The organism is Streptosporangium sp. NPDC023963 (genome assembly GCF_040639135.1).
GTDB lineage: Bacteria > Actinomycetota > Actinomycetes > Streptosporangiales > Streptosporangiaceae > Streptosporangium.
Map to the genome: position 1 here is coordinate 357,898 of NZ_JBEZZK010000003.1, position 57,671 is coordinate 415,568.

General features: G+C 71.0%; 49 protein-coding genes (2 of these 49 only partly in view). 27 read left to right on the plus strand and 22 right to left on the minus strand.

What is annotated here, in order from left to right:
* Together AB0F88_RS12815 and AB0F88_RS12820 are read left to right on the plus strand one after the other, a co-directional pair.
* Positions 1-870: the 3' portion of a hypothetical protein gene (locus tag AB0F88_RS12815; protein WP_362681533.1), read on the plus strand. 249 nt of this gene lie to the left of the window's left edge; the window shows 870 of its 1,119 coding nt (coding positions 250-1,119); its start codon lies off the left edge, out of view; it ends in the stop codon at positions 868-870.
* Between the two features lie 171 nt (positions 871-1,041).
* Entirely contained in the window at positions 1,042-1,509 is a 468-nt protein-coding gene (locus AB0F88_RS12820; protein ID WP_362682484.1) for a nitroreductase/quinone reductase family protein, read from the plus strand.
* On the opposite strand, the gene AB0F88_RS12825 is transcribed toward AB0F88_RS12820, so the two are convergent.
* On the minus strand, positions 1,469-1,885 hold the full coding sequence (locus tag AB0F88_RS12825; RefSeq protein WP_362681536.1) for a MarR family transcriptional regulator: 417 nt from the start codon (positions 1,883-1,885) through the stop codon (positions 1,469-1,471). The genes AB0F88_RS12820 and AB0F88_RS12825 overlap by 41 nt on opposite strands.
* 123 nt (positions 1,886-2,008) lie before the next feature.
* On the opposite strand from AB0F88_RS12825, the gene AB0F88_RS12830 reads away from it, so the two are divergent.
* Positions 2,009-3,742 (plus strand): ABC transporter ATP-binding protein, encoded by a 1,734-nt coding sequence (locus AB0F88_RS12830; protein WP_362681539.1) that lies wholly within the window; start codon positions 2,009-2,011, stop codon positions 3,740-3,742.
* 158 nt (positions 3,743-3,900) lie between these two features.
* Here AB0F88_RS12830 and AB0F88_RS12835 read toward each other — a convergent pair whose 3' ends face one another.
* Positions 3,901-4,680: an arylamine N-acetyltransferase gene (locus AB0F88_RS12835; RefSeq protein WP_362681542.1), complete on the minus strand. Its 780-nt coding sequence runs from the start codon at positions 4,678-4,680 to the stop codon at positions 3,901-3,903.
* A gap of 181 nt (positions 4,681-4,861) precedes the next feature.
* Entirely contained in the window at positions 4,862-5,716 is an 855-nt protein-coding gene (locus tag AB0F88_RS12840) for a helix-turn-helix domain-containing protein (protein WP_362681545.1), read from the minus strand.
* Between the two features lie 118 nt (positions 5,717-5,834).
* On the opposite strand from AB0F88_RS12840, the gene AB0F88_RS12845 reads away from it, so the two are divergent.
* Positions 5,835-6,248, plus strand: coding sequence for a hypothetical protein (locus AB0F88_RS12845; protein WP_362681548.1), 414 nt, complete (start codon positions 5,835-5,837; stop codon positions 6,246-6,248).
* Between the two features lie 215 nt (positions 6,249-6,463).
* Here AB0F88_RS12845 and AB0F88_RS12850 read toward each other — a convergent pair whose 3' ends face one another.
* The gene (locus tag AB0F88_RS12850; RefSeq protein ID WP_362681551.1) at positions 6,464-7,060 is read right to left on the minus strand and encodes a TetR/AcrR family transcriptional regulator C-terminal domain-containing protein; all 597 of its coding nucleotides are present in this window, start codon (positions 7,058-7,060) and stop codon (positions 6,464-6,466) included.
* A gap of 198 nt (positions 7,061-7,258) precedes the next feature.
* Here AB0F88_RS12850 and AB0F88_RS12855 point away from each other — a divergent pair, with 198 nt between their 5' ends.
* Entirely contained in the window at positions 7,259-8,413 is a 1,155-nt protein-coding gene (locus AB0F88_RS12855) for an alkaline phosphatase PhoX (RefSeq protein ID WP_362681554.1), read from the plus strand.
* Positions 8,414-8,486: 73 nt separating this feature from the next.
* On the opposite strand, the gene AB0F88_RS12860 is transcribed toward AB0F88_RS12855, so the two are convergent.
* Complete coding sequence (locus AB0F88_RS12860; protein ID WP_362681557.1) at positions 8,487-9,488, minus strand: hypothetical protein; 1,002 nt, start codon at positions 9,486-9,488, stop codon at positions 8,487-8,489.
* Positions 9,489-9,924: 436 nt separating this feature from the next.
* On the opposite strand from AB0F88_RS12860, the gene AB0F88_RS12865 reads away from it, so the two are divergent.
* Together AB0F88_RS12865 and AB0F88_RS12870 are read left to right on the plus strand one after the other, a co-directional pair.
* Positions 9,925-10,857 carry an SDR family oxidoreductase gene (locus AB0F88_RS12865; protein ID WP_362681560.1) on the plus strand — a complete coding sequence of 311 codons (933 nt, stop codon included), beginning with the start codon at positions 9,925-9,927 and terminating at the stop codon, positions 10,855-10,857.
* Positions 10,858-10,899: 42 nt separating this feature from the next.
* The gene (locus AB0F88_RS12870) at positions 10,900-11,733 is read left to right on the plus strand and encodes a helix-turn-helix transcriptional regulator (RefSeq protein WP_362681563.1); all 834 of its coding nucleotides are present in this window, start codon (positions 10,900-10,902) and stop codon (positions 11,731-11,733) included.
* A gap of 55 nt (positions 11,734-11,788) precedes the next feature.
* Here the strand turns inward: AB0F88_RS12870 and AB0F88_RS12875 are convergent, their stop codons facing one another.
* Positions 11,789-12,451, minus strand: coding sequence for a response regulator transcription factor (locus AB0F88_RS12875; RefSeq protein ID WP_362681566.1), 663 nt, complete (start codon positions 12,449-12,451; stop codon positions 11,789-11,791).
* Positions 12,452-12,563: 112 nt separating this feature from the next.
* Positions 12,564-13,685 (minus strand): histidine kinase, encoded by a 1,122-nt coding sequence (locus AB0F88_RS12880; RefSeq protein ID WP_362681569.1) that lies wholly within the window; start codon positions 13,683-13,685, stop codon positions 12,564-12,566.
* Positions 13,686-14,017: 332 nt separating this feature from the next.
* Here AB0F88_RS12880 and AB0F88_RS12885 point away from each other — a divergent pair, with 332 nt between their 5' ends.
* The 8 genes from AB0F88_RS12885 (at position 14,018) to AB0F88_RS12920 (ending at position 22,356) form a co-directional block, all read left to right on the plus strand.
* Positions 14,018-15,388 (plus strand): glycosyl hydrolase, encoded by a 1,371-nt coding sequence (locus tag AB0F88_RS12885; RefSeq protein WP_362681572.1) that lies wholly within the window; start codon positions 14,018-14,020, stop codon positions 15,386-15,388.
* A 248-nt stretch (positions 15,389-15,636) separates the two neighbouring features.
* Complete coding sequence (locus AB0F88_RS12890) at positions 15,637-16,194, plus strand: RICIN domain-containing protein (RefSeq protein ID WP_362681575.1); 558 nt, start codon at positions 15,637-15,639, stop codon at positions 16,192-16,194.
* Between the two features lie 429 nt (positions 16,195-16,623).
* Complete coding sequence (locus AB0F88_RS12895; RefSeq protein ID WP_362681578.1) at positions 16,624-17,169, plus strand: GNAT family N-acetyltransferase; 546 nt, start codon at positions 16,624-16,626, stop codon at positions 17,167-17,169.
* 224 nt (positions 17,170-17,393) lie between these two features.
* Positions 17,394-17,876: an NUDIX hydrolase gene (locus AB0F88_RS12900; protein WP_362681581.1), complete on the plus strand. Its 483-nt coding sequence runs from the start codon at positions 17,394-17,396 to the stop codon at positions 17,874-17,876.
* Between the two features lie 81 nt (positions 17,877-17,957).
* A complete protein-coding gene (locus AB0F88_RS12905) occupies positions 17,958-18,287 on the plus strand; it encodes a DUF5709 domain-containing protein (protein WP_362681584.1) in 330 nt (109 codons plus the stop codon).
* A gap of 721 nt (positions 18,288-19,008) precedes the next feature.
* Complete coding sequence (locus AB0F88_RS12910; protein ID WP_362681587.1) at positions 19,009-20,064, plus strand: pectate lyase; 1,056 nt, start codon at positions 19,009-19,011, stop codon at positions 20,062-20,064.
* Positions 20,065-20,075: 11 nt separating this feature from the next.
* Positions 20,076-21,131, plus strand: a complete 1,056-nt coding sequence (locus AB0F88_RS12915) for a pectate lyase (RefSeq protein WP_362681590.1) — start codon at positions 20,076-20,078, stop codon at positions 21,129-21,131.
* Between the two features lie 187 nt (positions 21,132-21,318).
* On the plus strand, positions 21,319-22,356 hold the full coding sequence (locus AB0F88_RS12920) for a pectate lyase (RefSeq protein ID WP_362681593.1): 1,038 nt from the start codon (positions 21,319-21,321) through the stop codon (positions 22,354-22,356).
* Positions 22,357-22,388: 32 nt separating this feature from the next.
* Here AB0F88_RS12920 and AB0F88_RS12925 read toward each other — a convergent pair whose 3' ends face one another.
* Positions 22,389-23,036, minus strand: a complete 648-nt coding sequence (locus AB0F88_RS12925) for an HAD family hydrolase (RefSeq protein ID WP_362682487.1) — start codon at positions 23,034-23,036, stop codon at positions 22,389-22,391.
* Between the two features lie 259 nt (positions 23,037-23,295).
* Between AB0F88_RS12925 and AB0F88_RS12930 the strand changes: the two genes are divergently transcribed.
* Entirely contained in the window at positions 23,296-23,898 is a 603-nt protein-coding gene (locus tag AB0F88_RS12930; protein WP_362681596.1) for a Uma2 family endonuclease, read from the plus strand.
* 168 nt (positions 23,899-24,066) lie between these two features.
* Positions 24,067-24,690 carry a Uma2 family endonuclease gene (locus AB0F88_RS12935; RefSeq protein ID WP_362681599.1) on the plus strand — a complete coding sequence of 208 codons (624 nt, stop codon included), beginning with the start codon at positions 24,067-24,069 and terminating at the stop codon, positions 24,688-24,690.
* 9 nt (positions 24,691-24,699) lie between these two features.
* Here the strand turns inward: AB0F88_RS12935 and hrpA are convergent, their stop codons facing one another.
* The 3 genes from hrpA to ppgK form a co-directional block, all read right to left on the minus strand.
* Positions 24,700-28,596, minus strand: a complete 3,897-nt coding sequence (gene hrpA / locus AB0F88_RS12940; protein ID WP_362681602.1) for an ATP-dependent RNA helicase HrpA — start codon at positions 28,594-28,596, stop codon at positions 24,700-24,702.
* 258 nt (positions 28,597-28,854) lie between these two features.
* A complete protein-coding gene (locus AB0F88_RS12945) occupies positions 28,855-31,155 on the minus strand; it encodes a glycoside hydrolase family 6 protein (protein WP_362681605.1) in 2,301 nt (766 codons plus the stop codon).
* Between the two features lie 336 nt (positions 31,156-31,491).
* Positions 31,492-32,223: a polyphosphate--glucose phosphotransferase gene (gene ppgK, locus AB0F88_RS12950; protein WP_362681608.1), complete on the minus strand. Its 732-nt coding sequence runs from the start codon at positions 32,221-32,223 to the stop codon at positions 31,492-31,494.
* 130 nt (positions 32,224-32,353) lie between these two features.
* Between ppgK and AB0F88_RS12955 the strand changes: the two genes are divergently transcribed.
* On the plus strand, positions 32,354-32,869 hold the full coding sequence (locus AB0F88_RS12955) for a hypothetical protein (protein WP_362681611.1): 516 nt from the start codon (positions 32,354-32,356) through the stop codon (positions 32,867-32,869).
* Positions 32,870-32,930: 61 nt separating this feature from the next.
* Here the strand turns inward: AB0F88_RS12955 and AB0F88_RS12960 are convergent, their stop codons facing one another.
* The 4 genes from AB0F88_RS12960 to AB0F88_RS12975 form a co-directional block, all read right to left on the minus strand.
* Positions 32,931-33,950 carry a hypothetical protein gene (locus AB0F88_RS12960; protein WP_362681614.1) on the minus strand — a complete coding sequence of 340 codons (1,020 nt, stop codon included), beginning with the start codon at positions 33,948-33,950 and terminating at the stop codon, positions 32,931-32,933.
* Between the two features lie 37 nt (positions 33,951-33,987).
* Positions 33,988-34,539, minus strand: a complete 552-nt coding sequence (locus AB0F88_RS12965) for a hypothetical protein (RefSeq protein ID WP_362681617.1) — start codon at positions 34,537-34,539, stop codon at positions 33,988-33,990.
* A gap of 389 nt (positions 34,540-34,928) precedes the next feature.
* Positions 34,929-35,909, minus strand: coding sequence for a LacI family DNA-binding transcriptional regulator (locus AB0F88_RS12970; protein ID WP_362681620.1), 981 nt, complete (start codon positions 35,907-35,909; stop codon positions 34,929-34,931).
* Positions 35,910-35,994: 85 nt separating this feature from the next.
* Positions 35,995-37,632, minus strand: a complete 1,638-nt coding sequence (locus AB0F88_RS12975; protein WP_362681623.1) for an ABC-F family ATP-binding cassette domain-containing protein — start codon at positions 37,630-37,632, stop codon at positions 35,995-35,997.
* A gap of 333 nt (positions 37,633-37,965) precedes the next feature.
* On the opposite strand from AB0F88_RS12975, the gene AB0F88_RS12980 reads away from it, so the two are divergent.
* Complete coding sequence (locus AB0F88_RS12980; RefSeq protein WP_362681626.1) at positions 37,966-38,700, plus strand: hypothetical protein; 735 nt, start codon at positions 37,966-37,968, stop codon at positions 38,698-38,700.
* Between the two features lie 169 nt (positions 38,701-38,869).
* Complete coding sequence (locus tag AB0F88_RS12985) at positions 38,870-40,021, plus strand: acyl-CoA dehydrogenase family protein (RefSeq protein WP_362681629.1); 1,152 nt, start codon at positions 38,870-38,872, stop codon at positions 40,019-40,021.
* A gap of 255 nt (positions 40,022-40,276) precedes the next feature.
* Here AB0F88_RS12985 and AB0F88_RS12990 read toward each other — a convergent pair whose 3' ends face one another.
* The 4 genes from AB0F88_RS12990 to AB0F88_RS13005 all read right to left on the minus strand — a co-directional run bounded on the left by AB0F88_RS12990 (position 40,277) and on the right by AB0F88_RS13005 (position 45,263).
* Positions 40,277-41,317, minus strand: coding sequence for a family 2 encapsulin nanocompartment cargo protein polyprenyl transferase (locus AB0F88_RS12990; protein WP_362681631.1), 1,041 nt, complete (start codon positions 41,315-41,317; stop codon positions 40,277-40,279).
* A gap of 54 nt (positions 41,318-41,371) precedes the next feature.
* Positions 41,372-42,757 carry a family 2B encapsulin nanocompartment shell protein gene (locus AB0F88_RS12995; protein WP_362681634.1) on the minus strand — a complete coding sequence of 462 codons (1,386 nt, stop codon included), beginning with the start codon at positions 42,755-42,757 and terminating at the stop codon, positions 41,372-41,374.
* A gap of 518 nt (positions 42,758-43,275) precedes the next feature.
* Positions 43,276-44,475 (minus strand): glycosyltransferase family 4 protein, encoded by a 1,200-nt coding sequence (locus tag AB0F88_RS13000; RefSeq protein WP_362681637.1) that lies wholly within the window; start codon positions 44,473-44,475, stop codon positions 43,276-43,278.
* Positions 44,472-45,263 (minus strand): sulfotransferase, encoded by a 792-nt coding sequence (locus AB0F88_RS13005; protein WP_362681640.1) that lies wholly within the window; start codon positions 45,261-45,263, stop codon positions 44,472-44,474. Before AB0F88_RS13005 ends, AB0F88_RS13000 begins: the two co-directional genes overlap by 4 nt.
* A 334-nt stretch (positions 45,264-45,597) precedes the next feature.
* Between AB0F88_RS13005 and AB0F88_RS13010 the strand changes: the two genes are divergently transcribed.
* The 3 genes from AB0F88_RS13010 (at position 45,598) to AB0F88_RS13020 (ending at position 48,735) form a co-directional block, all read left to right on the plus strand.
* Positions 45,598-46,032, plus strand: coding sequence for a hypothetical protein (locus AB0F88_RS13010; RefSeq protein WP_362681643.1), 435 nt, complete (start codon positions 45,598-45,600; stop codon positions 46,030-46,032).
* Between the two features lie 128 nt (positions 46,033-46,160).
* A complete protein-coding gene (locus AB0F88_RS13015) occupies positions 46,161-47,024 on the plus strand; it encodes an NAD(+)/NADH kinase (RefSeq protein WP_362681646.1) in 864 nt (287 codons plus the stop codon).
* A gap of 271 nt (positions 47,025-47,295) precedes the next feature.
* Complete coding sequence (locus tag AB0F88_RS13020) at positions 47,296-48,735, plus strand: RICIN domain-containing protein (RefSeq protein ID WP_362681649.1); 1,440 nt, start codon at positions 47,296-47,298, stop codon at positions 48,733-48,735.
* 263 nt (positions 48,736-48,998) lie between these two features.
* Here the strand turns inward: AB0F88_RS13020 and AB0F88_RS13025 are convergent, their stop codons facing one another.
* Positions 48,999-50,111: an arabinogalactan endo-1,4-beta-galactosidase gene (locus AB0F88_RS13025; RefSeq protein ID WP_362681652.1), complete on the minus strand. Its 1,113-nt coding sequence runs from the start codon at positions 50,109-50,111 to the stop codon at positions 48,999-49,001.
* 141 nt (positions 50,112-50,252) lie between these two features.
* Entirely contained in the window at positions 50,253-52,292 is a 2,040-nt protein-coding gene (locus AB0F88_RS13030) for a beta-galactosidase (protein ID WP_362681655.1), read from the minus strand.
* Between the two features lie 339 nt (positions 52,293-52,631).
* On the opposite strand from AB0F88_RS13030, the gene AB0F88_RS13035 reads away from it, so the two are divergent.
* From AB0F88_RS13035 to AB0F88_RS13050, 4 genes are read left to right on the plus strand one after another with little or no spacing between them, the layout of a single operon-like run.
* Positions 52,632-53,942, plus strand: coding sequence for a sugar ABC transporter substrate-binding protein (locus AB0F88_RS13035; protein ID WP_362681658.1), 1,311 nt, complete (start codon positions 52,632-52,634; stop codon positions 53,940-53,942).
* Complete coding sequence (locus AB0F88_RS13040; protein ID WP_362681661.1) at positions 53,939-54,841, plus strand: sugar ABC transporter permease; 903 nt, start codon at positions 53,939-53,941, stop codon at positions 54,839-54,841. Before AB0F88_RS13035 ends, AB0F88_RS13040 begins: the two co-directional genes overlap by 4 nt.
* The gene (locus AB0F88_RS13045) at positions 54,841-55,707 is read left to right on the plus strand and encodes a carbohydrate ABC transporter permease (protein ID WP_362681665.1); all 867 of its coding nucleotides are present in this window, start codon (positions 54,841-54,843) and stop codon (positions 55,705-55,707) included. The genes AB0F88_RS13040 and AB0F88_RS13045 overlap by 1 nt, the downstream gene beginning before the upstream one ends.
* 43 nt (positions 55,708-55,750) lie before the next feature.
* Positions 55,751-56,752: a LacI family DNA-binding transcriptional regulator gene (locus AB0F88_RS13050; RefSeq protein ID WP_362681668.1), complete on the plus strand. Its 1,002-nt coding sequence runs from the start codon at positions 55,751-55,753 to the stop codon at positions 56,750-56,752.
* 73 nt (positions 56,753-56,825) lie between these two features.
* Here AB0F88_RS13050 and AB0F88_RS13055 read toward each other — a convergent pair whose 3' ends face one another.
* Positions 56,826-57,671, minus strand: the 3' portion of a protein-coding gene (locus AB0F88_RS13055) for a hypothetical protein (protein WP_362681671.1). Its footprint extends 420 nt past the window's final position; 846 of the gene's 1,266 nt are visible here — the last part of the coding sequence; the start codon falls outside the window, past its right edge — the gene reads right to left on this strand; its stop codon occupies positions 56,826-56,828.

The following is a 57,671-nucleotide window of genomic DNA, read 5'->3' on the forward strand; positions in this document are numbered from 1 at the left end:
GCCTCCGCCGCGCCGTCCGTCCACGGCGTCACCGCGGTGGGGGGCGTCGCCGCGGACCTCGACGCCGCCTCCACCCTCGGCGAGGCCGGGCTGGGCGGCGTGACCTACCTGGAGACCCGCTGCGAGGACGAGGATCGCTGGGAGGACGAGGGGCGCGACCGGCTGATCACCGCGATCCGCGAGGTCGACCACCCGGGCGTGATCGGCATCGCCGCCCACTCCCCCGACCCCCATGTCATGGAGGACCTGGCCGTCCTGTCACGGACGTTCGGGCTCCGGCTGCACACCGAGCCGGGCCGCCACCCGATCGGGTTCCTCGACGAGGTGGGAGTGCTCGGCGCGGGCTGCCACATCGCGATCTCCGGCCCGCTGGACGAGGCCGACCGCAAGCTCCTCGAAGCCCGCGGCACGGTGATCGCCATCTCGTCGCCGTTCGCCGCCGAGGGTCTCCTCGACGGCGAGAGCGCGATCGCCGTCGGCACCCGTACGGGCGGCGACCCGCTGTCGGTCGCCCGCGCGCTCTCCCACGCGCCGGGCCACGACCGGCTCCTGGTCGAGGCGGTGACGCTGGGCGGCGCGCGGGCGCTGGGCATGGCCGAGGGCCCCGGCCGCCTGGGCTCCCTGGACCGGGGCGGCCGCGCGGACTTCGCCGTCTTCGCGGTGGAAGTCGGCGAGGCCGGTGAGCGGGACGCCTACACCGTCCTGCTGCACGAGGGGCCGGGCCGGTGCGTGGCCACGTTCGTGGGCGGCCGGCCGCGCTGGCGCCTCGACGAGACCGCGAACGCCGGGGACGCCGGGGACGCCGCCGGCGCAGATGACGTCGGTGGCGCCGTGAACGCCGGTGACGCGAAGAGCAGACGTCTGGCCTGACCGCCGCCCTCCCCCGCCGTTCGCGATTCGCCCGGCGAATCCGCCGCGTCCCCTCTTCGAATCCCCGCGAGGATGAAACAGTGGGTCATGGCGGAAAACACGTCTCACGCGGTGACCATCAAGGAAACGCCCGTCGTGATGAAACTCATGATGCGCCTCTTCAACCCTCTGATGCGCAGGCAGGTGCGCAGGGGAAAAGCACAATCCGTCACCGGCGTGATACTTCTCCACTTCACCGGAAGGAAGACCGGTAGAAGGTATGAGATTCCCGTCATGAAGCAGGGCGAGAACGGCAGGCTGTGCGTCTACACCGAGGCCGGGTGGAAGGCGAACCTGCGCGGTGGCGCCGATGTCGAGGTGACGGACATGGGGGTGCGCACCCCCATGCGCGCCGAGCTGATGGATGATCCCGACGCCATGGCCGCCGAGGTGGAGGGCCTGATCGAGAGGATCGGGCTCAAGGAGGCCCGGCAGCGGCTGGGCGTCGTCGTCCACGTCGACCGCCCGCCGACCCGCGAGGAGCTCGCGGAGGCGATCCGGCGGCGCGGCCTCGGGATCGTCTACCTGACGCCGAGGGCGGACAAGACGGCGGCAGCGGTCAGGCGGACTGGGCGTCCACCGCGCCCAGCAGCTCCCTGAGCCGGTCCTGCTGCTCGGGGGTGAGCACCGAGAACAGCTCCTCGGCCACCCGCCTGCGCGCCTCACGCACCCGCTCGTACCGCTCGCGGCCCTCGCCGGTGACCACGAGCAGGGTGGAGCGGCGGTTGGCGGGATCGACCTCGCGGCGCACCAGCCCGGCCTCCTCCAGGGCGTCGACCACCGGGGTCACCGAGCGCGGCACGATCCGCAGCCTCTCGGCGAGCTGCACCATCTTCAGCGGCGGCTCGGAGTCGACGATGACCCGAAGCGCCCGCGCCTGGCCGGGGCTCAGGCCGAGCGGGCCGAGCCGCTCACCGTACCCCCGCCGCAGTCGATGGCCGACGCCGTGCACCAGGTCGGCCAGTTCCGTCTCCACAGCGCCGAACTTATCCCAGTACCGCCGGGAATGAATGTGAGTTAACCTCTGTTTGAGTAAACATCACAAAGGAGTTTCATGGCCAAACCAACCGGAAGTGCCGCACGGCACGAAACACCCGATATGAGCGACGAACCCCGCGCGCCCCTGTGGCGCGTCGTCGGCCTGTTCCGCCCCTACCGGGGCCGCCTCGCCGTCGTGGGCGCCCTCATCGGGCTGTCCTCGCTCGTCTCGCTCGCCTCGCCGTTCATGCTCCGCTCGGTGCTCGACGACGCCATCCCGCACGGCAGGACCGGCCTGCTGACGCTGCTCGCGCTCGGCATGGTCGTGGTCGCCGTCGTCACCAGCGTGCTCGACGTCGTCCAGACGCTGATCTCCACCGGGGTCGGCCAGCGCGTCATGCACGACCTGCGCACCAGCGTCTACGGCCACCTGCAGCGCATGTCCATGGCCTTCTTCACCCGCACCCGGACCGGCGAGGTGCAGTCGCGCATCGCCAGCGACATCGGCGGCATGCAGCTGGTGGTCACCTCCACCGCGGCCTCGATGGTCTCCAACCTGACCACCGTGATCGCGACGATCATCGCGATGCTCGTGCTGGACTGGCGGCTGACCATCGTGTCGCTGCTGCTGCTCCCCGTCTTCGTCGCGATCAGCCGCAGGGTCGGCCGGGAACGCAGGAAGATCACCTCCGAGCGGCAGCGGAAGATGGCCGCCCTGTCGTCGATGGTCCAGGAGTCGCTGTCGATCAGCGGCATCCTGCTGGGCCGGACGATGGGCCGCGGCCCCGAGCTCACCGGCCGGTTCTCCGCCGCCTCGGACGAGCTGGCCGACCTGGAGGTCCGTTCCAGCATGGCCGGGCGCTGGCGGCAGTCCACCATCCAGATCATCATGGCGGCCATGCCCGCGGTGATCTACTGGGCCACCGGGCTGACCTCGGCCGTCTCCATCGGCACCGTCGTCGCCTTCACCACCCTCCAGATGAACCTGTTCCGGCCCGCCGTGTCACTGCTGCGGCTCGGCGTCGACGTGCAGAGCTCCCTGGCGCTGTTCGGCCGGATCTTCGAGTATCTGGACCTGCCGGTGGACATCCACCCCGGCACCCGCACGCCGGAGACCGTACGCGGCGAGATCCGCTTCGAGCACGTCGACTTCTCCTACGGCGAGGCCCCGACCCTGTCGGACGTCGACCTGACCGTCCCCGCGGGCACCACCCTGGCCGTGGTCGGCGAGACCGGCTCGGGCAAGACCACGCTGAGCTACCTGCTGCCCCGCCTGTACGACGTGACGAGCGGCCGGGTCACGATCGACGGGGTGGACGTGCGCGACCTCACCTTCGAGGCCCTGGCCGAGACGGTCGGCGTCGTCTCGCAGGAGACCTACCTGTTCCACTCCTCGATCGCCGACAACCTCCGGTTCGCCAGACCCTCCGCCACCGACGAGGAGATCGTCGCCGCCGCGCGGGCCGCCCGGATCCACGACCACATCGCGTCACTGCCCGACGGGTACGACACCGTGGTCGGCGAGCGCGGCTACCGCTTCTCCGGCGGCGAGAAGCAGCGCCTGGCCATCGCCAGGACCCTGCTGCGCGACCCGCCCGTGCTCATCCTCGACGAGGCCACCAGCGCCCTGGACACCCAGACCGAGCGCGCCGTCCAGGAAGCCCTGGACGCCCTGTCGCACGGCCGTACCACCATCACGATCGCCCACCGCCTGTCGACGATCCGCGACGCCGACCAGATCGTGGTCCTCGACCACGGCCGCGTCGTCGAACGCGGCACCCACGACGGGCTTCTCGCGGCCGAGGGCCCCTACGCCGCCCTCGTCAACCGCGACCGCTCCCTCGCCTCCGCCTGACCACCGCACATCGTGGAGAATCTCGAACGGGGGCCGACCTCCCTGTTCGGTGATGACTGGCTGGAGGACTGATGGGCGCCCAGGACAGCGTTGACGTTCACCACCTCTCCCGCTCACCACCTCTCCCGCTCGCCACCGAGCGGGCCGGGAACGGAAGGTCACGCCCCGGCGGACGGGATCCGGTCGAGTGTGATCCCGAAGTGGTCGAGGTAGGCGGGCAGGAGCTCGCTCTCGTCCAGGACGCGTTCGGTGCGCTCACCGTCAACGGTCTGGATCAGCCTGCGGTCGCGGAGCGTGGTCCTGCCCCGGGCCGTACGCATCGAGCAGACCGGCGCCTTGGTGAAGTGCGACCGCGGGGAGGTCGCCTGCCACCAGCACATCGGGACGAAGTCTGCCAGCTCGTAGGGCCGGGCGGTCAGCCGGTAGGCCGGGTCGCCGTTGTGCGTGATGTCGAGATCGCCGCGGTCGCCGTGGTCACCGGGAGCGGGCGCGATCCGGAACACGCCACCGCCGTCCTTCTGCTCCGCGCGCTCGTCGAGCCGCAGCGGCTCGTCGGTGAAGTCGCCGAACCCGACGTCGACCAGCCACGGCTCGTCGAGATCGACGCGGAGCACCAGGTGGTCGAAGAGCGGCCCCGGCACGCTGCCGTCGAAGCCCCTGGCGGCCAGCAGCGTCACCCGGTAACCGAGGCCGGTCAGCAACTCGGCGAGCAACCCGTTCAACTCGTAGCAGAAGCCCCCGCGACGACGGCCGACGACCTTGTCGAACAGCGCGTCGGATTCGAGGGAGATCGCCTCACCGAGATGGATGCTCAGGTTCTCGAACGGCACCGCCCTCAGGTGCGCGAGCTGCAGGGCCCGCAGGCTTTGAACATCCGGCTCCGCGGGCCGGGTGACGCCCAACCTGTCCAGATAATGAGTGATCCGCGACTCGTCCATGGGGCAAGCAAACCACGCGCCGCTCATGGATGACGCGGGGATGTCTCGCCGGCGGAAGGGTCTCCGGCCCCCCGCTCCCGGCAGAAGGTCTCGACGCGGCGCCGGCGGTACGGACAGCTCGCAGGCGTGGGCGTGGGCGTGGGCGTCGGCCGGTGCGCCGATTCGGCGGCGGAGGCCACGTTCACCGCCGGTGTCCGCCGCCGTGCCTCTCTTGATGCCTCCTGTCCGGGGCGCGGCCGGGCGCGGCCCGCCCGAGTTCGGCGAGGGCGGAAGCCGTCGCCGCGTCGGCCGGCAGGAAGGCCTCCATCCGCAGCTCGGCGACGGTGACGTCGACCGCGGTCCCGAAGTGGGTCAGAGTGGTCAGGAGCCGAAGCTCGCCGTCGCCGAAGCGAAGCCGCAGCGGGACCGCGAAGCCGAGATGATCCGGCCCCGGTTTCCGGAGGCGATCAGGTAGCAGTTTCGTGAGCTCGGTGACCAGCGCCTCAAGCCGGCCGTCGGGATTGCGGGCCGCTTCCAGCCGGAGATGGTCGATCACGTGCCAGGCCCATACGTCCAGGTTGATGATCCGCGGCGCCATTCCTCGCGGATCCAGCAACAAGCGGGGGACGTTGACGGGCGGCGCGAGGAGATGGGACGCCACGCCCTCGGTCAGCGCCCAGAACGCGTTGTTGGCCGAGACGAGATCGCCGTGCCGATCGACGATCACCGCGGGATACGGGTGGTGCCCTCGCAGAACGCCTTCCAGCGCGATGCGGACCGGTTCGAGCTCGGGGTCGTCGAACCGGGTTTCCGGGTAGGCGGGGGCGTAGCCCGCAGCCAGCAACAGCGCGTTTCGCTCCCGAAGCGGCATCTCGAGCGACTCGGCGAGCCGTACGACCATGGCCCTGCCGGGGGTCGATCGGCCGCTCTCGATGAAGCTGACGTGCCGCTGCGTGGTTCCGGCGCGTAGAGCGAGGTCCAGCTGGCTGACGCCGCGGCGCCCGCGCCACTCGCGCAGGACACCGGCGAACCCGCCGCGTTCCGAAGTGCTGGTCACCGGACCTTGTCTAACGCAGTGAACGGCGTGCGGCCATTCCTTCAAGGGAATTGTCGGGCCACGGCGGCGCGGCCAGGATCGGCGGCGTTCACGAACACGTCACGACGGAGGAAAAGCCGTGATCGATATCAAGGAGCTGGTCGGCCGCTACGTGGCGGTCTGGAACGAGCCGGACGCCGAGCTGCGCCGCAAGGCCGTCGCCGAGCTGTGGACCGAGGACGGCGTCCAGATACTCCAGCCGCCTCGGGAGATCCGGGAGACCGCCGCGGCACTGGGCCTCACCCCCATCCTCGAGGCGCGCGGACATGAGGCACTCGAGGTCAGGGTGGCCCGCTCGTACGAGGAGTTCATCGCGCCCGGGGAGTTCTTCTTCAGGATGCGGGACAACGTCGATCGTCTCGCCGATGTCGTCAAGTTCAACTGGGAGATGGTGCCCACGGGCGGTGGTGAGCCGGCAGGCGTCGGTCTCGAGATTCTCGTCCTCGGCGAGGACGGCCGGATCCGGACCGACTACCAGTTCATCGAGGGATGAGCGTGCGGACGGCAGGCGAATCGAACAACCGTGGGGCGGCCACCGTCGGGGGGACCGCTCGGGGGTTCGGCAGCCGGCAGCGCCGCGTGCCGGCTCCGCTCCGGTCTCGTCCGGCTCGGGGAAGCCGGCAACCGATCGGCCACGTCCTTGTGCGGCGACTGACTGGCCGCGCCAGGTGGTCGCCCGGTGCCGCGTGAGCCTGAACGGGCCCCGCGTCAGCGGACCTCACCGTCCGGGCTCACCCGAACAGCGCTGACACCGTCCAGGCTCGCGCGCAGACCCGCCAGGATCGCGTTCAGCCCGTACTCGAAGTCGGCGTCGGCCACCTCGCGGGACTCCCCCGGTGCCGGGCGGTCGGCGTTCGCCTGCTCCTCGACGGCCCACCCGACGGTGTAGCGGCTGATGGCCAGGACGGCCCGCCGGGCGTCCGCCGGGGGGAAGCCCGCCTCGCCGAGCACGTCGATCACGAAGTCGGAGATCGCGACCTGGTTCCCGACGGGCCGGGTGCCGATGTGCAGCCGCGCGCCGTCGCGGTAGGTCAGCAGGCTCCGGCGCAGCGCTCGCGCCCGGTCGGCGAGCCAGCCGGCCCAGTCCTGGCCCGGTCCCGGGCGGGCCAGGTACGCGAACGCGTCCTCGACCATGGCCGCGGCCATGTGGTCGAGCAGCTCCCGCTTACTGCCGAAGTGGCGGTACAGGGCCGGTGACTGCACGTCGAGCTCCTGCGCCAGCCGCCTGGTGGTCAGCCCGTCGAGCCCGACCTCGTCGAGCAGCCGCAGAGCCGTACGCATCACCGTGGCGCGCGTGTGTCGCATCCGTTGCCTCCCCACGTCCCGTTATCGACGATAACTTCACCTGGCCAGAGGCGCTCGGATCGCGGATCCGCGCGAGCCGGGCTCCAGAAGATCACCTCGTGTTCACGCCAAGGGGTGGCGAAGGTCGCCTGGGCGATTTACGTTCCGGCTGATGACCATGTATCGGCCAACCCGGAGGCAACGATGGATCGTCGGACCGTGTTACGCGCTGCTGTCATCGGAGGCGGGGGCGCGGCGTTCTCCGGAGCGCTGTGGGGGCAGGCCTTCGGCGCCGTCGCCCAGCCGGGCCCCGGCCCGTACGGCGGCCTGCTCGCCGCGGACGCGAACGGCATCCAGCTCCCGCCGGGGTTCACCAGCCGGGTGATCGCCCGATCCGGGCAGCGGGTCGCCGGCCACACCTGGCACTGGGCGCCGGACGGCGGGGCGTGCTTCCCCGACGGCGCCGGCTGGATCTACGTGTCCAACTCCGAGATCCCGCTCGCCGGGGGTGCCTCCGCGGTCCGCTTCGCCGCCGACGGCTCCATCTCGTCGGCGTACCGCATCCTGTCCGGCACCAACATCAACTGCGCCGGCGGCGCGACCCCGTGGGGCACCTGGCTGTCGTGCGAGGAGATCGCGCTCGGCCGGGTCTTCGAGACCTGGCCCGCGGGCGGGCGCTCCGGCGAGGCCCGCACCCGGATGGGCCGCTTCAAGCACGAGGCCGCCGCCTGCGACCCCGTACGGCAGGTCGTCTACCTGACCGAGGACGAGGACGACGGCTGCTTCTACCGCTTCGTGCCCGACACCTGGGGTGACCTGCGCACCGGAAGGCTCCAGGTGCTCTGCGCCCCGGCCGCCCAGGTCACCGGCCCGGTGACCTGGCAGGACATCCCCGACCGCGACGGCTTCCCCGTCGCGACGCGGCTCCAGGTCGGCGCGGCCAAGCACTTCGACGGCGGCGAGGGCTGCTGGTACGACCGCGGCGTCTGCTACTTCACCACCAAGGGCGACAACCGGGTCTGGGCGTACGACACCGCCGCCTCCACCCTCGACCTGGCCTACGACGACTCTCTGGTGACCGGGGGCGCCGCCCCGCTGACCGGCGTGGACAACATAACCGGAGCGCCCAACAGCCGTGATCTGTTCGTCGCCGAGGACGGCGGCGACATGGAGATCAACGTCATCACCTCCGACGGCGTCGTGGCGCCGTTCCTGCGGATCCTCGGCCAGTCCTCCTCCGAGGTCACCGGCCCCGCGTTCTCGCCGGACGGCTCGCGCCTGTACTTCTCCTCCCAGCGCGGCACCTCGGGATCGTCGACCGGCAGCGGCGGCATCACCTACGAGGTGACCGGCCCCTTCCGCGCCCAGTCCTGACGCGGCCCTGACGGCTCCTCCCCGAGCGGCGTCCGGGCCGGGCACCGGGCGCCGCTCGCGGAACCCGCCGGGGTCACCCCACCTCGGCCGTTCCCCGCGCGCCGGACGTCCCGCGCACGGTCCGGCGGGCCACGAGGAAGAGGGTGAGCGCGCCGAGGACGAGGATCACCTGGCCGATCAGGTTGGCGGTGGTCGCGGTGCCGTGAAGGAGCAGCAGAAGGAAGCCGATGAACGCTTGGGTCAGCAGCGCGCCGCCCGCCAGCGCGAGCCGGTGCGCGGCGCCCCAGCCGTCACCTCGCGACCACCGGCTGATCACGACCGCCATCACAGCGATCAGTGCGATGCCCGCGGCGGTCCCCCACCAGTCCTCGGGACGGGCGACGAACGCCGCGGACGCGACGAACGCCGCCACGCCCACCAGCCAGGGTTTCCGCGACCGCCCACCCCTCACCGGCCGGGAGCGCCGCCCGACGAGGAACGCGACGACGACCAGGAGCGCGACCACGACGGCGGCGCCGATCCGCTGCGGCGGCGAGGCCATGAATCCGCTGTCGTCGTGGATGCCGCCGAAGAGAACGAGGGAGCCGAGGACGAACACCACGCAGGTGACGATCAGGCCGGGTACGCCCAGCCAGGGGGTGGTGGCGCGACGGGGCACCAGGATCTCGACGAGGGCGATCGGGACGCCGATGCTCCAGATGGCGTGTCCGGCGGTGAACCCCACGGCGTTCACCGCGCTGAACCCCAGTGCCGGGATGAGGGTGGAATCGCGGGAGACGTCCCCCTCGAACAGCGGGGCGGGGTTGAAGAGGGTCTGGTCGATCAGGGTCGCCTCCAGCACGCCGTACGCGCATCCCAGCAGGATGATCGTCGGCCAGCCGCGCCCGGCACGGCGCGCGACCTCGCGGATGATGATCGCGCCACCGCCGTACATCGGCGCGAGGATGACCAGGCCCCAGATTTCGGACGAGGGGACGTTGCCGAGCAGGTACTCGGCGACCAGCGGGGAGAGAAGGAACAGGCCGAGGGCGGGGGCGATGCGCCGTAACGTCCCGGGACGTTCGCCGGGAGTCACCTGAGCCGTTCGAGCCGCCTGGACCGCCTGGGCCGCTTGAGCTGTTCGAGCCGCCTGGTCCGTCCGGGGCGTCTGAGGCGTCTGAGGCGTCCGGGCTGTCTCGGACATCCGAGACAGCCGAGATATCCAGGTCATCCGGTTCGCCCGGGTCGCGGGCCGTCGGTCGTCGGGAGGGTTTCCGGTCATGGCGGTGACGCTAGGTCCGGACGGCCCCCGCGCACATCGAACGCGGGAGCGGCCTTCGCCCCCTCCTCCGGACCGAGCCCGGACGCGCCTCTCCCTCCTCCGACGGAGACGACGGCACGCACCGGGCCGCTCATCCGCTTGTCCACTCATCCACGGACAGGTGATCCGTGGATAAGCGCGACATGGACCCGCCCCGTGGCGTTTGCGACGCTTGCTTCGACCGGAAATAGCCTCTGACCAGGGAGTTATCATGAAAGACGTGTCCGTGCCCGATCTGACCGGGAAGCTCGCCGTGGTGACCGGTGCGAGCGACGGCGTCGGCCTCGGCCTGGCCGTACGCCTGGCCCGGGCGGGCGCCGAGCTCGTGCTGCCGGTCCGCAACCCCGTCAAGGGCGAGGCGGCCGTCGCGCGTGTCCGCGCGGCGGCCCCCGGAGCCACGGTCTCCCTTCGTGAGCTCGATCTGGCCTCGCTGGACTCCGTGGCGGCGCTCGCGAAGAGGCTGAACGCCGAGGGCCGGCCGGTCGACATCCTGATCAACAACGCGGGCGTCATGTCGCCCGCCACCCGGCACACCACGGCCGACGGCCTGGAGCTGCAGTTCGGCACGAACCACATCGGCCACGTCGCGCTGGCCGGCGGGATCCTGCCGCTGCTGCGCGCCGGCCGGGCCCGCGTCACCACCATGTCGAGCAGTGCCGCCCGCACCGCCAAGATCGACTGGGACGACCTGCAGAGCGAGCGGAAGTACTCCCCGATCCGTTCGTACGGGCTGTCGAAGCTGGCCAACCTGATGTTCGGCCTGGAGCTCGACCGGCGCAGCCGGGCCGGCGGCTGGGGCGTCGTCAGCAACGTCGCGCACCCCGGCACGACCCTGACGAACCTCTACGCGTCCGGCCCCAACCTGGGCCGCGAGCGTCCCTCGCCGCTTGAGGCGATCATGACGCGGCTCTCCCGCGTGGGCCTGTTCGTGCAGACCGTCGACAAGGGCGCGCTCCCCGCCCTGTACGCGGCCACCGACCCGCGGGCGCAGGGGGGCCGCTTCTACGGCCCCGACGGCTTCGGCCAGTTCACCGGGGGCCCGACCGAACTGGCCGTCTACAAGCCGGCCCGTGACGAGGCCGCCGCGGCCCGGCTCTGGGACGTCTCCGAGCGGCTGGCCAGGATCGAATTCGCCGCCGTCTGAGATCCTCACGGCGGCCGTTCCCGGAAAGGGGAGACCCATCTCATGGACAGGGCCCAGCTGGCCGAGTTCCTGCGCACCCGGCGGGAGGCGCTGCAGCCCGAGGACGTCGGGCTGCCTCGCGGGCGGCGACGACGCACCGGCGGGCTGCGGCGCGAGGAGGTCGCCGCGCTGTGCGGCATGTCCGCCGACTACTACAGCCGGATCGAGCAGCGGCGCGGGCCCAACCCGTCCGAGCAGATGCTCGCCGCGATCGCCCGGGGCCTGCACCTCTCCCTCGAGGAGCGCGACCACCTGTTCCGCCTCGCCGGCCACGCCACCCCGCGGCGGGTCTTTCGCGGCGACCACATCAACCCCGGGATGATGCGCATCTTCGACCGGCTGGAGGACACCCCCGCCCAGGTGATGAGCCATCTCGGCGAGACGCTCAGGCAGACCCCGCCCGCGGTGGCGCTGATGGGCGACGAGAGCGTCCACACCGGGATGGCGCGCAGCATGCACTACCGCTGGTTCACCGACCCTGCCTCGCGGCTGATCTATCCCGAGGACGACCACCCGACGCACGACCGCCTCTTCACGGCCAGCCTGCGCGACGCGTACACGCGGGATGGCAAGGGCTCGCGCGCGGCCGCGCTGGTCGACGCGCTGCTGGCGGCGAGCCCGGAGTTCGCCGCGCTCTGGCACGAGCACCCCGTCCTGGGCCCGTTCTGCGGGACGAAGCGCGTCCTGCATCCGCGGCTCGGCCTGCTGGAGCTGCACTGCCAGACCCTGGTCGACCCCGACCAGTCCCAGATGCTGCTGGTCTTCACCGCCGTGCCGGGCAGCGAGAGCCACGAGAAGCTCCAGTTGCTCCCGGCCCTCGGTGATCTGCACGTCTGAATCCGCACCCGTCGGGGTCGTCCGGAGCGCGGCTCCCGCAGGACCGGGTCCCCGTTCAGGTGGAGCGCGGGCGCACGAGTCCCACGTCGTAGGCGAGCACGACGGCCTGGACCCGGTCGCGCAGGCCGAGCTTGCGCAGCACCGAGGAGACGTGCGTCTTGACCGTGGCCTCGGTGAGCACGAGCCGCTCGGCGATCTCGGCGTTGGACAGCGCGAGCGCGACCAGCCGCAGCACCTCGACCTCTCGCCCGGTCAGCGAGCCGAGATCGGGCGGCGAGCCACCGGGATCAGGCAGAACGGTGACGAAACGGTCGAGCAACCTGCGGGTGACCGACGGCGCGAGCAGCGCGTCGCCGCGCGCCACCACGCGGATCGCCTCCACCAGCTCGGCGGGCCGCACGTCCTTGAGCAGGAACGCGCTCGCCCCGGCGCGCAGGGCGGCGAACACGGACTCGTCGACGTCGTAGGTGGTCAGGACGATGACCCGGGCCGGACTTCCCGAGGCGACGATCCGCCGGGTCGCCTCCAGCCCGTCGACGCCGGGCATCCGCACGTCCATCAGGACGACGTCGGGCCTCAGCCGCTCGACCAGGGTCGCGGCCTCGCCGCCGTCCCCGGCCTCGCCGACCACCTCGAGATCCGCCCTGGCCTCCAGGATCATCCGGAAACCGCCGCGCACCAGCGCCTGGTCATCGGCGAGCACCACCCGGATGCTCATCGCACCACCCGCCGCGGCAGGCGGGCGCGGGTACGGACGTTCGTCGCGGCACCTACGGCAGGCGAGCACGAAAGAGGACGATCACCACGGCTCCGGCAGCGGGCACGAAGGTTCATCGCACCGCCCCCAACGGCAGGCGGGCGCGGACGCGGAACCCGCCGCCGGGCAGCGGGCCCGCGTCAAGGGTGCCGCCGAGCATCGCGGCGCGCTCGCGCATCCCCGCGATCCCGTGACCGGTGCCGCCGTCCCCAACCCCCTCGTCACCCATGCCGTTCCCGCGCCCGTCGTCGAGGATGTCCAGTTCGAGCATCCCCGCGGCGGCCCTCACGGTCACCTCCGCGCGGCCGGCGCCCGCGTGACGCAGCGTGTTGGTGAGCGCCTCCTGGACGATCCGGTAGGCGGAGAGGTCGACCCCGGCCGGCAGCGCACCACCGGTACCGGCGCCGGTTCCCTCCCTGCGCACCGCGACCTGCAGACCGGCGGCGCGGAACGGCTCCACGAGCTCCCCGAGCCGGTCGAGTCCCGGCCGCGGGAGCGACCCCTCGCCCGCCTCCGGCCGTACCACGGCCAGCAGCCGGCGCAGTTCCCCGAGCGCGTCGCGCCCCGCCGCCTCGATCGAGCGCAGCGCGGCGCGCGCCTGGTCGGGGCGCTCGTCGAAGACGTCGTCGGCGGCCGCCGCCTGCACGACGATGACCGAGACGCTGTGCGCGATCACGTCGTGCACCTCCCGGGCGATCCGCGCCTGCTCCTCGCCGACCGCCCTGCGCATCTCCTGGTCGATCGCCACGCGCCGGTTGCGCACGACCTCGCCGAGCGCCCAGGCGACGACCGGGAACGCCATCGCGAACTGCGCCTCCTCGCTGGAGGCGGTGAGGAAGTTCGACGCGGTCAGCGCGAGCAGCGCCGCCAGCGCGGGCAGCGACACGCGGAGCGGCCGGACGGCGGCCAGCGAGCCGAGCGCGACGAGGCCCGCGAACGGAAAGATCCCCTGCGGCGCGAGGAAGTGGACGAGTGCCCCTCCGGCGAGCGCGATCACCATCACCGGCACCGGATGGGAACGCCGCCACCACAGCGCCACGCCCTGCGCCGCACCCGCGATCATCCCGAGGATCACCAGCGGCCCGGCGCGCGGCACCACCTCGTCCAGCACCAGGGCGACCAGATACAGCCCCACGACGAGCGGGACGGCGACGTCGGCGACCAGCCGGAGCGGGCTGCGGGACGAACGGCGCACTTCAGGAGTATCGCAGATCGGTCACCGCCCCATCGCGGGCCCGACCGGTACGGGCGACGGGGAAGGACGCGGAATCCTTTTCCGGATTTCCGTTGTCCCCGGCCCGCCCACCGGTCTCCTGTACAGGAGCGAACACGTCCGGCACCGGACACGACCGACAGGAAATCCGCGGTCCGGCCCATCCGGCACGCCTCCCGATACGCCGACAATGTCCGATCTCTACTCCCCGTACGAAGGACCTCATCCATATGAGTGAGACTGTTCCGCGTGGTATCGCAGCAGGTCGCACGGCTGTTCGTCAGGTACGCCGCGCCGCTCTCGTAGGCGCGCTCGTGGCCATCGTGGGCGCCTCCGCGGTGAACGGCGCCCTCCCCGCGGGCGCGGCCGAGACCCCCCTGTCGCAGGGCCGGGCGGCCGTCGCCTCCTCGGTCGAGCGAGGCGACCTGTCCGCCGCGGCCGCGGTCGACGGCAACAGCGGCACCCGCTGGTCCAGCAAGTTCACCGACCCTCAGTGGCTGCAGGTGGACCTGGGCAGGTCCACCGCGATCAACAAGATCGTGCTGAACTGGGAGCGCGCCTACGCCACCGCGTTCCGGATCCAGACGTCCTCCGGCGGCGGCCGGTGGAAGACGATCCACAGCACGACCGCGGGCAAGGGCGGCACGCAGACCCTCAACGTGTCGGCCACCGGCCGGTACGTGCGGCTCCACGCCAGCAAGCGGTCCAGCCAGTACGGCGTCTCGCTCTGGGAGTTCCAGGTCTTCGGCAAGGGCTCGACCACCCCCGTGCCCAGCGCCACCCCGACCAGGCCGACGCCGAGCTCGAGCCCGAGCCGCACCCCGAGTCCCACCCCCAGCGCCACCCCGACCAAGCCGACGCCGAGCGCCACCCCGAGCTCCACCCCGAGCTCCACTCCCAGCAAGACCCCGACCACGCCGGTCCCCGAGGTCCCCCCCACCGGAACCTCCGGCAAGAAGGGCGTGGGCGTGTGGCAGGCGCCCAACGTCAGCGCGGCCCTCGAGGCCTCCGGCGCGAGCTGGTACTACACGTGGTCCACGAACCACAACAACATCACCACTCCCAAGGGGGCGGAGTTCGTCCCGATGATCTGGGGGGCCGACAGCGTCACCGACCAGAACCTCGCCCAGGCGAAGAACGCCGGTTCCCCCTACCTGCTCGGTTTCAACGAGCCGGACTTCGCCGAGCAGTCCAACATGACCGTGGACAAGGCGCTGTCGCTGTGGCCGAGGCTCACCGCGACCGGCCTGAAGGTCGGCAGCCCGGCCGTCGCCTGGGGCGGCGACAGGGCGGGCGGCTGGCTGGACCGGTTCATGACCGGGGCGGCCCAGAAGAACTACCGCGTCGACTTCATCACGCTGCACTGGTACGGCGGCGACTTCCGCGCCGAGGCGGCGACCGGCCAGCTCAAGTCGTACATCCAGGCCGTGTACGAGCGCTACCGCAAGCCGATCTGGCTCACCGAGTACGCCCTGATCGACTTCTCGAACGGCGTCCGCTTCCCCACGGACGCGCAGCAGGCCGCCTTCGTCACCGCGTCCACCAAGATGCTGGCCTCCCTGCCGTACGTCCAGCGCTACGCCTGGTTCGGCCTGCCCTCCTCGGACACCGAGCCCAACAGCGGCCTGTTCCGGAGCAACGGCGTCGCCACCCCGGCGGGCCGCGCCTTCCAGGCGGCCGAGTGACCTAGATCACCGCCAAGGACCCGGGCACGGGTCCGCGGTCTCCCCACGTCCGGCCCGCGCGAGTCCTGTCTCGCGCGGGCCGGACCCGTTTCACCCACCGGCCGAAGTCCCGGCGAGCGCGTATTTCTCCATGGTGAGCGCGGCCGGCAGAGCGCTACCTTGCCGGTTGTACGGACGCCGCCGAACAGACGGGGCGTTCCGATCGTCAGGTGCGGCCTTCGCCCGCCACTCAGAAAATGGAGCATCTCATGTCGTCTGTCCATCGTCGTTCCGGCACCCTCGGGCGTAGATCCTCGATCGCCGCCTCGGCGCTCGCCGCGGCGGCGGTCGTCGCCGGGGTCCTGGCCACCTCACCCGCCGCGTCCGCGAGCGCGGGCACGCTGGTGAACATCTCACCGCAGAACGCCCCGCAGACCGCACTGGCCAAGAGCCCGGCCACCGCCGCCCTCGGCATCGCGGTCCTGCAGAACGACGGCCCCTTCCTCAACCAGCGGTGGACCATGGAGCAGGTCCAGGCCCTGGGAGGCGGCAAGATCGCCTTCACCTTCACCAACCAGCAGGGCGGCTGCCTGGACGTCAACGGCAAGTCCAAGGCCAGCGGCGCGGCCGTGATCACCAGGGCGTGTGACGGCAGCCTCAGCCAGCAGTGGATCCGTGACTTCAGCGTCAACGCGACCTTCCTGAAGCTGGAGAACCGCAACAGTGGCCTGGTCGCCACCGCCGACGGGAGCGGCAGTGGAGCCAGGATCACCCAGCGGGCCGACAACGGCGACTTCAACCAGCGCTGGTCGATCTTCGGGGTCTGAGCGAGACGTCCGAGCGGGCCGTCTCGGCAGATCGCCTGAACGGACCGTTCGAGCGAGACATCCGGCCGGGGGCCGGGGAAAGGCTTCGGGGGAAGCCTCGGCACCCCGGCGGAAGGGGAAGGGGAAGGGGACGGGGACGGACAGGAAGGTGGCGAGCGGCAGGGGAGACGCCACCTTCCCGGGGGCCCGGACGCCTTGCCGGGGGCCCGGCGCCTTCCCGGCGCCGAGCCGTTTCCCGGCGGCCCGATCAGGGGTGACACGGCCGCCACGCTCTCCGCTCGGCATCCCTCCCGCTCGGCACGAAGGACTCTCCACCCGAGAAGCTCTCGACACGAAAAATCATGACAAAAACCCTATTTGGGTATTATTCGCGGGATCAGGCGACTCGATGTTCGCATACGTCCCACATCTGTTGAGAGGATCATCCGCATGGACAGCCCCTCCCGGACCGCGCGGCCGACGTTCCGCGCGGCCACCGTCGCGGACGTGCCCGCCCTGGTGCTCCTGGTCGATTCGGCGTACCGGGGCGAGTCGAGCCGCGCCGGATGGACGACCGAGGCGAACCTGCTGAGCGGGCAGCGGACGAACACCGAGAGCGTGACCGCCGAGCTGGAGAAGCCGGAAAACCACATGATCGTCATGGAGGCGGGAGACGAGATCGTCGCCTGCTGCCAGGTGGAGCACCGGGGCGGGTACGCGTACTTCGGGATGTTCGCCGTACGCCCCACCCTGCAGGGCGGCGGCTTCGGCAAGACGGTCCTCGCCGAGGCCGAGCGCTTCGCCCGCGACGCCTGGGGCGTGGGCGAGATGCGCATGACGGTGATCTCGGCGCGCGAGGAGCTCCTGGCCTGGTACGTGCGCCGCGGCTACACCCGCACCGGCGAGATGATCCCCTTCCCCTACGACGACGAGAGCGTCGGCGTGCCGACCCGGGACGACCTGGAAATGGAACTCCTGGTCAAGAAACTCGGCTGAGCGAGAGGCGGCGATCTCCGGCGCCGGCTCCTCGTACGCCGGGGAATGCCCCCGGACCCCTGACCCCTGACCGCGAATCTCCGGTACGGCTCCGCCGCGTCCCCCTCCCCCTCGCTCCCCCTCGCCGGGATCGTCTCAAGCGCCCGGCGGGAAGAGCTCCCTCGCGGCGGACGGATCGGCGGGGCCACCCGTGACCGGCCGGTCTCGGAGGTAGCGTGGCAAGGATGAGCGAGCCCTATCCCGACCCCGCCGGCTGGGGCGCCACCCTGCCCAGCGCGTTCGTCTCGGCCTGCATGCTGCTCACCGACGCGGAAGACCGGGTCCTGCTGGTCAAGCCCAACTACCGGCCCGGCTGGAACTTCCCCGGCGGGATCGTCGAGGAGGGCGAGGCACCCCACGACGGCGCCACGCGCGAGGTGGCCGAGGAGCTCGGCGTGTCCGTCAAGGCGGGCGAGTTGCTCGTGGTCCAGTGGATTCCGCCGGACAGGGACCGCCCTCGCGCGACGATCAACTTCATGTTCGACGGCGGCGTCCTGGACGACCCCGCCCGTATACGGCTGCAGGCCGAGGAGCTCGATGAGGCGGCGTTCCTCCCCTGGGACACCGCCGCCCCCCTCCTGCCGCCGCACATCGCGCCCCGCCTCGCCGCCGGGCGCCTGGCCCGCGAGAACCAGCACCCCGTCTACCTGCCGGCCGCCGAGGGCTGAGAAAGCCGCTCACGGGCCTGGCGGAGGCGCGACGGAGAGCTGACCTGGGATTTAAGGCGATAAAACGGGTAGGGCCGCGGTATGACCAAAACACCCCCAGACCGCGAGGGTCTGAGCGACGAGCAGGCGATCGAGGTCGAGGAGTGGACCGACGACCTCGGCCTCAACCACGAGATCGTCGAACACGACGACGGGCACCAGGACACCCTCGACGAGCGCCTCCGGCGCGAGGCGCCGGACCGCGAGCGGAGCCCGCGCGACGGGACCCGCCTGGTGGCGCCGGACGAGGGACTGAGCCCCGACGAGACCTCCGAGGAGTATGCCTCGGATGCGGGTCTCGACGACGGCGACCTGTCCGCGGAGGAGCGCGCCGTCCACATCGAGCCCGACATCGAGTATCGCGACACCTGAGAGTCACCCCGGAGATTCCGGCACTCGCGAACCGGGCACGAATCGCCGGACGCGCCCCCGGGCCTCATCGGCACGGCGAGGCCCGGGGCGACCGGCTTCCCGCCCGCGCCCCGCACATCACCCCCGTGAACCCGGGCCCGGGCCCGCACCCGCACCCGCACCCGCACCCGCACCCGCACCCGCACGATGGCACGCCGGAAGCGACGGCACGCCGGAAGCGACGGCACGCCTGGAGCGTTGACAGAAACTTGTTGGAAACATAAACTCAGGCCCGTCTGGAAAGCGCTTTCCTAGCGCCTCGCCGGGAAGCGCCCCACCCGCTGGAAGGTGGTGATGCCATAGCCGCACGCTGACCCGAGCCCTCCCTTTTCCCGAGTGCGGTGACCACTCCCGCCTCACTTCCCACGGCGCGCCGCGCGGCCTCACCCCACGGGCGGACCGGCCCGGCGAGACGACGACCGCCGCGCGGTGGGAACGCACCACCTCCCGCGCGACCCGCGCACCGTTTCCGTACCGGAGATCCGCCCTGGAAATCCGTACCGGAGACCGGGGCCCGCGCGCCGACGAGCCGCGCACCGCGGACATCCCGTACTCCTCTCCCGGCTTCACGCTGCCGCCTGACCGCACGCCGCCGCGACCGCGACCGCGCGCAGAGAGCAGAGAACACGTGCCCCCCAGACCCACTCCCCCTCCGCCACCACGGCACCTTCCCCCGGAGCCCGTGGAGCCGCCGCGTTCCGCGCCCGGAACCGCCCCGCGCACGGCACTCATCCTCACCGCCGTCACCCTCCTGATCTCCGCCCTGATCGGCCCCGCCGTGGCCGAGACCAAAACTGTGCGGTACGCGGACCCGGTCAACGCCCAGATCGGCTTCTCCACCGTCAACGCCCTCGGCCAGAACGGCACCACCGGCGGCGCCGGAGGCCCCACGGTCACCGCGGCCACGACCGCGCAGTTCCTCGACTACATCGCCCGCCCCGGGCCGTACGTCATCCAGGTCACCGGCCGGATCACCCTGCCCACCGGCTCCAGCGACGGCATGCACAACGTCACGTCGGACAAGACGATCATCGGGGTCGGCGCGAACGCCGCGCTGGTCGGCGGCGGGCTGAACATCGGCCTGCCGGTCAGCGACTCCGTCACCTCGCCGCCCGCGAACGCCGTGCACAACATCATCATCCGCAACATCGCGTTCTCCGGCGCCACCGACGACATGATCAACGTGCAGATGTTCAGCCACCACGTCTGGATCGACCACAACGACTTCTCCGACGGTGACGACGGCGCGGTCGACATCAAGCGCGGCTCGGACTTCGTGACCGTCTCCTGGAACAGGTTCCACGACCACGACAAGACGCTGCTGCTCTCCCACGACGAGGACGCGGGCCCGCAGGACATCGGCCGGCTGCGCGTCACCTACCACCACAACTTCTTCGACGCCTCCGACCAGCGCCACCCCCGGGTGCGCTTCGCGAACGTCGTGCACGTCTACAACAACTACTACCGGGACAACAGCTACGGCATCGCGTCCACCTACGACGCCGGGGTGCTGGTCGAGAACAACTACTTCTACAGCGTCAACAACCCCGGGCGGGTGGAGTTCAGCGGGGACCTGGGGCGCCTGGTCGAGCGCGGCAACATCCTGGTCGACTGCAACCACGCCATCGAGACCCGGGGCACCGTGACCGAGCCGCGCACCTACTACTCCTACAGCGCGGATCCGGCCTCCGCGGTGCCGACCATCGTGCCCGCCGGTGCGGGCGTCGGGAAGATCTGAGGGAGACGACGATGAACGCCGAACACCGCCCCCGCCCCCGCCTCCGCTCGGCCGCCGCCGCGGCGCTCCTGGTCACCGCGCTCACCGGCGCGGGTGGCGCCGCCGGCGCCGACACCACCGCCTCGGGTACGACCGCCCTGCCGGGCACGGTCACCGCGGGGAAGCTCGCCGCGGCCTGCACCGGCACCCCGACCGGCTTCGCCACCGTCGACGCCCTCGGCCAGAACGGCACCACCGGCGGCGCCGGAGGGCCCGTCGTCACCGTGACCACCGCCGCGGCCCTGAAGGACCACGTCGGCCGGGCCGGCCCGTACGTGATCCAGGTGTCCGGCCGCATCCAGGTGTCCGGCATGCTCACCGTGGTCGCGAACAAGAGCATCCTGGGGGTGGGCACGACCGCCGAGATCACCGGCGGTGGCCTCCAGCTCGGCTCGACGACCCGGCCGGGCAACAACGTGATCATCAGGAACATCCGGTTCACCGGCGCCGAGGACGACTCGATCAGCGTCACCAACAAGGCGCACCACGTGTGGATCGACCACAACGACCTCTCGGACGGCTACGACGGCCTGCTCGACATCAAGCGGGAGTCGGACTTCGTCACGGTCTCGTGGAACCACTTCCACCACCACAGCAAGTCGGCGCTGCTGGGCCATTCGGACAACTACCCCGCCGACGTCGGGAAGCTGCGCGTCACCTACCACCACAACTTCTTCGATGGCACCGACCAGCGGCACCCCCGGGTGCGCTTCGCCGAACCGGTCCACGTCCTCAACAACTACTACCGGAACAACGCGCTGTACGGCGTCGCGTCCACCGAGAACGCCGGGGTGCTCGTCGAGGGCAACTACTTCGAGAACGTCGCCCACCCGATCTACGTGGGCTACGACAAGAGCGGACCCGGCCGGGTGGTGGAGCGGAACAACCGCTACGTCGGCTCCGGCACCCCCCAGACGGCCGGCACCGTCGTCGAGCCGCGCACGTATTACCCGTACACCGTCGACGACCCCGCGACCGTCCCGGCGACCGTGTCCGCCGGCGCCGGTGTCGGGAAGATCGGCTGCTAGCCCCCTCCCCCGAGTCGCCGCCCGCCGGACTCCCCCCACCGGCGGGCGGCGCCCCCTCTCCCTCGCGACTCCCCCGGAAGCTCTCCGGCCCCCCTCGAAACTCCCCTCGCGACTCCCCGGGAGCCCGTCGCGGGACGCCCGTCCCGGGCCGCCCGCGAAGGCTTCCCCACCAGGAAGGCAGACACCCATGCCCCAGACAACCGCCGATCACGCGACCAGGCGGGGTACGGCCCTCCGCGTCGCCACCGCCGCCGTCTCCGCGGCCGTACTGGCCGCCGCCGCCCTCTCCGCGACGCCGGCCGGCGCGGGCGCCGCCACCGGAACCGCCGCGGCGGTGGGCACTCCGGTCGGCTTCGCGTCGGTCAACGCCCTCGGCCAGAACGGCACCACCGGCGGCGCGGGCGGGCGGACGGTCACCGTGACCGACGCCGACGCGTTCCTGGAGTACATCGACAGCAAGGAGACGCTCGTCATCCGGGTCGCGGGCACCATCGCGATCACCAGCAAGCAGGGGGTCCGGCCGAACAAGACCATCATCGGGGTGGGCACCTCGGGCCACATCACCGGCGGCGGCCTGGACTTCTACCGGTCCTACAACGTGATCGTGCGCAACCTCCGCTTCACCGAGGCCGAGGACGACGCGATCAACGTCGGCCAGCAGTCGCACCACATCTGGATCGACCACAACACCTTCTCCGGCGCGGTCGACGGCTCGATCGACGTGGTGCGCGGCGCCGACTACGTCACCGTGTCGTGGAACCACTTCGACCACTCCGACAAGAGCATGCTGATCAGCCACTCCGACGGCGCCGCGGGCACCGACATCGGCCACCTCAAGGTGACGATCCACCACAACTTCTTCGACAACAGCCGCCAGCGCCACCCGCGCATCCGCTTCGGCGAGCCGGTGCACGTCTTCAACAACTACTTCCTGGGCAACGAGCTGTACGGGGTGGCCTCGACGGAGAACGCCGGGGTGGTCGTGGAGGGCAACTACTTCCAGGACGTGCCCCACCCGCTCTTCTCCGCGAGCGGCTACGCCGACAGCGGCCCGGGACGGGCGGTGCAGCGCAACAACGTCTACGTCAACTCGGGAACCCCCGAGACCTCGGGCACCGTCGTCGAGCCGCGCACCTTCTACGCGTACACGGTCGACGCCCCCGCCGGCATCCCGTCGGCGGTGCGCTCCGGCGCCGGCATCGGCGCGCGGTGGGAAACCCCCTGACCTTTCCCGTACGGCACCCTTGGAACAGACGGTCAGCGGGCGAGGGCGGCGACCAGGGCGTGCAGGTCGTCGACGACGTGGTCCGCCTCGGCGGCCTGGGGGCGCTCCGCGTGCAGGTGCCCCCAGGGTCCCCGCCGGATCAGCGCGGTCCGCATGCCCGCCGCCCGCGCGGGGAGCACGTCGTTGTCCAGCCGGTCGCCCACGTAGAGGATCTCGCCGGGCTCGCGTCCCGACACCGCGACGACCTTGGCGAAGAACTCCGGTGCCGGCTTGGAGACGCCCCAGCCGTCGGAGGTGTGTATCGCGTCGACGGGCAGGTCCATCGCGGCGAGCGCGTCGCGCGCCTGCGGCGGCTGGTTGCCCGCGATGATCAGCTCGTGGCCGAGGTCGCGCAGCGCCGCCAGGGCGGGCCGCACGTCCGGGTAGAGGTCGTCGGCGTCGAAGTCGACCCGCAGCCCGTCCGGATCGTCGCGCCGCCACGCCTCCTGCTCGGCCTCGACGTCGAACCCGGGCCGCAGGAGCCGGAAGGCGTCCTCGAACGACCTGTCGAGCGCGGCCATGCCGCCGAGCACACCGAGCATGGTGAACCGGGTGACCCCCAGCCGGTCGGCCCAGCGCGACCAGATGCGCGTCTCGTCGATCAGCGTCTCGCCCACATCGAACACCAACGCCCGGACCACGGTGCCTCCCTTTCCGTCCAAGCTCCCGATCGTAGTCCGGCCGGCCGAGGCGGCACCGGGCGGGACCACCACGCGCCGTGCGCTCTCGTACGGGCGCGTCCGAACCCCGCGAAGCATGATCGGGCACCCGGACACCCCACCGGCCCCCTCCGGCGGACCGGGGCGGACCGGCCATAACCACAGGGCATGTGCTCCACGTCCGGGCACGCTCACATGCGACACTCAGAGTGCCTGAACGGACACGAAGGGAGATGGATCGATGGTGACGACGGCACGGGGACGCCCCTCCCGACACGTTCCCCCGAAGAAGACGGCCCCCGCTCGCACGGCGCGGGATCTTCTCGAAACCCTGCCCCCCACCCCCGGCTTCCGCGCCGAAGTCATCGACGGGAACCTGATCGTGAGCCCTGTGAGCACCCCCGAGCACAGCTGGAGCGCGACGCTCCTGTCCTACGCGCTACAGCCGATCGTCATTGAGCGGAAATGGCGCGCCCACGTGGGCGGAGTGAACATCTGTATCGACGGCCCCCGAGACAGCCTGGTCCCTGACTTCGTGCTCGCCCCCGCCGACTGCCCCCGCTGGGGCACGCTGGAACTGCGATCTTCCGGATTGATCCTGGTCACCGAGATCGTCTCCCCGGGAAGCGCGCGGGTCGACCGTGACGACAAACCTCGCATCTACGCCGCGGGGGGAGTGCCGATCATGCTGCTCGTCGACCTGATCGCCACGCCTCCGGCGGTCACGGTTCTCAGCGACCCCGAGGACGGTGACTACCGCACGGTCACACGCGTCCAGCTGGGCAAACCGCTCCGGATCCCCTCCCCCGTCGACTTCGACCTCGACACCTCGATCTTCCTGTGACACGACAACCGCCCGCCGGGCCACCGGTCTCGGCACGCGCTCACTCTCTGGAAGACCCACGCTCCGGCGCCGCTTCGCGACCGGAACCCGCTCTCCTCCCGGCCCGCAGGGCTCCGTGAAACACTGCGAGTGCATGTTCGGACACGAAGGGATACAAGGTCGATGGTGATGACAGCGTCTCAGCGATCCGCCCAGCGCACCGCGCCCCAGCCGCCCGCCCAGCCCGCCGTCCCGGAGGACCGGCCACTCCCCCGGACCCCGAGGGAGATCTTCGAATCCCTCCCCCCCATCCGCGGCCTCCGGGCCGAAGTCATCGACGGGAACCTGATCGTGAGTCCTTCCGCGACCCCCCGGCACGCACGCATAGCCAGATGTCTCAGCAGGGCCCTGATCCCCGTGGAGAACGAGAACGGCTGGGAGAGTTTCTCCGGCGACGTCGACATCTGCATCGAAGGTCCCCGTGACACCATCGTCCCGGATTACTGTCTGGTCCCCGTGAACGCTCCGCTCGGGGGCGAGCGCGAGATCCTCTCCTCGGGGCTCGTCCTGGTGGCGGAGATCGTCTCACCCGGGAGCATGGAGATGGACCGCGCCACGAAGCCCAGGATCTACGCGGGCTGCGGCGTCCCGATCATGCTGATCGTCGACCCGGTGGCATCCCCGCCGACGGTCACGGCCCTCAGCGACCCTGAGGACGGCAGCTACCGGACCATGACCCACACCGAGATGGGCAAGCCGCTCCGGATCCCCTCGCCCGTCGACTTCGACCTCGACACCTCGATCTTCCTGTAGTCCCGGAGCTCAGAGCTTCTCCATCGCCTTGCGGATGCGCTTGTCGGAGATCGAGTACGGGGTGCCGAGGGTCTGGGCGAAGTAGCTGACCCTGAGCTCCTCGATCATCCAGCGGATCTGGCGTACGTCGTCGTCGGAGCGGCGGGCCGGAGGGAGCTTCTCGACCAGCTCGTGATAGTCGTCCTCGATGTCGTGCACCCTGTCCATCCGCTCCCCGTCGCGGAACGCGTCCTCGTGGACCTTCTCCAGCCGCCGTTCGGCCCCCTTGAGATAGCGGAGCAGGTCGGGCAGGCGCTTGTAGCCGGTCTCGGTGACGAAACCCGGGTAGACGAGGTTGGCCACCTGGTCGCGGATGTCCTCGATCGCGGGTGTGGAGCGAGATTCCGGCAGCAGGTTCGAGACGGTGTGCCAGACCTTGAGGATGCTCTCGACCCTGGAGACCACCTCGGCGGTGGTGTCGAACAGCTCGGCCCGGACCCTGTCGTGGAGCGCGGCGAAGGCCGACTCCTCCCAGACCGGACCGCCGTGCTCGGTCATGAGGTGGTCGGCGGCGCAGGCGATGCAGTCGTCGAACAGCGCGGTGGCCCCGGCGTGCGGGCTGCGGCTCAGGGCGAGCTTGGACTGGTTGCCGAGGCGGCCGAGCACCCACTTGGCCGGTGACGGGGTGTTGAGCAGCAGCAGCCTGCGGGTGCCCTCCCACATCGCCCGGCGCTGCTCGGCCTCGGTCTCGAACATCCGTACGGCCACGGTGGCGCCCTCGTCGGCGAGCGCCGGGTAGGCCTTCATCCTGCGCTGCTCGAACGTCTTGGGCAGCGCGCCCACGGTCCATCCCGTCAGGCCGGTCCTCTCCAGGCCGTCGGCGGCCTTGGACAGGGTCTGGCGGAGCTTGGGGGCGAGCCGCCGTTTCAGGTCGGCCAGGTCCTTGCTCTCGGCCAGCTTCTGCTTGCGGCCGTCGATCACCCGGAAGGTGATCTTGAGGTGGTCGGGGACCAGGTCGGGCTGCCAGGCCTCGCGCGGCACCTGGATGCCGGTGAGGTTCAGCAGCTCGCGTTCCAGCACCGCGAGCAGCGGCTCCTGGGTGGGTTCGGCCCGCTCCAGGGCCTTCTTGGCGTAGTTGGGAGCGGGAACGAAGTTGCGCCGGATCTGCTTGGGCAGGCTCCGGATGAGCGCGGTGAGCAGTTCCTCGCGCAATCCGGGGATCTGCCAGTCGAAGCCCTCGACGTTGACCTGGTTGAGCAGCGCGAGCGGGATGTGCGCGGTGACGCCGTCGGCGTCGGTGCCGGGCTCGAACTGGTACGTCAGGGGGAAGCGCAGGCCGCCCTGACGCCACACGTCGGGGTAGTCGCGCCGGCTGACGTCGCCCGCCGTCTCGCTGATCAGCATCGACTTCTCGAAGCTGAGCAGGTCGGGCTGGTCGGTCCTGGCCTTCTTCCACCAGGAGTCGAAGTGGCGCCCGGAGACGACGTCGGCGGGGACGCGCTGGTCGTAGAAGTCGAACAGCGTCTCGTCGTCGACGAGGATGTCGCGGCGCCGGGCCCGCTCCTCCAGCTCCTCGACCTCTTCGAGCAGCTTGCGGTTCTCCCTGAAGAAGGCGTGGTGGGTCTCCCAGTCGCCCTCGACCAGGGCGTGCCGGATGAACAGCTCCCGGCTCAGCTCGGGATCGATGCGGCCGTAGTTGACCTTGCGCTGGACCACGATCGGGACGCCGTACAGGGTGACCTTCTCGTAGGCCATCACCGAGCCCTGCTTCTTCTCCCAGTGCGGCTCGGAGTAGGTGCGCTTGATCAGGTGCTGGGCGAGCGGCTCGACCCACTCGGGTTCGATCTTGGCGTTGACCCGGGCCCAGAGCCTGGAGGTCTCCACCAGCTCGGCGGACATCACCCAGAGCGGCTGCTTCTTGGCGAGCGCGGAGCCCGGGAAGATCGCGAACCGGGCGTTGCGGGCGCCGACATACTCCGTCATCGGCCTGCGCGGCTCGTTCGGGGGACGACGTCCGCCGCCGGCGTCGGCGGTCTTCTTGTCGATGTCCTTGACACCGACGTGGGAGAGCAGGCCCGACAGCAGGGAGACGTGGATCTTCTGCTCGTCGCCGGGGGTGCCGTTGAGGGTGACGCCCAGGCTCTTCGACATCTGGCGGAGCTGGCTGTAGACGTCCTGCCACTCGCGGACGCGCAGGTAGTTGAGGAACTCGGCCTTGCACAGTCGCCGGAAGGCGCTGGACGACAGTTCCTTCTGCTGCTCCTGCAGGTATTCCCACAGGTTCAGGTACGAGACGAAGTCGGACTCCTTGTCCGCGAAGCGGCGGTGCTTCTCGTCGGCGGCCTGCTGCTTGTCGGCCGGTCGCTCGCGCGGGTCCTGGATCGACAGCGCGGAGGCGATGACCATGACCTCGCGCACGCAGCCGTTGTGGTCGGCCTCCAGCACCATGCGGGCCAGGCGCGGGTCGACCGGGAGCCCGGCCAGCTTGCGGCCGAGCGGGGTCATCTGCCTGGCCTGGTCGAAGGCGCCCAGCTCCAGCAGCAGGTCGTAGCCGTCCCTGACCTGGCGCTGGTCGGGCGGCTCGACGAACGGGAAGGCCCCGATGTCGCCCAGGCCGATCGAGGTCATCTGCAGGATGACCGAGGCGAGGTTGGTGCGCAGGATCTCCGGGTCGGTGAACTCCGGCCGGGTGACGAAGTCGTCCTCCTCGTACAGCCGGATGCAGATGCCCTCGGAGACGCGGCCGCAGCGGCCCTTGCGCTGGTTGGCCGAGGCCTGGGAGATCGCCTCGATGGGCAGGCGCTGGACCTTGGTGCGGTGGCTGTAGCGGGAGATCCTGGCGAAGCCGGGATCGACCACGTACTTGATGCCCGGCACGGTCAGCGAGGTCTCGGCCACGTTGGTGGCCAGCACGACCCGGCGGCCGGTGTGCCGCTGGAAGACCCGGTGCTGCTCGGCGGCGGACAGCCTGGCGTACAGCGGCAGGATCTCGGCGTCCTTGCGCTTCGACAGCGCCTCGGCGGTGTCGCGGATCTCCCGCTCGCCGCTGAGGAAGACCAGGATGTCGCCGGGTCCCTCCGCGCACAGCTCGTCGACGGCGTTGCCGATCGCCTGGATCTGGTCGTCGTCCTCGGCGATCGGCCGGTAACGCACCTCGACGGGGTAGGTCCGGCCGGAGACCTCCACGATCGGCGCGTCGCCGAAGTGCTTGGAGAAGCGCTCGGGGTCGATGGTCGCCGAGGTGATGATCACCTTCAGGTCGGGGCGGCGCGGGAGGAGCTGCTTGAGGTAGCCGAGGATGAAGTCGATGTTGAGGCTGCGCTCGTGCGCCTCGTCGACGATCAGCGTGTCGTACTGGTCGAGGTCGCGGTCGTTCTGCAGCTCGGCCAGCAGGATGCCGTCCGTCATGACCTTGACGAGGGTGCCGTCGCTCACCTGGTCGGTGAAGCGCACCTTGTAGCCCACGGCGTCGCCGAGCGGGGTGTCGAGCTCCTCGGCGACGCGCTCGGCCACGGTACGGGCGGCGATGCGGCGGGGCTGGGTGTGCCCGATCAGGCCCCTGACGCCCCGGCCCAGCTCAAGGCAGATCTTCGGCAGCTGGGTGGTCTTGCCGGAACCGGTCTCCCCGGCGACGATCACGACCTGGTTGTCGCGGATCGCCTCCAGGATGTCGTCCCTGCGCTGGCTGACCGGCAGCGCCTCCGGATAGGTGATCGCGGGGACCCCGGCGCGGCGCTGGGCGACCCGCCGCTCGGCCCGCTCGATGTCGGAGGTGATCTCCGCGGCGATCTTCTGCTGCGCGGCACGGTTTCTGACCCTGCGGGCCCCGTCGAGCCTGCGGCGAAGTCGCCGCTGGTCACGCAGCGTGAGCTCGGGCAGGCGCGCGTGCAGGTCGGAGAGAGGCGATGTCAAAGGAGGCGTTCCCATACTGAACCCAGGATACTTTCGGCCCACGTGTGCAGGCCCACCCGCGGCCGTGAAGGCACGTGTGAGGCTGCACACCTGAAGGCCCCTGTGTGAAGGCCCGACCGACCATGCTGCCCGAGCCGCCGCTTTGCCGCATCCCAATAAAGGGAGGCGGCCCCTTACCGGGCGACGGCCCCGCCTCCCCGGGACCGGGGTGACGGGGCCGTCGTGTTCGGGACCCACCCGGGCCCCGCTGGAGCGGGACCCGGGATCAGCGGGTTACGGGAGCGCCGGGTAGGCGTTCTGCAGCAGCTGGCGGAACTGGGCGGAGAACCACTGGCCGGAGATCGGCGCGTCGGCCAGGGCGCCGCTCCTGTTGTGGCCGTTACGCTCGTTGCCCTCGTAGGCCGGGTCGCACATCTCGTCGAAGCCCTTGCCCTCGTTGTTCGGGATCGGCTTGCTGGAGCCGTCGGACTCGCCCGGGGGCTTGACCCAGACGTAGGCGTCCAGACCGGTGGCGGGGTTGGCACGCGGGCGCTCGCCCAGTCCGGCACCGCTCTGGTTGCACCAGTTGCCGGCGTGGTACCTGCGGTCGACGCGCGACTGGTCGACGAAGGTGTTCAGGTCCGTCGAGGTGCTGGGAGCGGCCGGGCGGGCCGAGCCTCCCCAGCCGTTGCGGGAGGTGTCGACCAGCATGCCGATGTTGGACTTGAAGCCCTTCTGGATCAGCGTGTTCCTGAAGGCCTGGGCGAAGGAGAGCTCGTCGACGTAGAAGTTCCAGTCGACCCACTCGGACTGGCGGATGTTCTGGTTGTTGACGGTGGTGTTGATGGTGAAGTGCGGCTCGCGCAGCGGCGAGTAGTTGGCGGTGTTGGTGATGAAGCCGTCCACGCTGTCGAAGCCCGCGGCGGTGCCGGCGACGGTGCTCGCGAACAGGTCGGCGGACGGGCCGAAGTTAGAGTCCCAGCCGAGCCAGCCGTGGTGCCCGGCGTCGATGTAGGTGTAGACGTTCTTGATGGCGTGCAGCTTGTCCAGGGCGTAGCGGACGCCGTTGACGTAGGCGCCGCTGTCCTTGGCCTCCTGGCACTTCGCCAGGTTGAGGTTGGTGACCAGGTTCGGCAGCGAGTCGATCTCGATGATCGTCGAGATCCGCAGGCCGGCGTACTTCGACTCGCCCATGATCGCGGCGATCGGGTCGATGTACTCGGTCTTGTAGCGGTTCAGGCCGTTCTCGGCGATGAGCAGCTCACCGTTGGAGGAGAGCGCCGAGCAGTCGCGGTTGGGCAGGTTGTAGATGACGAACTGGATCGTCAGCGGCCTGCTGCCGTTGGCGGCGTCCTGCACCAGCGCCTCGTCCAGGTGGGCGCGCAGGCCCCTGGCCGAGGAGGAGCCCGCGATGGCGGCGATGCGGTCCAGCCACACGCCGGTGGAGATGTCGGCGACCGCGTCGCCACCGGGCTCGGCGGCGGCCTTGGTCGACCAGTCGGGGTTCACGTAGCCGTCGGCCCCGTCGTAGGGGTTGTCGACGTGCACCGGCGTCGGGTTGGTGCCGTCGTCGTCGGCCTCGGTCACCGCGACGGAGGCACCGGTGTGGCCGGTGGCGGCGGCCGCGACGGTGGCGGTGCCGTTCGCCTCGTCGGCGTCCTGGGCCGCCGAGACCGTCACGTTCTGCGCCGTGTTCCAGTTGGCGGTGGTGAAGGCCAGCGTGGAGGGCGAGATGGTGAGGTCCGCGTCACCCGTCTTGGTCAGGTTGACCGTGACGTTGCCGCTCGGCGCCTGGCTGAGCCTGAAGCCGGCCGTCCTGGAGGCGCCCTCGGGAACGCTGAGGGAGGTCGGGGAGGCGACGATCGACGGCGTCGGGGTGCCGCCCACGGTGAAGGGGACCGCGGCGGTCTGGGTGGAGAGCGCCGGGGAGGCGTTGTCGAAGGCCTTGGCGCTGGCCGTGTGGGAGCCGGACGACAGGCCGGTGGCGGAGTAGGAGTAGGGGGCGCTGGTGTCGGTGTTGGCCAGCGCGCCGTCGACGTAGAACTCCACCTTGCTGACCGAGCCGTCGTCGCTCGCGGTCGCCGCGAGCGGCACCGCGGCGCCGGCCTGGTGGGTGGATCCGGAGGCGGGGCTGGTCAGGCTGACCGTGGGGGGCTGGTTGACCGGGTTCTGCCCGCCGCAGGTCACGCCGTTGACCGTGAAGGCGGCGGGTTTGGGGTTGCTCCCGTTCCACGACCCGTTGAAGCCGATGCTGGTGGAGGCGCCGGTGGCGAGGGAGCCGTTCCAGGCGAGGTTCTTCGCGGTGACCTGGGTGCCCGACTGGGCCCAGGTCGCCGACCAGCCCTGCTGGACGGTCTGCCCGGCGGTGAAGGCGAAGCCCAGGGTCCAGCTCGTGAGCGGGTCACCGAGGTTCTTGAGGGTGACGCTGGCGGTGAATCCGCCCTGCCAGTCAGTGGTGGTGTAGGCGACGTCGCAGGCGACTGCGGCGTGCGCCGTGGCGGCTTGCCCGGTGGCGAGACCGGCGGCGGCCACGAGCATGGCCGCCGTGGCCGCAAACCGGTTGCGCCAGGCGTGGCGGCGCGGATTGACTGTCATTCGTGATCATCTCCAGGAGGATGGTGGGAGCGCTCCCATATTCCGGATGTTTCACGGATGTGTACAGCTTGTTGCACGTCGGAGACCCTCGAATGGGGCCGTCCCAGCCTCTGACCTCACCGAACAGATTTCTAGCGCGATGAAAGTTTCATACTCTTTTCCGGAGCCTCTCCCGGACGGTGCGCGGCAGGCCGCCGAACCCTCCGGCAGGCGCCTGAGGTCCCGGAGACTCCCCGGTCTTCTCCGGGTGCACGCCGCCCCTCCGCGGCTCGCCTCCGGCACACGCCGGCCTCCCCGGGCCGCCTGCGCGAAGCGCGCACCCGGGCGGGGCCGCCGCTACCCCACGGCCGCCATGGCGGCGCCCACGATGCCCGCCTCGTTCTGAAGACCCGCCGGGACGATCGGGGTGCTCAGCTTGATGTGGGGCAGGAACTTGTCGGCTTTCTTGCTGACCCCTCCGCCGATGATGAACAGCGACGGGGAGAACAGCGCCTCGACGTGTTCCAGATACTCCTGCACCCTCTCGGCCCACTCGCCCCAGTCGAGGTCGTGCGCCTCGCGGGCCTGGTCGGAGGCGCGCTTCTCGGCCTCCTTGCCCCTGATCTCCAGGTGGCCGAGCTCGGTGTTGGGCACCAGGCGTCCGTCGATGAGCAGGGCGCTGCCGATCCCGGTGCCGAAGGTCAGCAGCATCACCACGCCCGTCCTGCCCTTGGCGGCGCCCGCCGCCACCTCGGCCAGGCCGGCCGCGTCGGCGTCGTTCAGCACGGCCGTCGGCAGCCCCGTCGCCTTGGTGAACAGCTGCCGCGCGTCCGTGCCGATCCAGTCCTTGTCCACGTTGGCGGCCGACCTGGCGACCCCGTCGACCACGATCCCCGGAAAGGTCACCCCTATCGGCCCGTCCCAGGCGAAGTGCTCGACGATCTCCGCCACCACCGCGGCCACGGCTTCGGGCTTGGCGGGGTCCGGCGTGGGGATGCGCAGCCGCTCCCGCGTCAGCCGCCCCCTCGCGACGTCCACCGGCGCGCCCTTGATCCCCGACCCGCCGATGTCGATTCCCAGCGCTTCCATGTCCTTACCTCCTGTTGACTCCCCCTTCCCCCCGATAGGCGGCTGATACTCGTTTGCAGTGAGCGGTCAACCCGGCTGAAAGCGGTTCGTCACACACTGTGGGCACAGCAGCCGGAAAGGAACCCCTCCCATGACGATCAGCCGCCTCCTCTCAGGACTCGCCCTCGCCACCGCCCTCGTCTCCATCGCCCCGGCCGCCGCCCAGGCGGCGACCGCCCAGGCGCCGGCCGGCCCGGCCACCGCCGGCACGACGGCGGCGCAGGGTGCCGGCCCGTGGGGCACCTACTACGCCCCCGGCAGGAGGGCGAAGGCGAACGGCTCGCTGACCGTCTCCGGCGAGGACCACGCGGACATCCCCGCCGCCGAGAGGGGCAGGATCTCCGGCAAGGTCTACGACCTGACGAGGGGCCCCTCCTGCGGCTGGGCGGTCTTCCGCCTCACCTACCGGAGCGCCGACGGCAGGAACCTGCCGTTCAAGCACCGCAGCATCGTCGACTGCTCGTACGGCACCCCGAAGCCGTTCACGTTCACCCAGCGCGACCTCTACCAGGTCGAGCTCAAGGTCTGCTCCGAGGCCAAGGCCTCCAAGCCCTCCCTGAACTGCCTGTACGCGGGCACCTGGAAGGTCCTCTACGTCTCGAAGTGAGCGACGGGCGGGTCTCCCCGCCCGTCCGGCACGGCCACCGGGCCGCCGTCCCGACGAAGCGTCAGCTCGTCGGGACGGCGGCCCGACGCCTGCCACGATGCCGAGGGCTGTGACGGGCACGACCGGCCCGGCGCCTGCGGCGCACCATGAGGCCGAGGGCGGTGACGGGCACGACCACCCCGGCCACCAGCCCCACCAGGGGCAGGTGGTTCTCGTCGGGCTCGACGGAAAAGCCCTGGCCCGACGCCGGGAAGGTGAAGGTGGCGGAGACCGCCCGTTTCACCATGCCGCTCGACAGGGTGACCCTGCCCCTCCACGGGCCTTCGGGCATGCGCCGGTCCATGGTCACGATCACCGGGGCGACGCCGCCGGGAAGCAGCGTGACCCCCAGGTCGGCGGGGAACGGCCCGGCCTGCAGGCCACCGGGGCCGTTTGTCAGCGACAGCGCCCCGTTCATGTCCAGGGTCCGCCCTCCGGTGTTACGGATCAGTGCCAGCAGTTGCGGGCTGCCGTCCGCGGCACGCATGGGCGTCAGTTTCTCGATGCGGAAGTCCGACGGCGGTTCCCCGCCCGGCCCGACATCGAGGTAGACGCGGATCCCGACCCGGTTGACGACGCGCACGGGGTGGGAGTCGTCGGCCTCGGCGGCGACCTCCGCCCAGACCACGGCGAACCGCTCGCCACGCGAGGCGACGGGCGGCACCTTGATCGTCACCTGGGCGGTCGCCGTGCCCCCCGGCGGCAGGTCGACCGAGTCGCGGTCGAGCGAGATCCAGCTCACCAGCTCGTTCCTGGGGCGGCCCGCCGGTGCGTGGAAACCGTTCCGCACGACGTCGGCGGCGGCCGGATACAGGCTGACGTGCTGCGGCTTCCTGGACGTGTTGGAGATCTCCACCTTCCGCCGGATGACGGTGCCCGGGTGGAGATGGTCGATGATGTAGGAGAGCGCGCGAGGATCGCCGCGACGGCTGATCGGTGCCTCGAGAAGGCGGATGCCGATCGTGCCCCGGGGCTCGGCGGCGACCAGGCTCTCCCCGGCCGGTACGCCGGCCGACGCGCCGGCCGCGCTGGAACACAGCACGGCCAGCAGCGTCAGCGTGAACGGTACGGCGATCCGGCTACGCCACCTGATGTGTCACCGTCCCGGTGTAGTCGCCGATCTGGGCCGTGATGGGGATGTTGACGATCAGCGTGGGGTTCCACGTCGCCGTGCTGCCTCCGGTGCCTCCCGTGTGGGCGAAGGCCGGGACGGCGGTCAGTGTCGTGCCCGTCAGAGGGATCGCCTCGCCCACCGTGGGCTGTCCCGGAATGAAGACGCCACCACCGGTGGTGGCGGTCGTCGGCCCGGACCAGTACTCCACGGAGGCGAAGGGAATCGTCAGCGCGGCGTCGGTGAAGTCCGTCGCGAACACCGTCGCGGTCCAGGCCGAGTCGGCCCCGCCGCGGGTGTCGGAGACCGACACGGGGCCGATCTGCCCGGTGAGCGTGCCACCGGGGGGAGCGGAACCGAGGTCGATCGGGCCGGCCGGCGCGACGATGTCCAGGCTTCCCGCCTCCACGGAGAAGGTGACGATGGTGTCGGCGCTGGGAGCGGCCACCGCCGGTGCCGCCAGGATGACCATCAAAGCGCCTACGCCCGCCGAGGTGAGCACGGCAAATCTCTTACGCAAGATCTCTTCCTTCCGAATGACGAGGCATGTCTTCGGGGGGCGGCAAGCGATGGATCTTCCATACTTGTCGCGATAACTGTAAGAGATCGACAACTACCCAGCGTGACGAAAACGGCAAACGGGAGGCCCCGAGATGTTCCGGTGAGAACCAAAGCGCCGGACCGCGGCGAAAGGGGCGCGCGGCACCTCGCCGGCGAATGCCGCCTCCAGCCGCGGAAGGGTCCCTCCCGGAAAACATGAACATTTCGCCTTCTTGTTAACGACATATGTTCGTAACAGACGAATGTGGATCCGGAAAATAACGATTCCCGCATGCTGGATCGTTCGTAAAGGGGATCAGAGGCGGGGACCGGGCGTGGGACGCGTCTCCCGCCTCCCGGCGGGGTCCCTCAGCGCCTGACCGGGCCGGTCGAGGCCCTGACCACCAGCTCGGGCTCGAAGAGCAGCTCGTCGGCCGGCACCAGGGCCTTGTCGATCTGGGCGGCGAGCAGGTCGACGACCGCGCGGCCCATCGCGTCGATCGGCTGGCGCAGCGTCGTCAGCGGCGGGTCGGTGCAGTTCATCAGCGCGGAGTCGTCGTAGCCGATCACCGAGACGTCGTCGGGCACGGAGAGCCCCGCCCTGCGGGCCGCCCTTATCGCGCCCAGCGCCATCACGTCGCTGGCGCAGATGACGCCGGTCACCCCCTTGCGTATCAGCCGCGCGGCCGCCGCGTGCCCCCCTTCCAGGGAGAACATGGTGTGCTCCACGAACTCGGGGTCGAGGTCGGCCGCGTCCAGCTTGCGCCGGGAGGGCACGTGGTCGGGAGGGCCGAGCACCATGCCGATCCGCTCGTGGCCCAGCGACCGCAGGTGGCCGAGCGCCATCTCGGCGGCGGCCACGTCGTCACAGGAGACCTGGGGGAAGGCGAGGTGCGCGACCGCGGCGTTCACCAGCACGGTCGGCAGCCGCCGCTCCCGCAGCAGCTCGTAGTGCTCGTGGGAGGCGTCCGCCTGGGCGAACAGGCCCCCGGCGAAGACCACGCCGGACACCTGCTGCTGGAGCAGCAGGTCGACGTACTCCGCCTCGGAGACGCCGCCCAGGGTGCGGGTGCACAACACGGAGGTGAACCCCTGCTGGGCCAGCGCACCCCCGACGACCTCGGCGAAAGCGGGGAAGATGGGGTTTTGCAGCTCGGGCAGGACGAGCCCGACCAGCCGCGCCCTGTCGCCGCGCAGCTGGGTCGGCCGCTCGTAGCCGAGCACGTCGAGCGCCGTGAGGACGGCCTCACGGGTCGCCTCGGACACCCCGGGCTTCCCGTTGAGCACGCGACTGACCGTCGCCTCGCTCATCCCGACCTTCTTGGCCACTTCTGCAAGCCGTCGCGTCATGATGAAACTATAAGGCAAGAGAAGCAATTACTTGCGGCTGCTTGCGAAAGTTACGTCAACAGTCAGGTCCGGCGGACCGTCCCGGTCAGCTTTCGGCGATCCTGCCGCCGTCGACGTGGACCCGCCGGGTGGTGTGCACCGCGTCCAGCATCCGGCGGTCGTGAGTGACCAGCAGCAGCGTACCGGGATAGGAGGCGAGCGCGGATTCCAGTTGCTCGATCGCGGCCAGGTCCAGATGGTTGGTCGGCTCGTCGAGCACGAGGAGGTTCACCCCGCGCGCCTGGAGCAGCGCCAGCGCGGCCCGGGTCCGCTCCCCCGGCGACAGGGTGGCGGCCGGGCGCGGCACGTGCGCGGCCCGGAGCCCGAACTTGGCGAGCAGCGTGCGGACCTCCGCGGGAACCATGTCGGGCACCGCGGCGCCGAAGGCCTCGACCAGGGGTTCGTCGCCGAGGAACAGCCCCCGCGCCTGGTCCACCTCGCCGACGACCACCCCGGGGCCCAGCGAGGCGTTGCCCTCCTCCAGCGGGAGCCGGCCCAGGAGCGCGGCCAGCAGGGTCGACTTGCCGGAGCCGTTGGCGCCGGTGAGCGCCACCCGCTCGGCCCAGCCGACCTCCAGGTTCACCGGGCCGAGGGTGAACGTGCCGCGCCGGACCACGGCATCGCGCAGCGTCGCCACGACGGCCCCCGATCTCGGGGCCACCGCGATCTCCATGCGCAGCTCCCACTCCTTGCGGGGCTCCTCGACCTCCTCCAGCCGCTCGATCAGCCGCTCGGTCTGGCGGGCCTTCGCGGCCTGCTTCTCGGTCGCCTCGGTACGGAAGTTACGGCCGATCTTGTCGTTGTCGGTCGCCTTGCGCCGCGCGTTCTTGACGCCCTTCTCCATCCAGGCGCGCTGCATGCCCGCGCGCTGCTTGAGGGAGGCGACGGTGCCGGCGTACTCCTCGTACTCGTCGCGGGCGTGCCGGCGGGCGACCTCGCGCTCGGCAAGATAGGCCTCGTAGCCACCGCCGTGCACCCTGACCAGCTGCTGGGCGAGGTCGAGCTCGACGACCCGGTTCACGGTCCTGGCCAGGAACTCGCGGTCGTGGCTGACCAGGACGGTCCCGGCCCGCAGGCCGGTGACGAAGCGTTCGAGCCGCTCCAGCCCCTCCAGGTCGAGGTCGTTGGTGGGCTCGTCGAGCAGGAAGACGTCGTAGCGGCTGAGCAGCAGGGAGGCCATGCCCGCCCGCGCGGCCTGGCCGCCGGAGAGCGCCGTCATCGGCCGGTCGAGCTCCACGGCGAGGCCGAGCTCGGCGACGACCTCGGCGGCCCGGTCCTCCAGGTCGGCACCGCCCAGGGCGAGCCAGCGCTCCAGGCCGGTGGCGTAGGCGTCGTCCGCTCCCGGGGTTCCCTCCACCAGTCCCTGGGTCGCGGCGTCCAGCGCGCGCTGCGCGGCGGCCACCCCGGTACGGCGGGCCAGGAAGTCCGCGATCGTCTCGTCCGCGCGGCGCTCACGCTCCTGGGGCAGGTAGCCGACCGAGGCCGAAGGCGGGCTGAGCCGCACGGAGCCGTGCTCCGGCGGGAGCAGCCCCGCGAGGATCCGCATCAGGGTGGACTTGCCCGCGCCGTTCACTCCGACCAGGCCGACGACGTCGCCGGGGGCGACCACCAGGTCGAGCCCGGTGAAAAGCGCTCGGTCGCCGTGTCCGGCGGCCAGGTCCTTGGCGACGATGGTGGCACTCATACGCAAACGCTATCCGCCCACCGGCACCGCGGCGCCATGTCCTATATGTCCACTATGTCAGATTAAGGATCCCAAGTCCCCGGCCGCACCCCTGCCCGTCCGCCGAACCCTATTCCCGACAAATCAGACATATCGCGCTTATTGCAGAAAAATTTCTGAGCCCCGGGAACCGGCGGTTGACCTGGCCGTCCTTCCCAGGAAACGTTACCTTACGGAGATCTAAAACCTCTTTTTTCGCCACTTCAGGCAACATCAGCCGCTTGTGTGTCGTCTTATGGGACGGGGACGGTCAACAGGCCGTCTCTGAAACGGGGAGAAGAGGAAAGCGTCTTGATGAAACGAATCGCCGTCGGTCTGCTGTCGACGGCAGTGGGCAGCTCGCTGCTCCTGTCCGCCGGAACGGCCTCCGCCGAACGAGTCGCTCTCGGCGTGCGCATCGACAACGTGAACCCGAACCCGGTCGTCGTGAAGGGAGACGACGACACGAGGGTCAGCATCGAGGTCCGCACCACCGAGGCCACTCGCGTCGAGCTTCGCCTCAGGCCGGTCTCCGACCAGGCCCGCACCATGGCGGCGCCGGAGCCCAGGCTCCTGCACCAGGGTGACCTGTGGCGCTTCACGACCAGCTTCGACGAGAACGACTTCGAGGGTCGCTGGGTCGCGATCGCCGACGCGTACGACAAGGACGGCAAGAAGGTGACCGACGAGGTCAACTTCTCCGTCGTACACGAGGAGGCCGAGAAGGCCGACACCCGCATCTACCGATTCTCCGCGAACCCCGGAACCGTCCGCAAGGGTCGCTCGGTCTACTTCACCGGCCGTCTCCAGGTCGACGACGACCGCTGGAAGGGCGTGCGCGGCGAGGAGGTGGAGATCTACTTCCGCAAGCGCGGTACCAACACGTGGAAGTTCGTGACCTCCCCCGACACCGGCTGGAAGGGCACCTTCCGCGCCAAGGCCCGCGCGTACAGCAGCGGCGAGTACCGTGCGGTCTTCGACGGCAACGACGAGCTCTCCGAGAGCCGCAGCCGGTCCGACTGGGTGCGCGTTTACACCCGCCGCTGGTAGTCCCGCCTGACGGTCGCGCCGCGACCGGTCGGCAGTCGACGCGGAAGCCCGGGGCGACCCGGGCTTCTGTCGTTTCCGGCGTCTCCCGTGGTTCCCGGTGAGGCCCTCCGCTTGATCCCCCCGCTTTCGGGCAGCGGAGGGGGACGACGACCGGAGGGAAGCCGCGCCGATGACGACGGGTGATTTCTACGACTACTCCGAGCTGCTGGAGGAGCACGAGAAGGAGATCGTGCTCCGGGTACGGGAGTTCATGGCGCGCGAGGTCGCGCCCATCGCGAACGAGGCGTGGACCAACGCGCGCTTCCCCCACCAGCTGATTCCCGAGTTCGCCAAGCTCGACATCGCGGGCCTGGCCTACCGGGGGGCACGGAGCCTGCTGACCGGGTTCGTGGTCCTGGAGATGAACCGGGTGGACCCGTCGACGGGCACGTTCTTCGGTGTCCACAACGGTCTGGCGATGGGCAGCGTGGACCGGCTGGGCTCGGAGGAGCAGCGGGAGCGATGGCTGCCGCCGATGGCGGCGATGGAGAAGATCGGGGCGTTCGCGCTGACGGAGCCCGAGGGGGGATCCGACGTCGCGGCGGGGCTGCGCACGACGGCCCGGCGCGAGGGCGACGTGTGGGTGCTCAACGGGGCCAAGCGCTGGATCGGCAACGCGACCTTCGCCGACCTGATCGTGGTGTGGGCCAAGGACGAGGCCGACGGCCAGGTCAAGGGGTTCGTGGTGGAGAAGGGCACACCCGGCTTCGCCGCCACGAAGATCGAGAACAAGATAGCCCTGCGGACGGTCCAGAACGCCGACATCACGCTCACCAACTGCCTGGTGCCGGAGATCAACCGGCTGCAGAAGGCCAACGGCTTCCGCGACACCGGCACCATCCTGCGGCAGACCCGGGGAGGCGTGGCCTGGCAGGCGGTGGGCTGCATGACGGGCGCCTACGAGCTCGCACTGGAGTACGCCAAGACGCGCGAGCAGTTCGGGCGGCCGATCGCGGGCTTCCAGCTCGTGCAGGACCTGCTCGTGCGGATGCTGGGCAACGTCACCTGCTCGCTGGGCATGGTGGTGCGGCTGGCACAGCTCCAGGACGCGGGCGTCTACAAGGACGAGCACTCGGCCATGGCCAAGGCCTTCTGCACGGCGCGGATGCGCGAGGCCGTGGGATGGGCCAGGGAGATCCTGGGTGGCAACGGCATCGTCCTCGACTACGACGTCGGCCGCTTCGTGGCCGACTCCGAGGCGATCTACTCCTACGAGGGGACGCGCGAGATCAACACCCTGATCGTGGGACGGGCGATCACCGGTACGAGCGCCTTCGTCTGAGCACGCCGCCCCGGGCCTCCTCGCCCGAGAGCTCTGTTCCCGGGCGTTCCCAGGGTTCCCAGGCGTTCCCGGGGTTCCCCTGCGCCCTCGTCAAAGTTCCCAGGCGTTCCCGGGCGCCCTCGTCAGAGTTCCCAGGCGTTCCCGGGCGCCCTCGTCAGAGTTCCCAGGCACCCCGCCGGAGCGTCGTCGCCCGAACGTCGTCGTCTGAGGCTCCCTCGCCGGAGCGTCGTCGACGACAGGCGTACGACGCTCCGATCAGTGGTCGCGGCGGGTGACGAGACGGGCGAGTGCGGTCAGCTCGGCGGCGGGCCGGGACAGCGCGCCCGCCGCCGCCAGGTGGCGCAGGGCCCGCGCGAGCAGCTCGTCGGCCTCCACCTGGGTCCAGGCCCGCCCGCCAGCGGCCTCGACGAGCTCGGCCGCGCGGACCAGCTCGGCGTCGGAGAGCGGCCGCTCCCGGTGGTAGAGGCCGGCCAGCTCCTGTCCGGCCGGGGTGCCGGAGGTCAGGGCGGCGACGACCGGGATGGACTTCTTGCGGCTGCGCAGATCCGAGTGGACCGGCTTGCCGGTCGCCTCGGGGTCTCCCCAGATGCCCAGCAGGTCGTCGACGAGCTGGAACGCCAGCCCCAGGTCCCGGCCGAAGGCGACGAAGTGCTCGACCTGCTCGGGGCCCCCACCGCCGAACAGGGCGCCGAGGCCGCAGGCGCAGCCCAGCAGGGCACCGGTCTTGCCGACCGCCATGCTCATGCACTCGGCCGGCCCGACGTCCTGGCGTTCCTCGAAGGCGACATCCGCGCTCTGGCCGTCCAGCAGTTCCTGGACCGCGGTGCTGAAGATCCGGGTCGCCTCGGCGGTGCCCGGGTGTCCTCCGGTCGCGAGCACGTCGAAGGCGAGCGTCAGCAGCGCGTCACCGGCCAGGATGGCCGGGCTGACCCCGAAGACGGCCCAGGCCGTGGGGCGGTGGCGTCGGGTCCGGTCACCGTCCATCACGTCGTCGTGCAGGAGGGAGAAGTCGTGCACCAGCTCGACGGCGGCCGCCGGCCGGAGCGCCGAGACCGCGGTGCCGCCGACGGCCTCCGCCGACAGCAGGGCCAGCGCGGGGCGGATCGCCTTGCCCCCACCGGTCGTGGACGGCCGGCCCCGCTCGTCCCACCAGCCGAAGTGGTATCCGGCGATGCGCCTCATCGACGCGGGCAGCGTGTCGGCCGCCGGGCGCAGGGTCGCCTCGACCATGTCCCGGCTCCAGGCCAGCACCTCACCCGCGGACCGCCCGTCCGTCGACGTCTCGATGGTCGTCACACTCGCTCTCCCTCGCTCGGCGGCCGGCCGGAAACCCTGTCCCCCCACCTGTCGTCAGTGGCCGATCTCGACGTCTTCCAGGATGCCGAGCGCGTCGGGCACCAGGACGGCGGCGGAGTAGTAGGCGCTGACCAGGTAGGAGATGATCGCCTTCTCGCTGATGCCCATGAAGCGGACCGACAGGCTGGGCTGGTACTCGTCGGGGATGCCGGTCTGGTGCAGGCCGATGACCCCCTGGTTGTCCTCGCCGACGCGCATGGCCAGGATCGAGGTGGTGCGGGTCTCGGTGATGGGGATCTTGCTGCAGGAGAAGATGGGGACGCCACGCCAGGCGGGCACCCCGCTGCCGCCGATGTCGACGCCCTGCGGGTAGAGGCCGCGCGCGTTGCACTCGCGGCCGAAGGCGGCGATGGCGTGCGGGTGGGCGAGGAAGAAGCTCGTGCTCCTGCGGCGGCTGAGCAGCTCGTCGAGGTCGTCGGGGGTGGGCGGGCCGGTGCGGGTGTGGATCCGCTGCTTGAGGTCGGCGTTGTGCAGCAGCCCGAACTCGCGGTTGTTGATCAGTTCGTGCTCCTGCCGTTCGCGCAGCACCTCGATCGTGAGCCGGAGCTGCTGCTCGATCTGGTCCATCGGGTCGTTGTAGAGGTCGGCCACCCGGCTGTGCACCCGCAGGACCGTCTGCGCGACACTCAGCTGGTACTCGCGCGGGGAGAGCTCGTAGTCGACGAACGTGCCCGGCAGGTCGGCCTCTCCCTCGTGGCCGGCGGCCACCTCGACGGCGGCCTCGCCGTACTTGTTCTGCGGCCCGCGAGAGGCCGTCTCCCGCTGCCGCAGATGGGCCTGGAGCGGCTCCGCCTGCTCGGCCAGCTCCAGGAAGGCCTGCCGGGGCAGGACCATCGCCGTGCCGCTGGTGACCGCCTTGGCGGTGAACGGCCACTCTCCCCCGTCGCCGACCAGGGTGTCGTCGCCGAAGTGGTCGCCCGCGGCCAGCACGGTCAGCACGATCTCGTCACCGTACGGCCCGGTGCCGACCTTGTTGACCTTGCCGTGCGCGATGAGCACGACCTCGTCGGCCGGTCGCCCCGCCTCCACGAGCACGTCACCGGCCTGGAACTCCCGCTGGACGAACCGGCCCGCCAGGGCGTCGAGGACGTCGGAGTCGTCGAACCCGCGCAGCAGGGGCAGCTCGCACAGCTCGGCCGGGATGACCGCCACCTGCGACCCGGAGTTGGTGAAGCTCACCCGCCCGTCGCCGATCGTGTAGGTCAGCCGCCTGTTGACGCGGTAGGTGCCGCCCGAGACCTGTGTCCAGGGGAGCATCCGCAGCAGCCACCGTGAGGTGATCTCCTGCATCTGGGGAGTCGACTTGGTCGTCGTCGCCAGGTTACGCGCGGCGTCCGTACTCAGACTCAGCTGCGACCGGCCAGCCTCGAACTCCGTCACAACACACCACCGATCCGTACTCGTACCGACAGGGGAAAGAAGACATGAATCAACCAGGGGGGAACGCCAATTACCCGCGACAGAAACGGCAGAATCGTTGACCCCCCGATGCGCGGAGCCGGATATGGCCCGCCACCGTGGACGCCTCAATTTTGGGTTGCCCTTAAATATCTTGTCAAGCATTGGATACGATCCGGCCAACAATTAACAAAGTCGCTATCGTCAAATGCCCGAAAAAGATTGAATGTCTTATTCATATCAGCGGTCCGGATCATATGAAGGGCTTTGTGAGCTGGCAATATCCGTCATGCCAGACATCACGCCGCGTATCCCCGGCGGCCGGCACGGCGCAGCGAGAATCCCTTTTCGCATGGCACCGGAAATTCCGCGAACCACCCCGCCGGCACCCCGGACCCCGCCGGGAGGACGCGGCGCGACAACGGCGAGAAAGACGAACCGCCGCCCCGGGCGGCATCTCCCATAAAAGATGAAAATCAGGTGCTACCGGCCGGTACCGGTCAGCGCGGCCGTTCCGGTGCGCGGCCCAGGAGTTCGGCGAAGAGGTTCTCCCAGAGCGGCATGATCACTTCGGGCGTGTAGTCACGCGCGGTGACGGCGGCGGCGGCCCCCATCCGCTCCCGCAGCCCCCGGTCCTCGATGAGCCGGATCATCGCCGCCGCCAGCGCGTCGACGTCCCGGGGAGGGACGAGCAGCCCGTCGACCCCGGGGGTGAGCACGTCGGCCGGGCCGGTCGGGCAGTCGAAGGCGACGACGGGCAGCGCCTGGGTCATCGCCTCGATCATCACCATCGGCAGGCCCTCGAACCGCGAGCTGAGCACGTAGAAGGAGGCCTTGGCCAGTTCCTCGTCGAGATGGTCGGTCCGCCCCATCAGGGTGACGTTGTCACGCAGTCCGAGCTCCTTCAGGAGCCCGCGCAGCGCGTCCTTCTTCGGGCCGGTGCCGTAGATGCGCAGCCGCCAGTCGGGGTGGTGGTCGACGACCTGCCGGAACGCGGGGATCAGCAGGTCGAAGCCCTTCTGCCCGACGAGCCGCCCGGCCGCGACCACGAGCCTGTCCTCCTGCCAGGAGAGCGGCCGCCGCACCGGGCCGACCGCGTTGGGGATGCGCACGACGGGGGTGCCGGGCAGGAGTTCCTGGTACTCCCTCCTGTCGGTCCCGGTGAGCACGGCCACCGCGTCCAGGCCGCCGTAGTGACGGGCGATCGCCCTCCGGACCGCCTCGGGGTGGGTGGCCAGGTTCATGTGCTCCTGGGCGATCCTGACGACGCTCGCGGGAGCGCGCCGGGCGGAGATGAGGTTCAGCGCGGGACGGGTGGTGACCAGGATGCCGTCCTGGAGCGCGGAGACGTAGTCGATGACGGACCGCTCCACGCGCTCGGTGAAGTAGGAGGCCGCGAACTCCCCGGCGGGCACGATCTTGCCGCGGATCCGCCGCCAGGCCCTGCGCCCCACCGAGTCCGAGGGCCTGCCGTCCCGCTGGTCCGACAGCGCCAGCAGACGGACGCGGGCGTCGATCGGGAACTGGGGCCTCTCCCTGCGGCGCACCACGCTGACGATCTCGACCTCGTGCCCGGCGGCGGCCATCGCGTTCGCCTGGTTGATCACCGTGCGGATCGTCCCGCCCATGCCGTACGCGTGCAGGAGCATGTAGCGGATCTTCATGGCCGCGGGGGGCTCGGGCGCTCCGGGCGCCGTCACGTGGGCTCCGCGGCGTGCGGCAGGTATCCCCAGCTCTCGCACATCGGCCTGAGCGACTCGGGGATCTCCTCGGCCCTCGGCAGGTCGCGCGCGGGCTGCACGCTCCCCGAGCGGATCTTGTCCTTCCAGTCGCCGAGCCCCTTCTGCAGCACGGCCTGCTCGCCGTACGCCAGCATCTCCGGCTCCCAGGGGATGCCGAGGAAGTCGCAGAGGCGGCGCGCCTCGGCCGCGGGATCGGCGGTCAGGTCCTCGTACCGCACGGTGCACCCGCTGAGCGCCTTCCGCGCCCGCTGCACGGCCTTCATGTAGCGCAGGGCGTCGAGCGCCGCCTCCTCGGGTGTCCTCTTGCCGGCGCCGGCCTCGTACCACGAACTCGCGACGGACGCCGGGTGGCGCAGCAGGAAGACGAACCGGGCGTCCGGCCAGCACGCGGCGATGCGCCGGTGGGCGAAGGCGTTGGCCGGCGTCTTGTCCACGACGAACGTCTTGCCGCTCTTGACCAGCTCGCGGTGGAGCACGCGGTCCCACAGCAGGTGTTCCAGGTCGGCCCGCTCGTGCCCGAGGGCCTCCATCGCCCTCTCCGCCAGCGAGGTGCCGAACTCCACCCGGAGCCTGCGCACGTGCAGCTCGTGCGGGGCGTGCAGCATGGAGTGGGCGTTGAGCAGAGCCCTCAGGAGCGTGGAGCCGGACCTGACCGGCGAGAGGATGAAGATCGGGGCGACCAGCAGCCGGTCGACCTTCGGGTCCGCGGGCGGCCTGAACGACTCCTCCGCCGCCGGGGCCCCCACGGCGGCCGCTGGACCGACTTTCCCTACTCGGTTAACCTGGAATCCGGTTAGCCTGACAAGGGCGTCGTTGGCCTTGCGCTGCCAGTCCATGCCCAGGGAGGGTAGTCACCTTTCCTGGCATTTAACTGTGTGTTCACTCAAGAACACCTCTCTGTCCGCCGGGCGCGCCCGCGCCTTTGCCCGCCCTTGGGGGAAGGGCGGAACGGGCCGGCGATTCACCCTCCCCACGCGGGGTAATGACACGTTCCCACGGCTCAGACGGCATGCGGCCGGTCGGCGGCCACGCTCCGGCGCGCCGCCCCCGGCCCGCCGCACCCCTCGAGGAGGAGATCGAGTGACCCACGACGTACGGCCGGATCCGGCCTCGCCCGCCGCCTCGCCCGCCGCCTCGCCCCCGGTCTCGTCCCACGACGTCGACGACGCCACCGCCGAGGCCCTGGGAAAGCTCTCCGAGGCGCTGGAGACGACCGAGCGGGCCCGCGGGCACCTCTACTCCTTCCACCAGCTGACCGGTCACGCCGACCTGCAGCTCGACGAGGCGGTGGAGCTGCTGCGCGCCGCGGGCCACCCCGAGATGGCCGACATGGTGACCCGCGAGCTGATCGGCCTCGACGTCATCCCCGGCCGGTGGACCTTCCAGGTCGTGGAGGAGTACGAGGACGGCTACCACAGCGTCTTCACCGGCGTGGAGAGACGGATCAGGGAACGGCTGGCGGGCGGGCGCCGCCACCTCCACGAGGCGCGGATGAAGGAACGGCGCCAGAGCTGATCCGTCCGGCGCTCCCGGTCCCCGGACTCCCGCCCCCGCCCCCGCCCCGCCCCCGGTGCCGGGCCCCGGTCCGCCCCGCCGGGGATCGAGGCGTCCGGATGGGCGGCGGGCCCCGTACAGTGTGAGGCATGGGGATGGTCAAGACCGTGGGGCTGGTTCTGCACCCGCAGCGCGATTCGAAGGTGGCCATCGACACGATCGTGGAGTGGGCCCGCGCCCGCAACGTCACGGTGCTGGGGTTGCCCGACGAGGTCGGGCGCATCGACTGCAGCGCGGTATCGGTCGACGGCGCCACCCTGGTCGACCGCGCCGACCTGCTCGTCAGCCTCGGCGGCGACGGCACGATGCTGCGCACCATGCGCCTCATCTCGGGGCGCAAGACCCCCGTCCTCGGCGTCAACCTCGGCAAGCTGGGGTTCCTCGCGGAGATCGACGTCGACGAGCTGCCCCCGGCCCTGTCGGCCATCGACAACCACGACTACACGGTCGAGCCGCGCATGGCGGTGCGGGCGACCCTGCCCGACGGCACGGCGGTGACCGCGTTCAACGACATCGCCCTGGTGCGGATACCGGGGGACGGGCTGTCGGCGGTGTCGATCACCGTGGAGGGGCACCCCTTCGTGCGCTACGCGGCCGACGCGGTCATCGTGGCCACCCCCACCGGGTCGACCGCCTACAGCTTCTCCGCGGGCGGTCCCATCGTGTCGCCGACGGTCGAGGGGTTCCTCGTGGTCCCCGCGGCGGCGCACTCGTCGTTCAACCGGGCCATCGTGCTGTCGGCCGACGAGCGGGTCGTGCTCGACCTGCTGCCGACGAGCGGCCGGCTCGCCGTGGAGGTGGACGGCACGGTGGCCGCGCACCTCACGTCCGGGGACGCGCTCGGCGTCACCGCGATCCGCGCCGCCGCCTGGGTGGTCCGGCTCGGCCCGAAGAGCTTCTACGACCGCGCCCGCCGCAAGCTCCGCGTCAACGGCAGCGCCGAGGTCGACTAGACCTCCCGAGATCCTCGCACCGCCCCGGCGCCCGCCGGGCCGGGCTCTTTCCCGCGCCCCTTCCGCCGGTCACGAGCGCGAAGGGAGCGGTGAGATGACAGCGTTCGTCATGAAACTTTCATGCCCCGCTTGACAGCGGGAAAGCGCTTACCTAACTTGTGGGTTGTTCGCTCACATGTACGCGGATCGCATATGTGAACGGCGAGTGCTCGCTGGGGGGACTCCGAATCGCAGGTCGTAGCGGCCTGCCGGACCAGCAAGGAGCTCGACTGTGCTGTATGGAATCAGCGGGAAGGCGGCCGGTGTCCTCGTCGCCGTCGCCGCCCTCGCCCTGTCGGGAACGGTGGCCGGCGTCTCCGCCGCCTCCGCCGCCGCACCCGCCCCGGGAAACTACAACCTGGTGAACAACGGCAGCGGCCTGTGCCTGACCGGCACCGGCTCTTCGGCCGGCGTCCAGCTCACCCAGAACGGCTGCGGCGGCGCGGGACAGGCGTGGACCGTGACCGGGAGCGGCACCCAGCTCAAGGCCGTCCACAGCGGCCTGTGCGCGGGCGTCAAGGACGCGAGCACCTCCGCGGGCAAGGCCGTCCAGCAGGAGAACTGCACCGGCGCCTCCTCCCAGACCTGGAACCTGACCGAGTCGGGCTCCAACTACCGGGTGGTCAACGCCAACGGTGGCAAGTGCCTCAACACCAAGGACAACTCCACCTCCTCCGGCGCCCTCGTCCAGCAGAACTCCTGCGATTCGGTGGCCACCAAGCAGTGGCGGCTCGTCCCCGCGGGCGGCGGCAACCCCGACCCGACGGTCACCCCCACCCCCGGCCCGACGCCCACGATCACCCCCACCCCCGGCAACCCGGGCGGCCTCGTCGGCTGGGCGACCCAGGGCGGCGGCACCACCGGCGGCGGCAACGCCTCGCCCACCACGGTCAGCAGCTCCTCGGCGCTGAGCAGCGCGCTCTCGTCGAGCGGCGCGGCCGTCATCCGGGTGTCGGGCACGATCTCCTGCTCCGGGATGCTCAAGGTCGGCTCCAACAAGACGATCATCGGCAACTCCGGCGCCACCATCGCGGGCTGCGGATTCAACATCTCCCAGGCCTCCAACGTCATCGTCCGCAACCTGTCCTTCCGCGACTGGAACGACGACGGCATCCAGGTCCAGTACTCGACCCGGGTCTGGATCGACCACAACACCTTCAGCAACGGCTACGACGGCGCCGTGGACGTCAAGCGGGCCAGTGACTACGTCACCATCTCCTGGAACAAGGTCACCAACCACGACAAGTCCATGCTGCTCGGCCACGACGACGGCAACGGCGGCGAGGACCGCGGGAAGCTGCGCGTCACCTACCACCACAACTGGTTCGACGGCACCACCCAGCGCCACCCGCGCGTGCGCTTCGGCAACCCGGTGCACGTCTACAACAACTACTACGGGAGCGTCGGCGGCTACGGCGTGGCCTCCACCGAGGGCGCGGGCGTCCTGGTCGAGGGCAACTACTTCGAGAACACCGACGACCCCTACCACCTCGGCGAGGGAGACTCCGGACCGGGCACCCTGGTCGCCCGCAACAACCACTTCGTCAACTCCGGCAGCGGCCAGGCCGGCGGCAGCGTGGCCTCCATCCCCTACTCCTACTCCCTCGACACCGCCTCCAGCGTCAAGTCGATCGTGACCGGCGGCGCCGGTGCCGGCCGGATCTCCATCTGACGTGGACCCCGCCCCACGTCCGACCCGCACCTGACCCGGGTCCGGCGAGGCACCGTTCCCGAGTGGCCGGGCTCCCCCCGCGGAGCCCGGTCAAAGGTCTTCCCGGGCCCGCGCGGGCCCGAATCCGTCTTCCCTGACCCGCTTTCCCGGGCCCGTTTTCCCTGACCCGTTTTCCCGGACCCGCGCGGGCCCGTTTCCCCGAGCCCGCGCGGATCCGTTTCCCCGGGCCCGCGCGTGGGCCCGGGGTCCGCCGCCGGCGCCGGTCAGCGCCGGGCGAACGTCCTGACGGTGGGAAGCAGCCGGTCGTCGAAGCCGAACAGGGCCTGGTTCTCCCAGCCGTTGCCCGAGGAGGGGTCGGCCGGGTCCCAGCCGTTGCCGGGCACTCCCGTCCAGGTGGCCTCCCAGTAGAAGACGCCCAGGCCGAGACCGCCGGGGACGGACCTGACCGCGTCCGCCACGTCCCGCATCATCGCGGCCTGCCCCTCGGGGGTGGCCGGGTATCCGGGGTACGGCTCGGCGGAGGTGATGATGTTCTCCCAGCCGTCGTCGTCCGCGGTGGTGAAGGGGTAGGCGGTCTCCACCACCACGACCGGCCTGCGGTAGCGGGCGGCGACGTCGTGCAGGTTGGCGCGGAACGCCTCCAGCGTCCCGTGCCAGAAGGAGTAGTAGGACAGGCCGATCACGTCGTAACGGACGCCGTTGGCCGCGGCGCTGTCGAACCACCAGCGGTACAGGCCGTTGTCCGCGCCGTCGGCCAGGTGGAGCACCACCTTCGTCGAGCGGGACACGGCCTTGGCCGCGTCGTGGCCCGCGTTGAGCAGCGCGGCCAGGTTCGGCCAGTTGTCCCAGCGGCCGTCGGGCCAGAGCAGGCCGCCGTTGAGCTCGTTGCCGATCTGCACCATGTCGGCCCTGGTGCCCTGGGCCTTCAGCGCGCTCAGCACGTCGTGGGTGTGATCGTAGACGGCTTGTCTGAGCTCCTCGAACGGCAGCGCGCTCCAGGCCGCGGGCTTGTTCTGCTTGCCGGGGTCGGCCCAGCCGTCGGAGTAGTGGAAGTCGACCAGCAGCCCCATGCCCCGGGCCTTCGCCCGCTTGGCGAGGGCCAGGACCTGCGTCTTGGTGTTGTAGCCGTCGGCCGGGTTCACCCACACCTTCAGCCGGACGTAGTTGAGGCCGGCCGAGCGCAGGATGGCCAGCGCGTCGCCGCGCCTGCCGTCCGGGTGGCGGTAGACGCCGCCGAGCGCCTCCGACTTGGCCAGGCTGGAGACGTCGGCGCCCCTGATGGGCAGCGCGCCCCGGTCGTGGCCGGTCGCGGCGTGCGCCGGTTGGCCCGCGGCGAGCGCGGCGGCGCACAGCAGCACCGCCAGGATCTTCCTCATCGTTTCTCCATGGGGGAAACCTCCGCCTTCGCGGAGGAGGGGGATGGCGACCTTCTCGCGCCGCTCGGAAGTGACGTGAGGAGGTCCGGGAGACCCCGGTGGCGCGCCGCGGTCAGGTGGCCGGCGCGACCCCGGGGACGATCACGCGTCCCGGGCCAGCTCGACGACCGTGACGCCGCCGGCGGGCACGGTCGCCGACCCGGCGTGCGCGGCGCCGTCGAACACCCCGGTCCCGCTCACCCCCGGGACGGTGACCGGCTCGTCGCCGTGGTTGAGAAGGAAGAGGTGCCGGCCCCGGCGTACGAGCTCCAGCGTGTCCGGCAGGCCCCTCGGGCGGGACACGCCCGCCAGGTCGAGGACCGCGCGCAGGAGCGCGCGCAGATCCGTTCCCGTGACGTCCGCCGGGGCCTCGGAGCGGGGGGACGGGTCCGGGGCCGGATCGAGGGCGGTGGCGACGTACCAGGCCGTGCCCGCTCCCAGCTCGTGGCGGGTCACCGCGGGGTGGCCCGCGTCCGGCCCGCCGGTGAAGGCGTGGACGGCGCGCGCCCCGGCGAGGCGGATCCGCTCGGACCAGATCCGGCCGGTCAGGCCGTCGTCGCCGACGGGCACCGTGCCGCTCTCCGGCAGCGGGTGGAACTCCTCCACCGACAGGCCGAGCACGTCGCGCAGCGCGCCGGGGTGGGCTCCGGGGTGGATGGCGTCGTTCTCGTCGACGATCCCGGAGAAGCAGGAGACGACCAGGTGCCCGCCCGCCTCGACGTAGCGGCGCAGGTTCTTGCCCGCGGCCTCCGTGAGCAGGTAGGAGCTGGGGACGACGACCATCCGGTACGCCGATAGGTCGGCGGCGGGGTGGGCGAAGTCGGCGGTCACGTGCTCGCGCCAGAGCGCCTCGTAGTAGGCCTCCACGCGCTCGCGGAAGCGCAGGTCGACCGAGGGGCGCCACTCCAGCTCCAGCGCCCAGTACGACTCCCAGTCCCACATCAGCGCGACCTCGGCCTCGACGCGGGAGCCGCGTACCCCGGCCAGCCCGCGCAGGTCGGCGCCGAGGGCGACCACGTCGCGCCAGAGGCCGGAGTCCGTCCCGGCGTGCGGCAGCATCGCCGAGTGGAACTTCTCCGCGCCGTGGCGGGAGGCGCGCCACTGGAAGAACAGCACCGAGTCCGATCCGCGGGCGACGTGGGCGAGGCTGTTGCGCCGCATCTCCCCCGGCCGCTTGGCGAGGTTGCGCGGCTGCCAGTTGACGGCGCCGGTCGAGTGCTCCATGAGCATCCACGGCCGCCCGCCCGCCACCGAGCGGGTGAGGTCGGCCGCCATGGCCAGCTCGATGTGGTTGTCGGCCCGCCCGGCGTCGAGGTAGTGGTCGTTGGAGACGACGTCGACCTCGCCCGCCCACCGCCAGTAGTCCATCGGCTCGCAGTTGGGGATCATGAAGTTGGTGGTGACCGGCAGGTCGCAGAAGCGGCGGATGGCGTCGCGCTCGCGGCGGAAGTTGGCGATGTGCGCCTCGACGGAGAAGCGCGCGTAGTCGAGCTGCAGGGCCGTCAGCTGGCCGGCCGGTGCGATCCTCGGCGGCTCCACCTCCTCGAACGAGCCGTAGGTCAGCCCCCAGAACGTGGTCCCCCAGGCCGCGTTGAGCGCCGCCACGTCCCCGTGCCGCTCGCGCAGCCAGTCGCGGAACGCCTCGGCCGAGGTCTCGCAGTAGCAGCGCGCGTTGGCCCAGCCGTACTCGTTGTGGACGTGCCACATGGCGACCGCCGGGTGCCCGGCGTAGCGGGCGGCGAGCCGCTCGGCGATCCGCTCGGAGGCGGCGGCGTACTCCGGGGAGCTGGGACAGAAGCTGTGCCGGGAGCCGCCGGCGATGACGCGGCCCTCGCGGTCGACCAGGCGGGCGCCGGGGTGGGCCGTCCTGAACCAGGTGGGCGGGGACGAGGTCGGCGTCGCGAGGTCGACCATGACTCCGGCGGAGTCCAGCAGGTCGACGATCCTGTCCAGCCTGCCGAAGTCGTAGACCCCCTCGGCGGGCTCCAGCAGGCTCCAGTTGAACATGCCGAGACTGACCAGGTTCACCCCGGCCTCGCGCATCAGCCGGACGTCCTCGCGCCAGACCTCCTCCGGCCACTGCTCGGGGTTGTAGTCCCCGCCGTACGCGATGCCCCCTGGCAGGGCGGGATATCCGGGCAACGACTCCCCCTCGAATGATTTCTGTGAACGTGCACAGTAATCTACGACCGGCAGCCACGGAAGACCACCCACGAGATGCTCGATATTTCCGGGGGTTAACAAGAACGTAACGGGCATTGACAGCACCCGTCGACGGATTTCAGTCTGTGAACGTTCACAGATGTTTCCGGCGGCCTTCCCGCCGCCTCCCCCGGCGACCCGGCCGGAGCCTCGCCGGCGGCCTCCCCGCGGTCTCCCCGGCGACGTCGCCGGTGGTTTCGCCGGCGGCCCCGCAGCGGCCTCCCGGCGGCCGACTCCCTGACATGAAACCCCCATACGGAACCCCACCCGGAGGAACACATGCAGACAAACCGGCTCGCAGCGGTGGCGGCCGCGATCCTCGCCACCGCCCTGGCCGGGTGCTCCGGCACTCCCCAGGAGCCGGCCGCCCCGGACGCGCAGAGCTCGGCCCCCGCAGGGCCGGTCAAGCTCACCTACTGGACCTGGGTCCCCAACATGGACAAGATCACGGCGGTCTGGAACCAGGCCAACCCCGACATCCAGGTCACGGTCAGCAAGCAGGCCGGCGGCGACGACGCGGCCACCAAGTTCCTGACCGCCGCCAAGGCCGGCAACCCTCCCGACCTGGTCCAGGCCGAGTACCAGATGCTGCCCTCCTTCGTCGCCGCCGACGCGGTGGCCGACCTCACGGCCGAGGTGGGGCAGGCGAAGGGCGAGTTCGGCGAGGGCGTCTGGGGACTGGTCACGCTCGGCACCGACGCCGTCTACGCGCTCCCCCAGGACAGCGGCCCGATGATGCTCTACTACCGCAAGGACCTGTTCGACAAGTACGGCGTCGAGGTGCCCAAGACCTGGGACGAGTACGCCGAGGCCGCCCGCACCGTACGGAAGAAGGACCCCAAGGTCTTCCTGGGGACCTTCTCCAGCAAGGACCCCGGCTCCTTCGTCGGGCTCGCCCAGCAGGCGGGCGCCCAGTGGTGGTCGATCAGCGGCGAGTCGTGGAAGGTCGCGGTCAACGACGCGGCCACCACGAAGGTCGCCGACTACTGGGGCGGCCTCGTCAAGGAGGGAGCCATCGACGACCAGCCGTACTTCACCCCCGAGTGGAACAGGGCCCTGAACGACGGCAGGCTGCTGACCTGGCCCTCGGCGGTCTGGGCGCCCGGAGTGCTGTCCAGCAACGCCCCCAAGGCCAAGGGGAGGTGGGCGATCGCCCCGCTGCCGCAGTGGAACGCCGGCGAGAGCGCCAGCGGCTTCTGGGGCGGCTCCTCCACCGCGGTCTCCGCCAAGTCCCCCCACCGGGCCGCCGCCGCGAAGTTCGCGACCTGGCTCAACACCGACCCCGAGGCGCTCGGCCTGCTCGTCAAGGAGGGGGCGGTCTACCCGGCCGCCACCAAGGGCGGCACCATGCTCGGCGAGGCCCCCGACTACTTCTCCAACCAGCCCGACTTCTGGCAGCAGGCCGCCACGATCGCCACCGGCGCCCGGGGCTTCACCTTCGGGCCGAACGTCAACGTGACCTACAACGCCTTCAAGGACGCCTTCGACAAGGCCTTGCAGGACGGATCGGCGTTCTCCGGCGCCGTCGCGAAGATGCAGGACGCGACGGTCGCCGACATGCGGAAGTCCGGATTCCAGCTCACCCCATGACACGACGCCCCCGCGACGGCGCCCGCACCGCGAGCGCCGTCCCCTACCTCTTCCTCGCACCGGCCATGGCGCTGTTCACGCTCTTCATGGCCGTCCCCATCGCCTACACGGCCTACCTCAGCCTGCGGCGCACGAAGGTCTCCGGGCTGGGCCTGGGCAAGAACTCCCGGCGCGAGGTCTTCGCCGGCCTCGACAACTACGCGGCGACGCTCGCCGACGCCGAGCTGTGGGCCGGCTGGCTCCGCGTCCTGGGCTACGGCCTGCTGGTGCTGACGGTCATGCTCGGGCTCGCCCTGCTGTTCGCGCTGCTGCTGGACTCCGCGCACGTGCGGCTCGCGCGCTTCTCCAGGATCGCCCTCTTCCTGCCGTACGCGGTGCCGGGCGTGGCGGCCACCCTGCTGTGGGGCTTCCTCTACCTGCCGAGCCTCAGCCCGTTGCGCCAGGTGCTCGACGTCGACCTGCTCGGGGCGGGCACGGTGGTCCTGTCCATGGCGAACGTGGCGGTCTGGGGCGGCGTCGGCTTCAACATGCTGGTGCTCTACACCGCCCTGCGCGCCGTCCCCCGGACCTACTACGAGGCCGCCAGGATCGACGGGGCGAGCGAGATCCAGATAGCCCTGCGGATCAAGGTCCCGATCCTGCTGCCCGCGATCATCCTGACCACGGTGTTCTCCATCATCGCCACGATCCAGGTGTTCACCGAGCCGACCACCCTGCGGCCGCTGACCAACACGATCAGCTCGACCTGGAGCCCGCTCATGAAGGTCTACCGCGACGCCTTCGTCACCGGCGACCTCTACTCGGCCGCCGCCACCTCGATCGTCATCGCGGCGATCTCCCTCGTCCTGTCGTTCGGTTTCCTGCGCGTCGTCCGCGACCGCGCCTTCGGGGAGGGCTGATGGCCACCACGACCCTCACCGGGGCCTCTCGGGGGCGCCGCCCGGCCGGTGTCATGCCGACCGCGATCCTGCTGCTGGGCGCGCTCTACTGCCTGCTGCCGGTCAGCTGGGTGCTGGTGGCCGCGACCAAGTCGAAGGCGGAGCTGTTCTCCACCTCGACCTTCGCCCCCGGCACCGGGCTGCTGTCCAACCTCTCGGACCTGTTCGCCTACCGCGACGGCGTGTTCTGGCTGTGGATGCTGAACACGCTGCTGTACGCGGGCGGCGGCGCCCTGCTGTCCACGGCCGTCTCGGCCGTCTCCGGCTACACCCTGGCCAAGTATCGCTTCCCCGGCCGGAACCTGATCTTCAACCTGCTGATCGGCGGCATCCTGGTGCCCGCCGTCGTGCTGGCCATCCCGCAGTATCTGCTGTTCTCGAGGATCGGGCTGGCCGACACCTACTGGTCGGTCCTGCTCCCGCAGATCCTGCACCCGTACAGCATCTATCTCGCGCGCGTCTACGCCACCGCCGCCGTCCCCGACGCCCTGCTGGAGGCCGGGCGCATCGACGGCGCCGGGCACTGGCTGCTGCTGCGCCGGGTGGCCCTGCCGCTCATGCTCCCGGGCATGGTGACCATCTTCCTGTTCCAGTTCGTCGCGATCTGGAACAACTTCCTGCTGCCCTTCATCATGCTGGGCGACGACCAGAGGTTCCCGCTGACCGTGGGGCTCTACACCCTGCTCGCCGCGGGGGCGAACCAGCCCTCGCTCTACAACCTGATCCTCACCGGCACGCTGCTGTCGATCGTCCCGCTGATCGCGCTGTTCCTCACGATGCAGCGCCACTGGCGGACCGACCTGGCCGGCGGAGCCGTGAAAAGCTAGCGGCCGGGCCGATCGGCGGCCGGTCGAGGGGACAATGAGGAGCATGGCGAAGCGTCCGACCATCCACGACGTCGCGGCGGTGGCGGGGGTGTCCCGGGGAACGGTGTCCCGGGTGCTCAACGACGACCGGTACGTCAGCCCCGCCGCGCACGCCGCCGTCAAGCGGGCCATCGCCGAGACGGGCTACGTGCTCAACCGGGCCGCCCGCAGCCTGGTCACCCAGCGGACCGGCTCGGTGGTGATGGTCCTGTCCGAGCCGCAGGAGAAGCTGTTCGAGGATCCCACCTACAGCGTGCTGCTGCGCACCGCCACCCGGCGGCTCGCCGAGCGGGACGTGTCGCTGGTGATGATGATCGCCGGAAACGACGGCGACCGCGACCGGGTGATCCGCTACCTGCGCGGCGGCCACGCCGACGGGGCCTTCCTGGTCTCCACCCACGCCGGCGACAGGCTGGTGGACGCGCTGGTGGACATCCCGGTGGCCGCCGTCGCCCAGGGGGCCGTCATCGGGCGGGAGAACGTGATCCCCTACGCGGCGGCCGACGACCGCGAGGGCGCCCGGCAGATGACGCGCTACCTGGTGGAGCGGGGCCGCAAGCGGATCGCCACCATCACCGGCCCGCTCGACACCCCCGGCGGCGCGCTGCGGCTGGAGGGCTTCGCCGACGTCCTCGGCAGGAAGGCGAGCAGGAGGCTCATCGAGCACGGCGACTACACCCAGCTGGGCGGGGAGAGCGCGATGGCCCGGCTGCTGGAACGTGCCCCCGACATCGACGCCGTCTTCGTCGCCTCCGACCTGATGGCCGCGGGCGCGCTCTCCGCCCTGCGCGCCGCCGGGCGGCGGGTGCCCGAGGACGTCGCGGTGGGCGGCTTCGACGACTCGGCCGTGGCGCTCACCACCCACCCGCCGCTCACCACCGTCCGGCAGCCCCTGGAACGGGTCGCCGAGGAGACCGTCCGCCTGCTGCTCGCCCTGATCGACGGCGCCGAGCACCTGGAGCCGGTGATACTGCCCACGACCCTCATCGTGCGCGAGTCGACCTGACCGGTCGGGCCGCCCGGGCGGCCCGACCGGGCGAGCGGCGGGATCGAGCGGGATCGAGCGGAATCGAGCGGGATCAGCGACCGGGTGAGGACCCGTTCACGGTCAGGACGTGCTCGGTCTCGATGGCGGGGAAGGTGCCGGTGTCGACGATCCCGTGCTCGCGGAAGGCGGCCTCCAGCAGCGCGTAAGCCTTGGGCTCCAGCTTCCACAGGGCCCGGCACTCGCGGGCGGTGGCCAGCGAGACGCCGGTCTCGTGGGCGATGTCGTCCGCGCGGGGCACGAACTTCCGCTCGATCTGCTTGTCCCAGTACTCCCGCGCGGCGCGTATCTGGGCCGCGCGCCGCGCCGTGTCGACGATCGGCGGCGGGACGTCCAGCACGTGGAACTCCTCGTCGTCATCGTCGACCGGGGGCCGCAGCGCCGCGGGACCCGCGGCCACCGCGCGGCGCCCGGACGGCTCCGCCGGCGCCTCGGGCTCCGGGGCCCACGGCACGGGCGGGGTCAGGTCGATCAGCGCGGAGGTGTTGTAGAGGGCACCGATCTGGGAGAGCAGGGCCTCCTGGCGCGCGGAGTCGACCGCCAGGCCGCTGTGCTCCACCGCCCGGTCCATGGCACGGTCCAGCTTGGTGAGGGCCACGCGCATCTTCCTCTCCGACGCCCCCGAGGCGCGGAGCGCGCGGGCGCGCTTGGCCGCCAGCGCGACCCGGGTGAGCCTGCGGTGGGCGTCCACCTCGCTCGCCGTACGGTCGCTGACCTCGGCCAGCCCGACGCGGACCAGCGCGCGTTCCGGAGTGATCCGCCAGTTGATGCGGGAGCGCCCCGTGATGCGGTGGCGTTCGATCGCCATGCCGCGCTCCCACAGCCAGGCCGCCACCAGGGGGGCGGCGAGCCGGAAGACGGCCTCGGCGACGCTGCGGGC

Coding starts and splice junctions, on each gene's coding strand:
- AB0F88_RS12820 (WP_362682484.1), top strand. CDS start 1,042: ATGCGCAGGCAGGTGCGCAGGGGAAAAGCACAATCCGTCACCGGCGTG.
- AB0F88_RS12830 (WP_362681539.1), top strand. CDS start 2,009: ATGAGCGACGAACCCCGCGCGCCCCTGTGGCGCGTCGTCGGCCTGTTC.
- AB0F88_RS12835 (WP_362681542.1), bottom strand. CDS start 4,680: ATGGACGAGTCGCGGATCACTCATTATCTGGACAGGTTGGGCGTCACC.
- AB0F88_RS12850 (WP_362681551.1), bottom strand. CDS start 7,060: ATGCGACACACGCGCGCCACGGTGATGCGTACGGCTCTGCGGCTGCTC.
- AB0F88_RS12865 (WP_362681560.1), top strand. CDS start 9,925: ATGAAAGACGTGTCCGTGCCCGATCTGACCGGGAAGCTCGCCGTGGTG.
- AB0F88_RS12870 (WP_362681563.1), top strand. CDS start 10,900: ATGGACAGGGCCCAGCTGGCCGAGTTCCTGCGCACCCGGCGGGAGGCG.
- AB0F88_RS12875 (WP_362681566.1), bottom strand. CDS start 12,451: ATGAGCATCCGGGTGGTGCTCGCCGATGACCAGGCGCTGGTGCGCGGC.
- AB0F88_RS12890 (WP_362681575.1), top strand. CDS start 15,637: ATGTCGTCTGTCCATCGTCGTTCCGGCACCCTCGGGCGTAGATCCTCG.
- AB0F88_RS12895 (WP_362681578.1), top strand. CDS start 16,624: ATGGACAGCCCCTCCCGGACCGCGCGGCCGACGTTCCGCGCGGCCACC.
- AB0F88_RS12900 (WP_362681581.1), top strand. CDS start 17,394: ATGAGCGAGCCCTATCCCGACCCCGCCGGCTGGGGCGCCACCCTGCCC.
- AB0F88_RS12905 (WP_362681584.1), top strand. CDS start 17,958: ATGACCAAAACACCCCCAGACCGCGAGGGTCTGAGCGACGAGCAGGCG.
- AB0F88_RS12915 (WP_362681590.1), top strand. CDS start 20,076: ATGAACGCCGAACACCGCCCCCGCCCCCGCCTCCGCTCGGCCGCCGCC.
- AB0F88_RS12920 (WP_362681593.1), top strand. CDS start 21,319: ATGCCCCAGACAACCGCCGATCACGCGACCAGGCGGGGTACGGCCCTC.
- AB0F88_RS12930 (WP_362681596.1), top strand. CDS start 23,296: ATGGTGACGACGGCACGGGGACGCCCCTCCCGACACGTTCCCCCGAAG.
- AB0F88_RS12935 (WP_362681599.1), top strand. CDS start 24,067: ATGACAGCGTCTCAGCGATCCGCCCAGCGCACCGCGCCCCAGCCGCCC.
- hrpA (WP_362681602.1), bottom strand. CDS start 28,596: ATGGGAACGCCTCCTTTGACATCGCCTCTCTCCGACCTGCACGCGCGC.
- AB0F88_RS12945 (WP_362681605.1), bottom strand. CDS start 31,155: ATGACAGTCAATCCGCGCCGCCACGCCTGGCGCAACCGGTTTGCGGCC.
- ppgK (WP_362681608.1), bottom strand. CDS start 32,223: ATGGAAGCGCTGGGAATCGACATCGGCGGGTCGGGGATCAAGGGCGCG.
- AB0F88_RS12955 (WP_362681611.1), top strand. CDS start 32,354: ATGACGATCAGCCGCCTCCTCTCAGGACTCGCCCTCGCCACCGCCCTC.
- AB0F88_RS12970 (WP_362681620.1), bottom strand. CDS start 35,909: ATGACGCGACGGCTTGCAGAAGTGGCCAAGAAGGTCGGGATGAGCGAG.
- AB0F88_RS12975 (WP_362681623.1), bottom strand. CDS start 37,632: ATGAGTGCCACCATCGTCGCCAAGGACCTGGCCGCCGGACACGGCGAC.
- AB0F88_RS12980 (WP_362681626.1), top strand. CDS start 37,966: ATGAAACGAATCGCCGTCGGTCTGCTGTCGACGGCAGTGGGCAGCTCG.
- AB0F88_RS12985 (WP_362681629.1), top strand. CDS start 38,870: ATGACGACGGGTGATTTCTACGACTACTCCGAGCTGCTGGAGGAGCAC.
- AB0F88_RS13015 (WP_362681646.1), top strand. CDS start 46,161: ATGGGGATGGTCAAGACCGTGGGGCTGGTTCTGCACCCGCAGCGCGAT.
- AB0F88_RS13025 (WP_362681652.1), bottom strand. CDS start 50,111: ATGAGGAAGATCCTGGCGGTGCTGCTGTGCGCCGCCGCGCTCGCCGCG.
- AB0F88_RS13035 (WP_362681658.1), top strand. CDS start 52,632: ATGCAGACAAACCGGCTCGCAGCGGTGGCGGCCGCGATCCTCGCCACC.
- AB0F88_RS13040 (WP_362681661.1), top strand. CDS start 53,939: ATGACACGACGCCCCCGCGACGGCGCCCGCACCGCGAGCGCCGTCCCC.
- AB0F88_RS13045 (WP_362681665.1), top strand. CDS start 54,841: ATGGCCACCACGACCCTCACCGGGGCCTCTCGGGGGCGCCGCCCGGCC.
- AB0F88_RS13050 (WP_362681668.1), top strand. CDS start 55,751: ATGGCGAAGCGTCCGACCATCCACGACGTCGCGGCGGTGGCGGGGGTG.